Genomic DNA, 54323 nt, shown 5'->3' on the forward strand with positions numbered 1-54323 from the left:
CTCTCGCTGCCTCTTGCCGCGTTGATGACGTTTTTGATGATGGATTACTTCAATCTTTCTGCGAACTTAATGAGCCTAGGCGGACTAGTTATCGCCATCGGCATGTTAGTGGATTCATCTGTGGTCGTAGTCGAAAACATGGTGAATCTTATCGCTACTAAGCAGAGATTACCGCGGCTGCATTTGATTTTTCGCGCGACCAAGGACGTTGCCATTCCCGTAGTGTCGGGCACGGTGATCGTCATAATAGTGTTCTCGCCCTTACTGACCTTGAGCGGGCTTGAAGGCAAACTCTTCACCCCAGTTGCGGTCACTATCATGTTTGCCATGCTGTCGGCGCTGGTGTTGTCGTTAACTGTCATTCCGGTTATCGCCTCTTACCTCGTCAACGAAAAAGCCGCCAAGGAACCTAAGGCGATTGAAAAGCTTAAACAGCTTTATCTGGCCAGCCTCAAGAGCACGTTTAGTCATCAAAAACGCTTTATGGTGATCGCCTTTAGCTTGCTTATCGTCAGCCTAGGGCTGTTCGGGTTAGTGGGAAAAACCTTTATGCCGACCTTAGATGAAGGCGACATTATCCTGCAGCTGGAGAAATCCCCGTCGATTTCACTCGAAGCTTCGATTGCCATCGACAAACAGATTCAGCAAACCTTGCTGGCTAAAGTTCCTGAAATCAAGCAAATGGTGGCGCGTACTGGCGCGGATGAAATCGGCTTAGATCCCATGGGACTCAATGAAACCGATGTGTTCTTAGAACTTTTGCCCCGCAGCGAATGGCGCTTTGCAAATAAAGAAGCGCTTATCGATGCGATCCGCACTGTGTTATTAGACTATCCCGGCGTTAATTTTAACTTCACTCAACCGATACAAATGCGCGTGTCCGAAATGCTCACCGGCAGTATTGGCGACGTGGCGATTAAGGTCTTTGGTAATGATATCGACACCTTAGGCCAGCTCACTAGCCAGATCCAACAGCTCGTTAATGCCACCAGCGGCAGCGTCGATGTGAAAATGGCGATGATCGAAGGCAGTCCTTTTATCAACCTCACCTTAGATAACGAGCTTGCCCGTGGCTTTGGTATGAGCACCATGGAGTTTGCTCGCTACCTGAAAAGCCAGCTCGAAGGCGTGATCGTGACCGAAGTGTTGCAAGGTAAGAAGCGCACACCCGTACTAATAGCTAATAATCAGAGCCACTTAAGCAGCATCAATGAGCTTAAAAATCAATTACTGGTGATGCCAGATCACTCCTTAAAACGCCTGAGTGATGTCGCCACCTTAAGCTATAAGCAAGGCCCCATCCTTATCGAGCGTGAGCAAGGGAATCGCTTTTCAGTGATCACCACCAACGTGCAGGGTCGCGATATTGTGAGTTTTGTAGAAGAGCTCAACGCTAAAATCGCAAAGGAAATCAAACTCCCGAGCGGTTATAGCGTGAGTTTTGGTGGTGAGTTTGAAAACCAGCAGCGGGCCACCAGCAATTTACTGTTAGTGATCCCCATTGCTATCGCACTGATCACTTTGATTTTATTCACCACATTTGGCTCACTGGCCAAAGCGGGCTTAATCCTCGCCAACGTTCCCTTCGCTATGATGGGCGGCATAGTTAGCCTGTATTTATCGGGGGAGTATTTGTCCGTGCCCGCCTCAGTTGGCTTTATCGCCCTGCTCGGCGTCGCTGTGCTCAATGGCGTGGTAATGGTCAGCTATTACGAACAAACCAAGCACATGTTCAGCAACCTGCGCGAACGGGTGGAACAAGGTGCGGCGCGGCGTTTACGCCCCATTTTGATGACGGCGACAACGGCCATGTTTGGTCTTATGCCACTAGTGTTTGCCTCAGGTCCTGGGGCTGAAATTCAAAAACCTTTAGCGATTGTGGTGATTGGCGGTCTGCTCACTTCAACCATAACCACACTGTATTTACTGCCAATTCTGTATTTTTGGCTGGAGAAACGTAAATGAGCACAGAACAACTGTTAGTACTGATCGCCCAAAATGATATTAAGGACGACATAGTCGATACCTTGATAGAGCTGGAGTTTCTATCGGGCTTTAGCCTAGGGAATATTTGTGGTTTTAGCCGTGAACACAGCCATTTTAATATCAAGGAACAAGTGGAAGGTTATCGGGAGTTTTGCAAATTCGAAATCATGCACCCCGCTGCACAACAAGCGGCGCTACTCGCGGCGCTGGCGTTGGTCTGCAAACATAATCCCTGTCGCTATTGGATTATGCCCATCTATCAAAATGGTACTCTGTCTTAATCTAGATTGATGTCGATCTCACTGAGCAAGGCATACTGACTTTGTTACTAAAGTCAGTATGCCTTTAAAATAGCTAAAGAATTGGCGTTGGACGCCGCACTAAAAACCCACTCAGGATCGATAAAATGCAGTAAGCGGTAAAGAAGTAAAAACCGTTTTCAAATTGTGCCTGTGTTTTTAACATTTCCCCCATGCCACCTGAGGCGTTCCCCGCCATAAAGGTGATGATCAGTGCTACCACAAACACATCGGCCATCGACCACTTGGCGAGTGCATTGACGACGGCATTAATCCTCAGTTTCAGGCCAATCGAGCTAACACATTGCTGTGCCAGCATTAAGCTCAACTTCAAGGCAGGCACTATCACACTGAATAACATGACTAATCCCGCGACGAGCCCATTACCAGAGTGATAAAGTTCGGTTACCGTCCCCCAAATACTACGAGTCTTCTGCAACACTTGGACTTCACCTTTAAGGCTATTAAACCCAAGCAAACCACTGACCATGCTTAACATACCGCGGGCACTGTCACGCCCAGAGTCCTCATCAAAGCTTTGAGCAACTTGCTCTATGCCTTGTTCCGCCAGCTTGGCCTTATCGATACTGCCGCTGATACTCAAAATTGGTTGAGTCACCCCAGGGATTAACAAAGCCAAGGATAAGATAATGATAAAAATAGGAAATAGTGATTTCATAGCACTGTTCATAGCATTGCTCGACCAGAGAAATACTTTCAGTTTACGGTTTTTAGCGCAGGCTCTGCAATCATTCACACCAGCCATCGACTCAGATGACCGGCATTTAAGGTAGGATTTGAAGATTAATAGAAAGGAGTCGGATCGATATCTAATGTACTCGGTGACACACCGCGTTCAATATAAAGTTCAGATTTTAATAAATCCACCATAGCGACATCAGTGTAACGTTTTACTTTTAAAGAATAAAAACACTTTACGATTGGATGTAGCGCATCCCTATCTTTCGAGGCCCAAACAATACCAACACGACCATCCGACAATTCAACTAAGGAACCCACAGGGTAAACACCAATACAACGAATAAACTCATAGACCAATTCTTGATCCAAATGGAATGGCGTTAGACTGAGTAAAATTTTAAAGGCCGCGGCAGGGCTCATAGCCTCTTTATAACATCGCGTCGCTGTCAAAGCATCGAAGATATCAACGATACAACTCATACGGCCATGGCGGGGGATTTCATCACCCTTCAACCCCCTTGGATAACCTCTGCCATCTAATTTTTCGTGGTGCATCAAGCAGATATCTTTACTGATCTGCGAAAGACCAGTAGTTTCGTTCATAATTTCAAGCGCATACACTTGATGCAGCTTCATATGTTCAAACTCTTCCGGCGTCAGTTTGCCCGGCTTGTGCAGCACTTTATTGTCGACTTTAATCTTGCCAATATCGTGCAAAATCCCGCCGACCGCCATTTCCCGTAGCATGACACGATCTAGCTTTAAGTATTTACCAAAGGTAACCAGTAGAAAGGCGACATTCACTGAATGTTCAAGTAGATAGGCATCTTTTGAACGGAGTGCAGACATACATTTAAGCGCATCAGCATCCAACATCACTGACTCTATCATGGTATCGGCTAACGCTTCGAAGGGGGCAACTTCGATGGCTTTACCTTCGAAGGTCTCAGATAAGACTTTACGAATGAGGTCTTTCGCCTCGGTAAGCATGACTTTAGCTTGAGCTTGTTGCTTATCGCGGCTAATGAGTGCTTTTTTATTGTCGGTTTGATTATCGTTAGTGATTTTTTTCTTTAACCCACAATGTTCAGCCGAACGCTCGGCGTCTACCCAAACAAATTTAATACCGCTTTTGGCCAGTTTTAAAATCGCATCCTTGTGCTTAATTTGTCCAGCATTTGCAATAGCAAGTTGACCTTTATCATTTTTGTCTATGGCACTGACAAACATACCCAATGTCAGCTGTGACACTGGTAATTTGATAAGTTCAACTGATTCTGCCGACTCACTCATATCTACAACCCCAAGGATGATGTGCCTGAATAAAATATCAACTTAACCATACGACATTAAAGCGACTTACGCTCAAATGTTCTGTTGTTATTTTTGATTATTATAGAACAGACGTGAGGGGCATTCTAAGACGAGGATTAGAAAATCACCATAGACTTTCTTGGTAAATAAAGGGGCTTAAACAAGATACGATGAAATCAGAGCTTAAGGTGTCGATTAGACCCATTTCAATCTCTCATTATTTCAAAAAATGCCTAAGGGCTAGGCATTCAAAACCAGCGACCCTCACGCGCGAAAAGCTCACAACTACCCCACATAACGCTCAGCCATTTCAGTTGACTCTTCCACCAATAAACCATTACGTAAACTCAGTTGCCGTGACACTGCACTGTGTTCAATGCTTCTGTGAGTGCTGAGCAAAATAGCGCAACCTTGGGAGCTTAACCGCTTTAGCAAGTACCACACTTTGCCGTAGTAATGCTTATCCATCCCCGCCAATGGATCGTCCAAAAGCAGCACCTTAGGGCGTAGACAGGCGAGTGACGCTAAGGCAATCAAATGCTGTTGGCCGTAGGATAATTTGTGGGGCGACAGATGGGCTAAGCTAAATAAATCCAACTCGTCCAACATTTGCACCGCTCGCTCTTTGGGGAGTTCAAAGCGCCTAAGGCTAAACTGCATTTCGGCTAGCACGTTAGACTCGAATAATTGTCGACTCGGCCTTTGCATCAACAGTCCCAATTCAGCACCATAAATCCCCAATTTAGGCCTTCGCCCTAGCACTTTAAGAGGAAGACGCTGCCTTAAACTGTGCACGCCCGCTATAGTTTTCAATAGACTCGTTTTACCAGAGCCGTTATCGCCCACTAAGGTCACTATCTCCCCCGCTTGCAATTGGAATCCTTGTGGACACGCAAATAACGTGGGACAAGCATCGAACCCAAAATCAAAGGCTTCGGCACTGACCAAGACTTTGCCTAAATGCTCAAACTTAGCCTGATTTCGCCACGCAGGCGCTTCAATTTGCGGCGCATCGCTCACGGTATAGATGCCTTCGGACAACTTACCAGCCTCTAACTGCCAATAATGCTGAATAATCTCGGCGAATGCCGAGGCGTTATGCTCAACTAATACTAGCGCCATACCATCTTGGATAAGATTGCGAAGCACGACCAGCAGCTCACTCACACCGTGATCATCGAGTTGTGCCCAAGGTTCATCGAGCAGCAGTAAATGCGGCTCTGACACTAACTGAGCGGCGATCATTAAGCGATATTTTTGACCGAGGGAAAGCGTGCTGACTTGGGTATCGAGGCGCAGATACAAGCCCACGCGCCGTAGTGCTAATTGCACTTTAGGTAGCATTTGCTCGGCGGGAATACCGAGGTTTTCTAAGGCGAAAGCCACCTCGGCACCAACGGTTTGCCTTAGTAGCTGAGTTTGTGGGTCTTGCATTACCAGACCCGTAACCAATTGAGGATAACGCCAGATGTCACCTTCATGCGGGCGATTTAACACGCCCGCCAGTAGATTTAGCAGACTCGATTTTCCTGAGCCCGTAGGACCGCTCACGCAATGGCATTGGCCGGTACCAATCGCCAAGTTAACTTCCTGCAATACCGTCGGTAACTGGCTGCCATAGTTGAAGCTAACGCCTTCGAGATCTAAGAGTTTCATACTATATCTGCCTATAAAGATCTAACGAACAGCCTATGACAAGGCTGCACCCTAGTCGTCTTTTCATTCCCACGGCGAGTCATACGTTAATAGACATCTAACTTGTCACGTAGAAAATTTAAGATGTGCAAGCTATTGTGGACCGCGATTATTCTGTCTCAACCGAAAAACGTTTAAAAACCAACCTAGATCGACTAATTACGACAAAGGGAAAGTACATTTAACGACTGAAGAGACAAAATGTCCACCGAGGGTGGCTTGCCCGACAAAAAGACCCACTCAAGTCACATTTTTTATCAGCGTAAAATGAGACTATGGCGAAAGTCACACGATAGGGCCTTACATCTTGACACACTCGACCGTGGCCTTTAATTTGAGCGAAAGATTCTTATTTACAGACTAAAATCACTACAGGTAAATGGCTTGTAAAAGAGGACATTAACCTGACTCGAATTTATTGACGCTGACAGAGTGACCTTCAGCTTTCGCCTTCATCCGTTATCTTTGGAGTTCTATTTGCCCGTTCATGCCCTGTCTGAAGACCTTAAGTCTCTCATCGACAAACTCATTCAATTAAAGCAAGTTCCACCGACGGAACCGATAGTGCAGTTGTCACTAAACACTGTCGCTATGCCTTTAATTTCATGGCTGGCATCCCAGACTCAATACCCAAGGATCTACTGGCATGGGCGCGACAGAATCGAAGAAGTCGCGGCGATAGGGGCGTGCAAAGACTTTAGATTTGAAACCGGAATCAATGATCAGCAACTGGCCATGGCCTACCAAGAGCAGCGAGCCTTATCGACGAATCAGAATATTCGCTACTATGGCGGTGTTGCCTTTGATCGCACTATAGAGTCTTGGCCTGAGTTCGGTAATAGCCGCTTTATCCTGCCGCGCATTGAATTTAGACGCAGTGGGAACAAATTTAGCCTATTAGTGAATCTTAATTTTGCTGATAATGATCACCATAGCGAGATAGATAAGGCCATCGGCGCTATCGAAGCCGTCATGCCTGCGAAGCCACTCTCGCCACCTAAAAAGATCGTTCCACTTGGGCGCAGTGACAAACCTGATTTTGAACGTTGGAAGACATTAGTCGAGCAAGTGGTGGATCCTAAGTTCAATCAAGATACCCCAAAAGTCGTGTTATCCCGCTTAACACAACTTGAAGTCAATGAACCTATCGATCCTTGGATGGTGCTGGCTTGCTGGCAGGGCCGTAATCCCAATAGTTTCCAGTTTGGCTTTCAATTTAGTCCAGATCGCACTTTTATCTCTTGCTCACCAGAGCGTTTATTCCGCCGCCGTCAGCAGGAGCTATTTACCGAGGCACTTGCTGGTACAACGGTACGCGGTCTCAATCAAGAAGAAGATGTTGCGCTGGCGAACGCTTTATTAGAAGACAACAAAAATAGCGTTGAAAACCAACTTGTTCGCAGTCACATAGTGAATATGCTCACGCCGCTGAGCAATTATGTTGGCGCCGATGAATTAGCGACTATTTTTAAGCTGAACCATATTCAACATTTACACCGTGCAATTCGAGCCGAATTGAAGCCGGGCGTGAATGATTTCCAACTGTTACAAGCCCTGCATCCTACTCCTGCAGTTGGCGGCTTGCCGCGGTATTCAGCGCTAAACTTTATTCGTCAACGTGAAGGTTATATTCGCGGTTGGTACGCCGGTGCCTGCGGCTATTTCAATAAATATGAGAGTGAGTTTTCGGTAGCGATCCGCAGTGCGCTGATCGAACCAGGTCGGATTAACCTATTTGCGGGGGCGGGAATTATTGCAGGTTCTGAGCCCGAAGCTGAGTGGCAAGAGCTTGAAAATAAACTCGCAACCATAATGTCGATTTTATTCGAAATGTAATAAGCCTAGTAAACATTAAGACTATTCAGCGCCGTCAGCCCTTCGTTTTTCAATCGTTTCAAGGTAAAGCCTGTCCTGTTCACCCGAATCGATTAAGCGCTTATGTGCAAGGTCAAAATGTTGTTTCAACATCTGGCCTTTCTCGGTGTTAGCGAAAACAAAATAGGTTTCGGCCTTGAGTACACCTTGAATAATCACAAAATTTTGTGGCGCCTTTAATTTAGGAACAAACGTAAGTAAATTAGGTTTGTAATCTAGCACGGCATCTATACGTCCAGCATTTAAGCTATTGAGCATAGTCAACATATCGCTACTTTCTTCGTAATACATAGGCACAGGTGTCAGCATATTGTATCTGTAGGCCAGCATGGCCTGAACCTTCTTGTGGGATAGGCTTTCAATACCGGTCCAGCCTGCCGCCACCTCGGCAGTAACAGCCACATCGATAGAGTCCACTTCAACCATATTCTCTGTTAATAGCCCCTTTTTAATATCACCCTTGTAAACGCTGAGCGTGATATCGGTACGATTGTGCTCAACAAGATATAAACTGCGGGCAAAAGGCATAAACTGTACATTGAGCTGCCATTCTGGCTCAGGGAAAATCCGCTGAAGTAACTCGAAGTAGTAACCCGTTTTATCACGATTGGCAAATCCCTCCCAAGTTGACGTTGCTACATCGACCACTATCGGCTGAGCGGCGGAAACAGATACAGGTAACACAGCTAAAAATAAGCAAAAAGTAGCAAAAAATCGTCTCATGGCTATCCTCCTTCGACGTATTCAAAGTGTAGAAGAGTTTTCATTCTATGTGCACATTTAAACAGCAGACTTGCATCTTAAAACTCGACCACTATAATGGCGACCCGATTTCAGCACGCTGTCACCGGCAATAAAGTCGTAAACATAATAAATTGAATATTAGCGGGTTCCCTCACCCCGCCCTACACAACTAAAAAGGCCACATATGTTAATGTTAACCACAGCGCAGCTTCGCCGCGCTTTATTCCTATTAGTAGGATTTCACATACTGATTATTTGCGTCAGCAACTACTTAGTACAATTGCCATTTCAACTGTTTGGCTACCACACAACTTGGGGGGCATTCAGCTTTCCGTTCGTGTACTTAGCCACAGATCTCACTGTCCGTATTTTTGGCCAACAAGCCGCACGCAGCATCATACTCAAAGCTATGATTCCCGCTTTGATGATTTCCTACGTGATGGGAGTGATGTTCCATCAAGGCAGCTTTCAAGGTACTGATTCACTTGCACAGTGGAATACCTTTGTGTTCCGAATTGCCTTTGCCAGCTTCGCGGCTTATTTGATTGGTCAGTTGATGGATATTAAGGTTTTTGCCCGTATTCGAGCCAGTCGCTCTTGGTGGGTCGCCCCAGCCGCCTCAACCTTAGTCGGAAATCTGGTCGATACTTTAGTCTTTTTCAGTATCGCCTTTTACGCCTCTTCCGATAGCTTTATGGCAGCCAATTGGCCCGAAATCGCTACCGTTGATTACGGCTTTAAGCTAATCGTGAGCTTAGGCCTTTTCCTACCGGCATACGGTGTTTTGCTAAAAGTCTTACAGGACAAGATTTTGCGAGCCAATCCGCAAGAATCAATTTCCTGATTAACCCAACTGGCCAGACCTGTTATAATTTAACCAGTTAATAGCTCAGCCCTGCTCCTGTTAACGCGCGAGTGGGGCTGATTTTTTATGAGAGTAAACTATGTATTCTATTGAAATTAAAGCAGAGTCAAGTTTGACTCCCGAGTTAACCACTCAGCTTATCCAACTTAGTCAACAAATCCCTGAACTCGATCGCCCCCTCACCAGCGAAGTGCTAAATCAGCGCTTACAGGGCAAAAAGTGTTTGATTTTAGTTGCGTATGTGGAAGGTGAACTGGCGGGATTTAAACTGGGTTACGAGCAAGAAGAAGCTATTTTTTATAGCTGGTTAGGTGGCGTTGCATCCGACTTTAGACGTTTAGGCTTAGCGCAGAGTCTACTCGAATATCAAGAAACTTGGGCGCGCCGCCAAGGATATAATCATATTCAAGTGAAGACGCTGAACCGCTTCCCTGCGATGCTTAATTTATTGATCAGTAATCAATATTTAATTACTGAGCTGACAGCCGATCCTAAAAGCTTAGTCGATCATAAACTGCATCTGTGCAAGTCGATCTAAACTGTTAATGGATGAGAGCAAAACGATATTTGTAAAGATGTGCACTTTTTGCAATAAATAGCTTGCAAACACGATTGAGAATGATTATCGTTAACGTGCGTTCCAAAACTCATCTTTAACAACGATGACTGGTAATCGACGTTGTTATGGAGCTCCTGAGTTTGCAAGCACGACATTGCTCACACACACTCTTTGTGGCCGGACTCATCATCCGGCTTTTTTTTGCCTAAAAATCAGTAATGCAAAGCCACATAATACAAAGCTAGTAATCGCTCGACATATTTTAATTCAAACCTAATCAGCCAAATACAACACACTGCCTATCTAACGGGATAAGACTAATCTGCAGACATATCGCTGTAGTTGCCCGCAAAGTGTAAGCCATCGTAGGGATTATTTTGCTGATCTTCCTTCGCTTCATGATACAAACCTATGGTAAATAAAGACCCTTTACCCAAAGTTGAACTCACTTCTATCGTGCCACCAATCCGCTTGATAATGCCGTAACTGAGCGAAAGACCTAAACCAGTGCCATCCTTACGTGTGGTATAAAAAGGGTCGAAAATCCGTCCAAGCTGCTCTGGCGCTATCCCTGAGCCTTCATCTTCCACTTCGATTTTGACGCCAATCGGCATATCCTGCTGCACCCAGTCATAGGTTCGCACCCAAATACGTCCTTTACCGTCCATCGCATGCGCCGCATTCACTACAAGATTAATCAAGACTTGCAACAACTGCGGACGATTAACCTGTACTGGACAACTGGCGTTTAACTCAGTGATCAGCACGACTTCTTGTTTTTGAATCGAATGTCGCACCAACACCAACATTTCTTCGATAATGGGAGTCATCGGATGCATTTCTAGTGGTGCGTTGAATTCGCCAGGTCGGCTGTATTGCAACAGGCTACGGATGATAGTGCTGATCCGCCCAACCTGTTGAATGACTAGATCAATTTCTTCTTTTACTACTTCAGCATTATCACCAAGTTCGTAGCGCAGTAATTCCATATTGCCAAGAATTACGGCCGTCGGATTATTGATTTCATGGGCAATACCTGCGGTCAATTCGCCAAGAGCTGTGAGCTTCTCGTTAGTGACGAGCTGTTGACGTGTTTCGTTTAGTAATGCCACGTTACGTTGCAGCTCTAAGGTTTTATCCTGCAGGCTGCGAGTACGCTCTTCAACCTTCATTTCAAGCTGTTCTGCAGCCGCTTGAATTTGGGCATTTCGACGCTGTAGCAAGTCAAGCATACTGTCAAATTGCTCGGCTAAGTTCGATAACTCATTATCCCGATCTAATCCTAAGGCGCCGATACGAATATTGCGCCCCGACTGCACTGCTTGTACAACATGGTGAATACGTTCAATGGGCTGCAATAAACTATAAGCACCGCGATAAACCAGCAGGCCAGAGACCAACAGCACTAACATTAGAATCGTGCCTAGCTCTATGATATTGAGTAAATAATTATGGATAAATGGCGATTCAGAAAAGCCAGTATAGATCATACCGACACGTTGGCCGCGAACATCTTCTAAGGGGGCATAAGCGGAAATAAACCAATCGTTAAATACGAAAGCGCGATCGACCCACTGCTCACCTTGAGTTAACACTTTGTCTTTCACTTCCTCCGATACTAAACTGCCAAGCGCGCGGCCCAGCGTCTCATTGCCTGTGGGATAAAAATGCAGCGGCACGTTGGTGGAAATACGGATGTTATCTAAGAAGATGGTCACAGTACCGATGGAACGCTCGGGCAAGGTGCCTTTGTCGTATACCAGATCACGAATGTGGTCGACAATTCGAGTATCGCGATTAAACAAGATCCCACCATCGAGATACCAAGCCACTTTGCCTTCCATATCAGGGACGGGCAATAGGCTACGGCTCAATAAACCACGTTCTTCAACGGTTTTAACGGGGCTCTGCGCCCGCAAGGTTGCAACTATCGGAATGCTCGCAGTGATAGCCAATTCGGGGTCGATACGTGCTAAACGCTCGGGCGGCAGCACCATCAAGCCGGAGTAAGGTAATAAACCATCTAACTTAGGAAGGATTTGGCGTAAATCTGGGTCTGCGGCCGCTTCGGCAACACTGACTAAACGCAGATAATCGAGATTTAGCTGTTTTTTCTGTTCAAGGAGAAAAGCATCAATACTGGCTCGGTAGCTGACTTCGCCACTTAATTCTTTACCACTGAAAAGTGGCCTAAAGTCATTTTGAAAAGTCCAAGAAGTCACCACACGTTCAAGTTGTTTTTCTTGGCGTACTTGCACTTGCTGCAAAGTGTTTTCGGCAACAGATAAGTCAGCTTTAACCTTCATAAACAGCTGCTTACCTGTGTAACTGATGTTCCAGTAAATAGTGATAAACACTAAACTCACCAGTGTCAGTAAAATGGGCAGTAACGTCAGGATTAATATGCGATAGCGCACCTTGGCCTGCATTTGCTGCCAACTGACACCAAAAAAGTGAGTGAAGAATGACACCCTATGACTCCTGTTCGCCACTAAAATCAAACCACTCTTTATACTTGCGATCTAAGGTCTTGCGCGATACGCCTAAATCCCTCGCCGCGGCAGACTTATTGCCAGAATGTAAGTCCACAACACTGGTCACATGGTGTTTTTCCACGTCTTTCAATGGCCAATCCAATGGATAACCCGATGTGGATAAAGACTCACTCTTCAGCTGTTGCTTCCAATATTCCGCTGGCGGTTTACCCAGCAAAATACAACGCTCAATCATGTTGCGCAGTTCACGAATGTTACCAGGCCACTCGTGTTGCTGTAGTTTCACCATATCTTCATGGCTCCACACGACTTCTCTTACCCCTAATTCAGCAGCAAGTTGGCGAGTGAAATGATGGGTTAACTCCACGACATCTTCGGGTCTATCACGTAATGGCGGGATTAAAATATCGAGCACATTCAGCCGATAATATAAGTCTCGACGGAAATTCCCTGCATCCACTTCATCAATCAGAGTACGGTTAGTGGCCGCGATCACTCGCACATCGATGTTCACTTCTTTCTCGCTGCCCACTGGGCGAATCGCTTTTTGCTCTAATACTCTGAGCAATGCCGTTTGCATTTTCAGTGGCATTTCGCCAATTTCATCGAGAAAAATCGTCCCGCCCGAGGCAAAACTGAATAAACCTTCACGATTGCCTTTCGCACCCGTAAATGCACCGGCGGTATGGCCAAACAATTCACTTTCGAGCAGTTCAGGGGCGATAGAGCCACAGTTAACTGGGACAAAAGGTCCCTGACGTCCACTGAGCAAATGCAATTGCCGTGCGACTAATTCCTTACCCGTGCCCGACTCACCTTGGATCAAGACAACGGCATTGGTCGGCGCCACACGTTCGATGATATGTTTCACCGACTTCATGGCTTCACTGCTGCCAATAATGGTCGATGAATAACCGATTGAAACCTCACGACGCAGCATCAAGTTTTCACGTTTAAGCAAGCGACGTTCGATACAGCGATCGACCGCAGTCATCATCTGTTCAAGGTGGAAAGGTTTCATGATGAAGTCAGACGCACCAGCACGTAGCGCGGTAATCGCGACTTCCATGTCAGCATAGCCAGTCATAAATATGATGTCCGAACGACGCCCCTGCTCATCCAACGCTTCATGCCATTCGATACCCGAACGACCAGGCAGACGAATGTCGACGATAAGCAAATCGAAATGGCAACGGCTACGCAGCTGCTCCGCATCTTCGATACTGCCCGCCGTTTCGACTAAGGCAAATTTCTTCGAGAGTGCCTTATTTAAAAAACTCCGCATTCCGGGTTCATCATCAACAATCAGTACCGATACTGCCGATGGAAGAGGCTTGAGGTTATTATCTATCTGGCTCATATTGTCTGCTTCTGGACATTTTGACTCATTTGCGACCAATTCTAGCACTGAAAATAGATGAATAGGTCACTATGAACCATCAGAAGTTTGTCCTGAGACAATTTGTCTGTAGAGTATTTGTTAAGCTTGGGATCAAGCTCACAAATTAGGTTAAGCTGTGAAGAAAATGACCGCATTCTCAGCTTGGCATCTAACTTGCTTTCAACCGAACGTATTACAATTTACGAGACCTTCCACTCAGTAGGCATTTGAGTTGGAATCCTATTTTCCGCCAAGGAGTACCCATGCTAAACATGAAATCTCATATGAAGTCATTACTGGGACTGGTTGTTGCAGCCAGTATGTTCACTGTTTTACCCGCTCACTCGACTGAAATTATCAAGTTAGCCACCACCACCAGCACAGAAAACTCAGGCCTATTGAAAGAACTGTTACCTAAGTTCGAAAGTGAATCAGGCTACAAGGTTCAAGTCATCGCCACAGGTACAGGTAAAGCCCTGAAACTAGGTGAGCAAGGTGACGTGGATTTAGTCATGACTCACGCGCCTAGCGCCGAAGCTAAATTCGTAGCCGATGGTTTTGGTGTTGAGCCCCGTGGCATTATGGAAAATGATTTCGTAGTACTTGGCCCTAAAAACGACCCAGCAAAAATCCGTGACAGCAAAACGGCCGAAGAAGCCTTCGTTAAAATGGCAAAATCAGGCGTACCTTTTATCTCTCGTGGTGACAATTCAGGCACTCACATCAAAGAGTTAGAAGTATGGAAAGCGGCAAATGTTACTCCTAACTTCAAAGGTTATACTTCAGTCGGTCAAGGCATGGGTAAAACCCTGCTGATGGCAAACGAAATGCAAGGTTACACTCTGTCTGACCGTGGTACTTTCGTGGCTTATAAAACTAAACTCGATCTTGCCGTTGATTTCGATGGTGGCAAAACCTTAGCCAACCCATACCAAGTCATTCTCATCAACCCTGCTAAATACCCAGATCTGAACCACAAAGGCGCTAAAGCATTCAGCGACTGGTTGATCAGCAAAGAAGGTCAAAGCATGATCAACAGCTTCAAAGTTGAAGGCGAGCAATTGTTCAAGGCAACTTATAGCGAATGAACGACGGCTGGCTAGCACTATTACAGCAGGCGTTAAGCCTGCTGTTTTCTTTAGACCCTGACGTTTGGTCCATCATTTCGATCTCGTTTTCGGTTTCTTTCGCGGCACTGCTGATCACGCTGGTTCCTTCCATGGTGCTCGGCTTTGTGTTGGCGTTTGCGCCATTTCGCGGCAAATGGATAGTCACTAACTTAGTTCAAACTCTGCAATCAATCCCGACAGTGGTTATCGGTCTACTCGTGTATTTACTGCTAACACGCAACGGTCCTCTGGGCGATCTAAAATGGTTATTTACCCAAGAAGGCATGATTCTCGGGCAAATGTTCATCTGCGCCCCCGTGCTAATTGCAATGAGCCAAGCCGCATTCACTAGCGTTGATCGCAGAGCTTGGGAAACCTCACGCACCTTAGGTGCCTCTTGGTGCCGTGCAGTGTGGACAGTATGCCGAGAACTGCGCATGCCCTTACTGCTGGCGATTGTCGCGGCCTTTAGTCGCATTCTGACCGAAGTCGGCTGCTCTATGATGGTCGGCGGCAATATTTTAAACGTGACCCGTAATATTCCTACCGCAATCGCACTTGAAACCAGCAAAGGTGACTTCGCCCAAGCTATCGCCCTCGGGCTAGTGCTGCTAATCTTGGCCTTGATCCTCAACTTTGCCTTAGGTAGTTTACGCGGCAAAGCCATGCCAAGGAGCCATTAAGCAATGACTAAGGTCAAACTGATCGCCCGTGACGTAGAAATGTCCTTTGGTGCGCGCCTGTTATTCAAAGCCGACGTATTATCGCTCTGCCAAGGAGATGTGATTTATCTGCAAGGCGACAATGGCACAGGCAAATCAACCTTGATGAAAATTCTGGCGGGCTTAATGCCACCAACCAAAGGTCATATTGAGGCTGTCGGTTTTGCCCAAAATGCTTGGTGGCGACGCAATCCATTGTTAGGTAAGGCCGTTTATCTGCACCAACATCCTTATTTGTTCGACGGCACAGTAGAATATAATCTCACCTATGGGCTGAATTTCAGCTCAGAAACAAAAGCCAAGGCTAAACAGCGGATTACTCAAGCAATTGAGATGGCGCAGCTAGGGTCGCTGCTGCACGAAAGGGCCAGTAATCTCTCTGGTGGCGAAAGACAGCGCCTCGCGATTGCGCGCGCTTGGATCCTACAACCTAAACTATTAATGCTCGATGAACCCACCTCCAATATGGACAAGGATTCCCAAGAGCTAGTATTAAAAATGATCCAACAACTCAAACACGAAGGCACAGGAATGTTACTGAGTAGCCATCAGAATTGCGCGCTAACCGCCATCTGCGAACAACAGTGGCACATAGAAGGTGAGCGCGTGATGACCTCTTATCAACAGCCTGAATCTTTGCCAGCACAGGAGCCTTTGTATGTCATCGCAAATTGATGCCGTTATTCTCGCCGGTGGTATGGCCCGTCGCATGGGTGGCGACGATAAAGGTCTCGTCGAATTAAACGGTGAAGCCATGATTAAGCACACAATAGATAGAATAAAACCTCAGGTTAAGGAGATCCTGATCAACGCAAATCGTAACCAAACACGTTATGCTGAGTTCGGTTTTAAGGTAATAAGTGACGAGCATAGTGGTTTCCTCGGACCTTTAGCGGGTATGATCACCGCTATGGGCCAAACAGATGCAGACTACTTATTAGTAGTGCCCTGCGACTGCCCACTCCTGCCACTCGACCTTGTTCCGCGTATGTTGGCAGCAATTGAAGCAGAAAAAGCCGAGATTGCTGTCGCCAGTGACGGTGAGTATGAACAACCCGTTGTTTTACTCTTAAAACCTAGCTTACGTGACTCGATGAAAGCGTTTCTTGAGGCGGGTGAGCGTAAAGTGGACTTTTGGTATATCAAACATCACTTCGTCGTAGCGTCATTCGCCGACCAGCCCAATGCTTTTGTGAATGTGAATACGCCAGAACAAAAACAACGACTAGCGATAGAACTCACCCAATAGCTAAAAAGGCTCCAATAACCCAAATTAGAGGTGCAAATGAGTAACCCCTTCGTCAATCCGCTCGCTATTCCCGTTCTCGGATTTTGTGCCTACAGTGGCACGGGGAAAACCACCTTACTCAAGCAATTGATCCCCGAATTAAATCAACGTGGCCTGCGCTTAGCCGTAATCAAACATGCCCACCATAATTTCGACGTAGATATTCCCGGCAAAGACAGTTACGAAATGCGCAAGGCTGGCGCGCGACAAATGCTGGTCGCCTCCCATATACGCTGGGCGCTGATGACAGAAGATGCGCGCGATGGCGATCCTGAGTTAGTCCATTTACTCAAGCAAATCGAAGCCGACAAAGTCGATATTGTCCTCGTCGAAGGCTTTAAAAAGCTCGCATTACCTAAAATTGAATTGCACCGCGCCGCCCACGGCAAACCTTTTATCTACACTCAAGATGAGAATATCCTCGCCATCGCCTGTTGCGACGATACTCAATTGCCCAGCGACGCACTTCCTAGTGAGCTGCGCCGACTCGATCTCAACAATGTCTGCCAGATTGCCGATTTTGTGATGGAGTACACCCAAAACTGGGAAGCGCCACTCCAATACCCCATTTCGGCCGTGGATACCTGCGCCATAGGCGACAACAAAAACCTTACCGTCAGCCAAGGTTTAGCGCAGATTTTATCCCATGTATCACCTGTGGCAGAGATTGAAGACATTGAGTTAGATGCCTTAGATAACCGCGTACTAGCCAGCGACAGCATTTCTCCCGTCAACGTGCCACAACAAACCAATTCGGCGATGGATGGCTACGCCTTTGTCTATCAAGACCCCATGCCTACCACCTTAAAATTGGTGGGAGAGGTTCTTGCCGGTCATCAATATTCGGCCACGCTTAAAGTCGGCGAAACCGTGCGTATCATGACGGGCGCAACAGTGCCTGCAGGTGCTGATACAGTGCAGCCCCGAGAGCTTGCCAAGGAAGTCGATGGCATTGTTAGCTTTGAAGGCCGCATTCTTTCTGGCCAACACGTTCGCCTCGCTGGAGAAGATATTGCTCAAGGCCAAGTCGCACTTACAAAAACCACTCGCCTAAGCGCCGCCGAACAAGGTTTACTGGCCTCACTCGGGCTCAATCACGTGAGTGTATATCGCCGCCCAACTGTTGCAGTATTCTCTACCGGCGATGAAGTGAGCCAGCCCGGCGAAGTGCTCAAAGCTAACTGCATTTATGACTCAAACCGCTTTACCATCAAAGCGATGGCAAAACGTCTCGGTTGTGACGTTATCGATTTAGGCATTATCGAAGATTCTGAAGCCGCCCTTGAAGCAACTCTCGCTAAAGCCGCCAACCTTGCCGATGTCGTCATTAGCTCTGGTGGTGTGTCTGTCGGCGATGCGGACTACATTAAAACCGTGCTTGCACGCCTCGGCAAAATTGATTTCTGGCGCATTAACATGCGTCCGGGTCGGCCACTCGCCTTTGGTAAAATCGGTGATAGCTTATTCTTCGGACTACCTGGCAACCCTGTGGCAGTCATGGTGTCTTTCCTGCAATTTGTGCAGCCCGCTTTACGAAAATTAGCAGGTGAAGTGAACTGGCAAGCGCAGCTATTCCCTGCAATAAGTGATGAAACTCTACGAAGCCGTCAAGGCCGCACCGAATTTATTCGCGGGATTTATCAGCTTGGTAAAGATGGACGCCTACACGTGAGTAGTACGGGCAACCAAGGTTCCGGAATGTTAAGTTCAATGGTTAAAGGGAATTGCCTCATCATCATAGGGGATGATGCAGAAGCCGTGAATGCAGGTGAAACAGTATTTATTCAACCCTTTGCGGATCTGCTTTAGGATCCAGTGAGTTTTTATGAGTCTAATTGTGGATTCCTTTGGCCGTAAGGTCGAATATTTACGGCTCTCGGTCACCGACCGCTGCGACTTTCGCTGTGTTTATTGCATGACGGAAGATCCCTGTTTTCTGCCAAAGGACCACGTACTCCACCTCGAAGAATTAGCTTGGATTGCCCAAGCCTTTACCGAGCTTGGTGTGACTAAAATTCGCCTGACCGGCGGTGAGCCCTTAGTTCGCAACGATTGCGACCAGCTAGTGGGTCTGCTTGGTAAGCTGCCTGGGCTGACGGATTTATCCATGACCACTAATGGTTCAAGGCTGACAAAATTCGCTAAACCCATGTTTGATGCAGGATTAAAGCGCCTCAATATCAGCCTAGATACCTTAAACCCCACACTGTTTACTCAGCTAACGCGTAACGGCAAATTAGACAGAGTCATCGATGGTATTGATGCGGCTATTGCGGCGGGATTTGAACGTATCAAGATTAATGCGGTGATTTTAAAACAGCAGAACGATAATGAAGTTATTGATTTAGTTGATTTCTGCCGTGGCCGTAACTTAGACATCGCCTTTATCGAAGAAATGCCACTTGGCGAAATGGATGAGCGGAAACGCGCCCGTCATTGCAGCAGCGATGAAGTAAAAGCCATCATCAATAGTCACTATCCGCTACAGCTTTCCAACAAACGTACTGGCGGCCCAGCACGTTATTACACTATGGCTGACAGCCCAATCCATATCGGCTTTATCTCGCCCCACAGCCACAACTTCTGCCACGAATGTAATCGCGTGCGCGTCACAGTCGAAGGCCAATTATTGCTGTGTTTAGGCAATGAACATGCCGTTGATCTCAAAAGCATAGTCCGGGAATTTCCGGCTGATATTGAAAGATTAAAAGTCGCTATTCTCGCGGGAATTAATCTCAAGCCTAAGCAGCACGACTTTGGCAATAATCAGGTACAAATCCTACGCTTTATGAACGCCACAGGCGGTTAAGCATCACCACTCCATCGCTTAAGGGCTAGCATCTCAATTTGGCCGTGATAAACTCGAAGCATCACCCCATACTTAGCGTCACACATTTCTATGGCATTAACTCGTAAGCAATGGAATAACGTCATCATAGTCGCCTGCGCTTTTATGGTCGCCGTGCTGACTTTTATGGATAACAAAACCAATAATGTTCCGAGTGATGCTCAGCGACTGTTTGACGATAATGCACCGCTTTCACAGCTACAACTCGACGGGTTATGGCTGCACAAGCAAGCATCACAATGGGAGTGCGACACTACAGTCCTCAACTGTGATGAGTGGGCAAAGGCGTGGCAAACCATACGGGTATCCCCATTAACCGCCGCGCCAGAAACCACAGATAATCCGCAAGAGTTAGTCATCCAGATTGCAGATATCCGCGATGCCCAACTGTGGATCTATTTTCCCAATGAAGGCGCCTTAAAGTCTCCCGCAGGTAATTGGTATTTAGTACCACCGAGTTTAAGATCTAAACTGCAACCGATCCTCGATGCGAAACCCGCAACTTAAATGCCACCCCATTTTACTTAAGATAAGAAAGAATCCATGCCGGAATTACCAGAAGTTGAAGTCACCCGTCAGGGTATTGCCCCCTACCTTGTCGAGCAAACCGTAGTTGATCTTGTGATCCGCAATGGTTCGCTGCGCTGGCCAGTGCCTGACTTAGCCAAACAGATTATCGGCCAAGTTATACGCCAAGTGCGACGCCGTGCTAAGTATCTATTAATCGACACTGACGCGGGTACTAGCATAGTGCATTTAGGCATGTCGGGAAGTTTACGGATTTTGCCCCACGATACCCCAGTGGAAAAGCATGACCATATCGACTTAGTGCTCGCCAACGGCCGTATTTTACGCTTTAACGATCCGAGACGTTTCGGCGCTTGGCTGTGGTGTGAACTCCCAGAAGAAGCCCATCCATTACTCGCCAAATTAGGGCCTGAGCCACTGACCCATGCCTTTAATGTCGCACAATTAGCGGCAGCTTTAGCGGGCAAGAAAAAAGCGATCAAACTCTGCCTGATGGATAATCATATCGTAGTGGGAGTGGGCAACATTTACGCCAATGAAGCCCTGTTTGCGGCGGGCATTCACCCAGAGGCCGAAGCAGGTAAAATCGATATCGAGCGTTTGACCGTTTTAGTTGCAGAAGTGAAGCAAATCTTAGCCCACGCCATTAAACAGGGTGGCACCACGCTGAAAGACTTCACCAATGCCGATGGCAAGCCGGGCTACTTCGCCCAAAAACTGCATGTCTATGGTCGCGGCGGTGAAACCTGCACAAGCTGCGGTAACTTGCTGAGTGAAATCCGTTTAGGCCAGCGCACCACAGTATTTTGTGGCATTTGCCAAACACGCTAATATTGCGTTATTTATAAGCCAAAATGCCAAGCAAGTGCTTGGCATTTTTCGTTATTTAATCAATTACAGCTGTCAAAAACGATACTCAAAACTGCTAAATAGCGTGGCATTGGTATCATTTTCTTGAACTTCAAACTCCGATCTCGATACAGTTCCACCTAAGCTCCACATGCCTTTCCACACTGGCATACGGTAAGAAAGCTCCAGCATCAATAAATCTTCTTTTGGCGGTTGTGGCGCCCAAGTGTTTGCCACATTGGAGCCATCTTTATTCAGCTTCGCATAACGCAGCAACGAGGTAAAACCACGGCTGTTATTAAACTGGCCAACTAATCCAACCACAAACACTTGTGCATCACTATCATAGGTAGAACCCAAAGCACGACCATAGTAGCGAGCACCACTCAGATAGACAGGATCCTCATAGAAACAATTGGCACTATCACCATCGCATTTTACATAGGTGTCCGAATATTCCATGAACAACTTAAACTGCTTACCCGATGTGCCAAAATGGGTATCAATACCCCAAAGTGAGCCGCAGTCACTACCATTTTCACAACTATGTTCGAGATATAATCCAACGGGGATATCCTGCAAAGTATCGGCATAACGCATATCAATACTTTGAGTTCTATGGCCTGCATCGCGGCGCTCATTAGGCGCACAATCATTTGTACCATCGATACAAACAGCATTACTCGCAACCGAATCCCACCAAGAGTCAAAGTTACAATTTTGGCCCTCACCACAAAATAAGGTCGACCAAGACAATCCCACTTCTAACTGTTTAATCGGTCTTGCACTTAAGCGCATATCCCACTCCGCCGTCTTAGGCACAGCACGATCCACTTCAGTTAAGCTAAATCCGGTTTTAAAGGTCCAAGGGCCAATCCAAGATAACCAAGGTGTTTCAAAAGCCGCGGCATTGTTACGGCTCAAGGTTAACGATGACATAGGGCGGGCGTTATTAGAACGATGTAGAGCCGAGTCAAACCCCGGTCCCCACCACTGCTCAACCGCGCCTAAGGTTGCGATCCAATTGCCAAAAATGATGGCAAAATAAGACTCATCAAGGCGGAAATTTTTATTATCTTGCGGATCATAGGTTTCTGCCACAGTCGCCTTATAAGCAACACGCGATCCTAAATACTCGTAGGAGCCCAGCACTTCACCTTTCTCGCGATAGTCAGAACCATAATGTTGAAAGCGAGCAGGATCAGATGCTGCCGATACTTTTATCCGTGCATTACCACGATTATCGACAGCATTTTGATAATAAAAATTAACCCGTGCAAAGGCTTGTACTAAAGAAGGAGAAAGCAGCTCAGGCTCAATTTTCGCTAAATCACCACCAATGCCTGACCACATCAATGGATAAGTATTCACTGGCACAGTGATCACACCCGCATCAGCAAGTGCTTGAATGTCAGCTCTAAGATAAATATCAGAGGCATCGACCCAAGGTGCAGCAGCAAGCATTGAAGAAAAAAACAGGCCAGAGGCAATGCTAGTAGCAAGGATCGTGGGGGAAAAAAAAGCCTTCATAACATCCTTTTAAGTATCATCACAAGGCAACAATGCCTCAAAGTTAACACAAAACTCCTACGTAAAAACTATCTAGTTCGCAGGTAAAATCTAAGGTTTAACCAACTTAAGCTTTGCCGCCAATGCAGCCGTTACTTCAGGGTGAACAAACTGGCTCACATCGCCACCATGCAAAGCGACTTCCTTTACTAAGGTTGAAGAGATAAATGAGTTTTCCTCGGCAGGCGTTAAAAACACGCTTTCCAGATCAGGGCTCAATCTGCGATTCATATTTGCTAATTGGAATTCATATTCAAAGTCGGATACCGCGCGTAACCCACGCACAAGTACACTGGCCTTTTGCTCCTTGGCAAAATCCACTAGCAACCCAGAAAACCCCACCACCTCGACATTATCCAAATGAGCAGTCACCCGATTGACCAATTCAACTCGCTCTTCAAGGGTGAATCTAGGCTGCTTGGAAGGATTAGCCGCAATGCCAATCACCACATGTTTAAACAGTTTAGCCGCACGCTCAATCAAGTCGGCATGACCATTGGTGATAGGATCGAAAGTTCCTGGATAAATAGCTCTTGTATGCATAGGCTCGAGATAAAAGGTATTGAACATAATAAACACAGATAGTTTACCATTAGCTATATTGATATGCCAATCCACATAAAAAACAATAAAAACAAACAACTAACGAAATAAAGTACCAGGGTTTGAATATATCATGCAGTATTAATCCCTCTTTTGATTTTTATTTTTTGAGGAAAATATATAATGGAACTATTCATTTTGTAGAGGTTAGAATGTATGACATTATCTATAGGTATTGCAGGGGCAGGATTTTCTGGAGCAGTAATTGCAAATGAGTTAGCAAAAAGAGGCCATAAAGTAAACGTTTTTGATCCTAGAGATCATTTAGGCGGAAACTGTTATTCCTGCCGAGATGAGGCTACAGGTATAATGGTTCATCGATATGGCCCTCACATATTTCATACAAATAAGAAGGAAATATGGGATTACGTCACTAGCCTTAGCGAGTTTAAACCTTACGTAAACAGAGTAAAAGCCCGTACAAATGGTGAGATATATTCGCTTCCAATAAACTTACATACAATTAATCAATTTTTTAGAAAGCAGCTAAGCCCCGATGAAGCTAAAAAATTTATTGAGGAGCAATCAGATAAAACTATTGAAACGGCCAAATCTTTCGAAGAACAGGCATTGAAGTTTATAGGGAAGGCTCTTTATGAGGCTTTTTTTGAAAGTTATACAATTAAGCAATGGGGACGTTTCCCCTCCGAACTTCCTGCAAGTATTTTGCAGCGTCTGCCTGTTAGATTTAATTATGATGACAATTATTTCAACCATCAATATCAAGGTATGCCTATAGAAGGTTACACTCCCCTAATAGAAAAACTATTAAACCATGAGAACATTACAATTCATTTAGGGAAGAAACTTACCAAAGAAAATATATCATCATTTAACCATGTTTTTTACTCTGGACCATTGGATGAATTTTTCGAATACAAATTAGGAAGATTGAGCTATCGGACTTTGGATTTTATTGAAATACGCACTTCAGGTGATTATCAAGGCGGAGCAGTCGTTAATTATTGTGATAATTCAGAAAAATTCACTCGAATATCTGAGCATAAACATTTTACACCTTGGGAGGCTCACAATGATAGTATTTGTTTTAAAGAGTATAGTAGAGAGGCTGAAGAAAACGATCCTCCCTATTACCCTGTAAGACTTGTAAATGACAATAGTATTTTAGAAGGATATGTGTCTCTTGCTGAAAAAGAGACAGCTGTAACATTTGTTGGTCGGTTAGGTACTTATAGATATCTAGATATGGACGTTACCATTGATGAAGCATTAGCAACATCAAGAGCATACCTTCAAAGCATAGATAGCGGTATTCCAATGCCTACCTTTATTCACCCACCAATAACAAAGAAGTAACTAACATGAATAAATTTTTAGTCATTGCCAGAGTAGGTGACAACTCTCTTCATTCAAACTGGCTTGGTAATAGTAAGAATTTCGACTTATTTTTAAGTTATTTCGGGGATGAGTCCAACAAATACATGGAGCAATGTGAATATTACGAACAAGTCAAGGGAGGAAAATGGCCGATACTAGCTAAAATTATTGAAAATAATTGGGATATCATTTCAAAATATGATGCAGTTTGGTTACCTGATGACGACCTGTTAGCTGATGCAAAGACAATTTCTCGTATGTTTAACTTTTTTGCTGCTTTTGATCTTTCTTTGGCTCAACCTGCATTAAGCATGAATTCATACTTTTCACATTCAAGTTTGTTACAACAGACGGATACTATTATCCGCCGTACAAATTTTATCGAAGTTATGGCACCCATTTTTTCCCAAGAATGCTTAAGAAAATTAAAACATACTTTTAGCCAAAGCCAATCAGGATGGGGATTAGATAATTTATGGCCATATTTAATAAAAGAGAATATTGCAATTATTGATGCAACTCCCATTACTCACACCAGACCAGTGGGAGGTGAACTTTATAAATTAAATCCGGAGCTTTCACCTAAAAATGATGCAATAAAACTACAAAAACTGTATCAAGACATAAATATAAGTAGGGATTTTTACCCTAACAAATTTAAAGTATTTTCAGAAATTACAGAAAGTAAAAGATTGGGAGGGCTATCGTCGTTTATTAAAGGGAAATATCAAAGAATTGTAAGCAAGCTAAAAGCAAGAAATATTGAGAAGTATAAAAAATAATTATTATTTTTCTAAATAGAAGATGTTAATTAATAATCTTCTATTTAGAAATTTACTAAAACTATTTTATTTTTCCATAAATTTTAGACTTAAATCGTCGAAATGCAACATTAAAATCTTTACGCCACTTAGCAATATTAGTTTTATATCGAATTCCTCGATGATAACCTATATGCTTTACACTTCCTTCAGGGAAGATTGCAGCTTTAAATCCTAATTCATAGTATTTGTTACCAGTACCGCCCTCGCTTGAATATTGTGCAATTGGTGCGATTAACTGATAATCAGCTAAACGCCTTAAACCCGGATTTAAAGTAAAACCATGCCAATAGACACCGTGAAGTAAATCATTTGGATGCATTATTTGATACCTCAATGACTCATCGTCAGGGCACGAATATAACTCAGGCAATACTGAATGCCCATTGGTATCATTTGTCTCACGCAACCAAACAGTTACAATCTTTTCGTCAGAAAGTAACACCTTAAGTGATTTTTCAATAAAGCCTCTACGATAAAACTCCCAATCATCCTCACAATGGAAAATATATTCAGAGGTGACTAATGAATAGGCCTTGTCGATACTTTTCATTTGTCCTAATTGAGGATCATTATGAACCATAACAAAATTAATACCCTTGAATTTTGCTAAGGTATTTTCAAGTTTATCGCGATTATGGCTATCTTCTATAACAATATATTGTGATATAGGATAAGTATTATATTTTAAAAAACTTTCAATTGTTTTTTCAAGTAAGTCAAAACGATTACAACTCGTAATAACCAATGAAACTGTGTTGTTACTCATAACTCTCTCTCAAAATAATATTTTAGTAAATTAAAACTTTCTTAAACGCTTCGTAACACATTCGTCTAAATCAATACCATTTAAATCCTGAAAAAGCTGATGTAAACGTGCAATTCTAAGTGGAGGTTTTTTCTTAAAAATAGCAAAAATAATTTCATTAACATAAGTATTACTTCGCAACCAGAACTCGATAGGATTATGATACTTAATCAATTTATCAATACTCTCATCGCTTATAAATTCTTCAAGAGATATTACACAAGAATTTTCTTTATGTATTATCAACTCCTCCTCCTGTCTTTTCTTATCTGAATTTAGAAAGCCATACCCATCCTTCAGGTATTTCAAATGGAAATATAAAACTCCAACATACTCTTTAATATAATTTTTATTTTTAAACTCAAATACTTCCATATCTACTCCTTGTGAGAAATAGATACTTGATGATAATGGGAAATACATATGATCGCCAGTGCCTACCAAAGCATTACTAACATAAACCCCTAATTTATTACTACAATCAAGAGCTAGATTAACACCTGAGAATGTATATACTTTCTTAACGTTAGAAGCAATATCGTTACGAATTCTGCTAATTACTGGTTTAAGATTACGATCAATTGCAATATGATCATCATCTAACTTTGTTGCTATATTATAGCTGGTTTTTGAAAGGGTATAATTGTAAAAATTTGCCAAACTATGAACATCATAGGTTGTACAGTTATTATGTGCATCTGAGAATATAGGATGAACTTTAGGTAAATATTCAAAAACTTTTATTTTTTCAGGATATTTCCCTTTCAAATCATTTAATATTTCAGCAGTATTATCAGTGCAATCATTATAACAGGCAATAATTTCATCATAGTAAGGAATATGGGTCTCAATACTAGATCTCAGAAATTCGGCACCATTCTTTATTCGCAGAATAGCACTTATTCCAGGTTTTCTCGGCTCATCAAGTTTAGCGAGATCTACTTTAAACTCATCATAATTCAATACTTTTTCATCAAACCCCATAATATGAGCGTCCCTAATTTTATAAATGCAAAAAGCTAAAACGTGACTCTTCTAACAGCTATTTTACCCATAACCTTAGTTGTTTTATCGCAATATCCAATCCATTCAAATGTTTGCTTCGTGCCAATTTAGTGCAAAAATGCATCATCTGTTCTTGAGATAACAGTTTTGCAAGGTTATTTTTCATTGGCTCCAATGCTGTATCGCAACTCAAAACCAACTCTTGAGCCACACAAGCTGTAATCCTTGGCGGCTGATCCTTCGATACAGGAACCGCTAATGTCGGTTTGTGCAGCGCTATCGCTTGTAATAAAGTATCCCCACCGCTCAATACGGCAGCTTTAGCCGCGGCCAACAGATTGATAAACTGTTGATTATTCAATTGGGGAATAACAACTACCCCCTCAAGCTCAGGCAAAGCATTAGGGTAATTAGGGCCGAAAACCATGACACTTAAAATACCAGATGCTTTATAACTTTCACTGGCAGCCTTAGCAAAAATATCGGCGGCTAGTTCACTATTCACCCTGTGACCACCAGAACCCGCATTGAATAATACAAACTCATTTTGCATCAGCTGATATTGCGCTAATAATGCCGATTGGGTAATTGTATCTGGCAGGGTAAAGACAGGACCAATATTCAAAGGCTCAGGTTTATTAATTAGCTGCAACTTAAGGCGATCTAACCAACTAATAGGGCCAATGACAAACTCAGGTTGCACCACCCAGTGACAATCCGTCACCAGAGCACGGCCAATTTTCATTCCACGACTGCGCTTACGCTTATGCTGGCTGAGAAATATCACCTTAGCGCCGAGTTTATGGGCATGGACTAACTGTGATTTACGACCCGATGCGTCGAACAATACTATGTCTGGCAGGAAATCAGACATGATTTGGTTAACCGCCTTGACTTGCTTTGTCGGCGTATCTTCGAGTAGCTCAGCAGGATAAGGGCATTGAGTCGCATAGGGAGCTTGTTGACTCAAAATAAACTTAATCTCGGCATTCGGCCAAGTTCTCTTCACCTCATCGGCAATGATCATTGAGCGCATATACTCACCTATGCCCTCAGCCGATGAGACTGGGATAAACAAGAACTTAGGGGCTTTTTGAGGAGCCATAATTAACCTTTAATCCAAATAAATTTATTCTGAAGCTTTAGTGTCATGCGCCACCAGCTCAAACTTCTCAATCACAGCTTCAACACTGATCAAAGACATCAAATGCTCGCCTTTGGCGCGAGTTCCCCACTTAATTTGTCCACTATGTTGCGATCTCATGGCCTTATCATAGGCACTCACCACATATTGCTGCGATAGGTAAGGACCTGTGCGCCCAGGATTGGAATGGGCATATAAACCGATCACCGGAGTACCTTGGGTCACCGCCATATGCGCAGGGCCAGTATCCGGAGCTAACACTAAGCTTGCGCGTTTTAGCAGGGCCAATAATTGCGTCAGACTGGTTTTGCCCACTAAATTATCGATTTTAGAGGGACAAGCCTGCAAAATTTGCTCTGCTAAATCCTTCTCAAGTTGAGTTGGGCCACCGCAAAGCATGACTCTAAATCCTTTCGCAATCGCATGGCTCGCAACGGCGGCATAGCGCTCTGGTAACCAGTTACGTTCAGCCTTACTGGCTGCAGCGCAAATGATAAAGACTTTTTCATTGTCTTTAATCTGCGTCTGGGCAAATTCAGTATCCGCAATTGGCACAGGAATATGCCATTGAGGAGTGAGATCGTTAACGCCAATCACCTTAGCGAATCCCATAAATCCTTCGAGCACATGGGGATTTGCCAAGGGCTCCACCCTGTGATTTGTCACTAGCCACTGACCTTCTTTAGCGCGGGCACGATCAAAGCCTATGCGCACCTTTGCCGAAATGGCTAATGAAGCCAAGGTTGCACGTAGCGCAACCTGCATATGCAGCAGCACGTCAAAACGTCGGCCTTTTAAGGCCTTACGCAAATTAAAATAACTGCGCCATCCTTGAGATTTATCGAAAATAACAAACTCAATGCCGGGTAAATGCTTCAACAATTGATATTCGAGTTTACCGATCACCCATGTGATTTTGAGCTCGGGATATTGTCGCTGAATCACCTGCACCATAGCCACGGCATGACAGACGTCACCGATAGCGGATAAGCGAAGCAAACAAAGAGAATTCATGGTATTGGGATTTAAACTCATTGGGATTGAAGCTAAAAGCTCTTAAGGTTATTTGGCGCAAGCTAAGGATCTTAATGTAGAATGGCCCTAGGTGCCACGCTTAAGTCAACAAATCTCCGATGAATGCTCAGATACAGCTCATAAAAACCGCCCAAGGTCACATGGCAGTTTGCCAAGATACGCCAACAGATATCGATCCCGCGTGGTTCTCGGTGGATTTTTGGCGGGCTAAAAATGCTGTCGTAGGTTCATCCAAAGGCCGCTACACCACTTGGTTTGTGGCATTTGAGCACAGTCATTGGGTATTGCGTCATTATTGGCGTGGCGGCTTAATGGAGAAATTCAGCAAAGATGCTTACGTTTATACTGGCCTCGAAAATACCCGCGCCATGGGTGAGTTACGCTTATTAGACATTTTGTATCGCGAAGATTTTGCTGTACCTAAACCGATTGCTGCCAACATAGTGCGCGATGGATTATTTTACCGCGCCGATATCATTATCGAACGGGTCGAAGGTGCCGAAGATTTAGTCGCTAAACTCGGCAAAGGGGTCATGAGCACAGAGCAATGGCAGGCATTAGGGGCTTGCATCGCCCAATTCCACCAGCGTGGTGTGTACCACGCCGACCTCAATGCCAAGAATATTCTGTTCCAGCCCGCACAAACTGAACCCTTAACGCCAGAGCGGTTTTATCTTATCGATTTCGACCGTGGTGAGTTAAAAACACCGAGCCCGCAATGGCAGCAATCGAATCTAGACAGACTGTTACGTTCCTTTAATAAAGAACAAGCCAAGCTACCAAACCTTGCCTTCACCGCTGATAACTGGTCATCACTGATGCAGGGCTATCAAGCGGCGATGCAAAGCGCCTGAACCACTAAAAAATTATCCAGTTGAATTAAGCGGTTATTAAAGATTGCGCGAGAAGAAATTGTCGTTGCAAGGCACCACGATTAGCCTCAACCACAGCCAATCCCGCGTTCACCGCCTGCAGGCGTAACTCAGGTTTAGCAAAATACTCAATCAAGTTAGCGGCAAGTTCATCCGCCGAAGCGACAACCCTTAACCCACCAGCATCCGCCAACATCTGCGTAATTTGGGCAAAGTCCCAATGGTTCGGCCCCACCATAACAGGCACGCCCATAGCAACAGGCTCCAAGGGATTATGGCCACCATTATTGATCAGCGTGCCACCGACAAAAGCTTGATCCGCGGCGCCATAAAAGGTCAGAAGTTCACCCATGGTATCGCCTACCAGCACTTGTGTCGTAGCCGTCACGGGAAAATTACCGCTGCGGCGAACAGATTCAAAACCTTGGCTGGCAACAAACTCAGCAACAGCAGAAAACTGCTCAGGATGACGCGGTGCAATAATCAGCAAGGCATCGGGCCACTGAGCCAATAATTGCCTATGGGCGGTGAGCATGGCGTCAAACTCTCCAGGATGCACACTGCCAGCGACCCAAATCGGCGAGGTTTCACGTCCCCAAGCTTGACGTAGCTGCTTGGCATTGGCTAAACGCTCAGGCGTAATACTGAGATCAAACTTCAAGCTACCACATACTGTCACTCTGTCCTGCGATACACCTAACTCGATAAAACGCTGCGCTTCTACTTGAGTCTGCACCGCAATAACATCGAGTCGTTGCAACATAGGTCGACTGAGTTTAGGGCGCTTAGCATATTGCGCCGCCGACTTGGCCGACAGACGTGCATTGGCCAACATCAAGCGCACACCGCGTTTGGCAGCTAAGGCAACCAAATTAGGCCACAGTTCGGTTTCCATAATGATGCAAGATTTAGGTGAGACTTGGCGCAAGAAACGCCGCACACACCAAGGTAAGTCAAAGGGTAAATAACAATGCTGCACTGAGTCACCAAAGGCTTTACGCACTTCGGCAGATCCTGTCGGGCTGGTTGTGGTAACCGTAATGCTTAGCTCAGGGTGTGATTGCATAATCAAACGGATCAATGGGATTGCCGCAAGCGTTTCACCCATAGACACAGAATGGACCAGTAAATCCGTCGATTTAAGCCGGGTTAATCCAAAACGCTCCCCCCAACGACCGCGGTAATCAGGGCTTTTAATAGCACGAAATGCTAAATAGACGATTAGCAGAGGGGATAATAAATATAAGATCGTGGAATAGAGAAAACGATTCATTAAAAACGTGCTTATGAGTTTTGCCTGATGAATAGTGGCAATGTTAGCATATGCACCAAATTAGGGATAATTTACCAGCAGTTCGGCGGTCGTTGGTTAGCTTTCTTTGATCTATGATGTGGCGTTCACTAGCAATTTGGATAACTTATGAAAACCCGCGACAAAATAATCTATGCCAGTCTTGAACTGTTCAACGAGCATGGCGAAAGAAACATCACCACCAATCACATTGCCGCTCACTTAAATATGAGTCCCGGGAATCTTTATTACCATTTTCGCAATAAAGAAGACATTATCCGCTGTATTTTCAGTCTATATGAGAATCATCTCGAATCGGGTTTCCAACCCTATGAAGATAAGCAAGTGGATGTAGAACTGTTAATCGGCTACTTCGATGCTATGTTCTATACCTTGTGGCAATTCCGCTTTATGTACGCCAATCTTGCGGATATTCTCGCCCGCGATGAAGAACTAAAAAAACGCTATTTGCACGCACAGCAGCAAGTATTAACGCGTTCAAGCCATGTGCTGCATAAACTTAAGCAAGATGGCTTTTTAAACTTAGAGAGCGACAAAATCACGCCACTGGCAGATACCATCAAGATGATCGTCAGCTTTTGGATTGGTTACCAACTCACACAATCCAGCACATCGACCATCACTAAAGCGACACTTTATGAAGGCGTTTTAAGGGTGCTGATGATTTTCAAAGCCTATGCAACCCCGACATCCGTCGCGACGTTTACTCGCCTAGAGCAACATTACCACGCGCTAGCGAGTCAAGAATCCCTCTAACATCATCCCAAACACCTTTGTTGGGAACTCGCATTCGGTACTGGACTCAAAGCAATTATAGTACTGAGTGCGAACCCGTTTTTCGCTCTACATCCCTTAAAAGAAGACTCAGTTAAACAGTGGCAAACTTATGTTGCACATTAGTTTTTATAATGTAAAAACCGCTTTAGCCCTAAACTAGTTTATCTTGCGAACCTGCATGAAAAAAAGGCTGTAGGCCGATTGGGTTTAGAGTTAGAATGCCGCCACTCCCAAAATCAGAATAAAGTTAACTAAGGAGATATCAGGTGGCCTCTACCTCATTCTACGCACAGATTAATCAACAGCTTGCAGACATCAAAGCCGAAGGCTTATATAAAAGCGAGCGTGTTATTGCCTCACCGCAACAAACTGCCATTCAAGTTAATCACCAAGAAGTTGTTAACTTTTGCGCGAATAATTACCTAGGCCTAGCGAATCACCCAGAGCTAATCAAAGCCGCCCAACAGGGCTTAGACAGCCACGGCTTTGGTATGGCATCAGTACGTTTTATTTGCGGTACCCAAGACATACATAAAAAGCTAGAAGCTAGCCTGAGCGAATTCCTCGGCACTGAAGACACCATTCTTTACTCTTCATGTTTTGATGCGAACGCAGGTCTATTCGAAACCTTGTTAGATGCAGAAGACGCCATCATTTCTGATGCGCTAAACCATGCTTCTATCATCGACGGTGTACGTTTATGTAAAGCCAAACGTTTCCGCTATGCCAACAACGATATGGCCGATTTAGAAACTCAGCTGATCGCCGCGAAAGAAGCAGGCGCCCGTAACATCTTGATCGCCACCGATGGCGTATTCTCGATGGACGGCGTGATTGCTAACCTGCAAGGCGTATGTGATTTAGCCGATAAATACGGCGCACTAGTGATGGTCGATGACTCTCACGCTGTGGGCTTTATCGGCGCAAACGGCCGTGGCACGCACGAATATTGCAATGTGATGGACAGAGTCGACATCATCACTGGCACCTTAGGCAAAGCCTTAGGCGGCGCATCGGGCGGTTTCACTTCGGGTAAAAAAGAAGTCATAGACTGGTTACGTCAGCGTTCACGTCCTTACCTGTTCTCTAACTCATTAGCGCCATCAATCGTGACTGCATCTATCCATGTGTTAGAAATGCTCAAATCAGGCCAAGCCCTGCGCGAAGCCGTATGGGAAAACAGCCGTTATTTCCGTGAGCAAATGTCAGCAGCAGGCTTTACTTTGGGCGGCGCCGACCACGCGATTATCCCTGTGATGATTGGTGATGCGAAACTGGCGGGCGACTTTGCTAACCGCTTATTAGCAGAACATATTTATGTTATTGGCTTCTCGTTCCCAGTCGTTCCTAAGGGACAAGCCCGTATCCGTACGCAAATGTCAGCGGCACATACCCGTGAGCAACTCGACAAAGCGATCACCGCCTTTACTCGTATTGCCAAAGAAATGGGCATTATTTAGGACTTAAGACAATGAAAGCACTAAGCAAGTTAAAAGCCGAAAAAGGTATTTGGTTAGTCGATGCGCCTAAGCCAGTGATGGGCCACAACGATCTGCTGATCAAAATTAAAAAAACTGCGATTTGTGGCACCGACATGCACATCTACAACTGGGACGAATGGTCACAAAAAACCATTCCAGTCCCCATGGTTGTTGGTCATGAATATGTAGGCGAAGTGGTTGATATCGGTCAAGAAGTTCGTGGTTTTAAGATAGGCGACCGCGTGTCTGGCGAAGGCCATATCACCTGCGGCCACTGCCGTAACTGCCGCGCAGGCCGCACCCATTTATGCCGTAACACCTCTGGCGTGGGTGTCAATCGTGAAGGTTCATTTGCGGAATACTTAGTTATCCCCGCCTTTAACGCCTTTAAAATCCCTGATGATATCAGCGATGATTTAGCCTCAATCTTTGACCCCTTTGGTAACGCTGTGCACACAGCATTATCCTTCGATTTAGTCGGTGAAGACGTGTTGATCACTGGCGCAGGTCCCATCGGCATCATGGCGGCTGCAGTATGTCGTCACGTAGGTGCTCGCCATGTGGTGATCACTGACGTCAACGAATACCGCTTAGAGCTGGCCCGTAAAATGGGCGCCACGCGCGCTGTGAACGTGTCAAAAGAAAACCTAAAAGACGTGATGAAAGAACTGGGCATGACCGAAGGTTTCGACGTTGGATTAGAAATGTCTGGCGTACCCTCAGCCTTCCACGCCATGTTAGATACCATGAACCACGGCGGCAAAGTCGCTATGCTCGGTATTCCAAGTGGTGAAATGGCCATCGACTGGAGCAAAGTGATCTTCAAAGGTTTGGTCATTAAAGGCATCTACGGCCGTGAAATGTTCGAAACTTGGTACAAGATGGCCAGTCTTATCCAATCAGGCTTAGATATTTCACCTATCATCACTCACCACTTCAAGATTGATGATTTCCAACAAGGTTTCGACGCTATGGGCTCGGGCCAATCGGGTAAAGTGATCCTCAGCTGGGATTAATCCTGCAGAGCATTACCTAGATAGGGGCTGTACACTCGCAGCCCCTTGTTGCACACTTATCCCATCTTGATTTCCATCTCTTAGCTTTGTCAGGTTTTATTATGTCTTCCTTTAAACACTTAAGCGTTAATCAATTGCTGCAAATGACCGAAGCACAGCCAGTGCAAATCGTCGATATCCGCGATGGCAATAGCTTCACCAACGGCCATATTGCAGGTGCAACTAACCTGAATAACGAAAACCTAGCGCAATTTATTAGCCAAGCCGATATGGATAGCCCACTCGTGGTGGTTTGTTACCACGGCATGAGCAGCCAAAATGCGGCGCAATATTTATGCGAACAAGGTTTTGATGACGTTTACAGCCTAGACGGCGGCTATAGCGCCTGGCATGAGGCGAATGCATGATAGAAATTGGCAGACTCCCCAACAGCAGAGCCGCGCAGGCATTTGTCGATTACCTCAAAGGGGAAGACATTGACTGCCAAATTGAGCCGCTGGTTCAGGGTGTCGCCATTCTGGTTATCCATGACAAAGATGTGGAGCAAGCACGCAAAGAGTTTGCCCACTTTATTGCTCACCCTTACGACAATAAATATCTGCAAGCCTCGTGGGAACACGGCGATACCCAAACCAAACTCGATTATGGTGCCCCTTCGCTGCAGTTGTTCACCCAATTCATTACCGGCGCAGGCCCAGTCACGTTGATCGTTTTTGCGGTTTGCGTACTCATTTTTGCGGCGATGAACTTAGGGTTCGCCAACCAAACCTACGCGGCACTGTCCTATTTTGGAGCAGTACCTCATTCAGAGTTCAGCCAGTTCTGGCGTGTTTTTACACCGAGCCTGCTGCATTTTTCAGCCATGCACGTCATCTTTAATTTGCTCTGGTGGTGGTATTTAGGCGGTAAAATCGAAACCCGTATTGGTACTGCACCATTACTCATCCTGCTGTTTGTCGCAGGAACACTGCCAAACGTTATCCAATATTATGTCGGTGGACCTAACTTTGGCGGGCTGTCCGGCGTTGTGTATGCAGTGGTAGGTTACACTTGGATTATGGGTATACGTAAACCCGCAGCTGGAATAGATTTCCCACCATCATATATGGGCTTTATGATGATATGGTTGGCATTGGGATTCACAGATATTCTAGGGGTTTCGGTTGCTAACGGCGCCCACATTGGCGGCTTACTCATAGGGTTAGCCCAAGGTTTATTTGATAGCCGCAAATCCTCGATCTCAATTTAATATAGTGAACCAAGATAAATCCTGAAATTTATCTTGGTTCAATGACTCGCTTCACTCTTCTACAAACAGCTCAAACTAACTCTGATCAGTCATTTCTAGTAGCTTAACGACTAGCTTCTCGATGCCTGAATGCGCCTCAGCAATATTACCAGCCAACATATAAGCGGGAGTGCTGACAATGCGATTCGCTTCATCCACGACTATCTCATGTACTGTCGCAACTTGATGCTCACCGCCCATCAAATTAAACGCTGCGACAGTATCGCTATCATTACCGATAGTGCCTTTTACACCCTGGGGATATAAACGCGGGATCATCATAGGAGCAATACAGATAAAACCAACGGGCTTTTTCGCCAGAATGAACTCATTGATAAAATCAGTCACCAGCGGTTCCACTTCACACTCACTGCCATTCGTCGCAAAGTTACACAGATTTTTCGCCGCACCAAAGCCACCGGGAATGATCAAGGCATCAAATTCGGCGATATCTAATTCTGTGGTCGCTTTGACTTCGCCACGGGCGATACGTGCCGACTCCACCAGCACGTTACGACTTGCAGCAGCATCGACCTCGCCAGTGAAATGATCTACCACATGCATCTGTTTGATATCAGGTGCAAAACACTGGTAGTGAACCCCTGATCGGGATAAGCATAAAAGCGTTAAAACCGATTCATGTATCTCAGTTCCATCGAAAACACCACATCCACTCAGTAACACTGCGACTTTTTTCATTAAAAATATCCTTCTTATGTCATTAAGTTTTAACAAACCATAAACAAACTAGTTGATCTGATTAAAAATCGTGCTAACTTAATTCGTCGAATCTGACGAGTGCCGAAAATTAAGCCAATCCTTAGATGTATTTTACGGAGTCAATAAAAAATCCACAAATTGGGAAGATTTTTTAAGAAACAGTATTGAACTCACACAAATCTTTTATAAACATAAAAAACAACAACTTAAAAAAATCGCACTAAGCCGTAATCATCGCCATTATTCTCAGTTGACTTTTTCACTCACAGACTTATCCACAGGCTGAGAGTCATTTTGCCATGGCTGAAATAGTGCTTCTGTGGCATGCTTAGCGCCATCTAAGTCATCGATAAACGAAAAATACCTATGCCAACCGTCGCTAAAAACCCACTTGTGCTTGTGGATGGATCTTCTTATTTGTATCGCGCCTATTATGCGCCTCCTCACCTGACAAACTCAAAGGGCGAAGCAACGGGTGCCGTTTATGGCGTAGTGAATATGTTACGCAGCTTGTTGACCCGTTATCAACCAAGCCATATCGCAGTCGTGTTCGATGCCAAGGGAAAAACCTTCCGCAATGACATGTACAGCGAATACAAAGCACAGCGCCCACCTATGCCTGATGATCTACGTTCGCAAATCGAACCCTTGCATCGCATTATTCGCGCACTAGGTTTACCACTGATTTCAATTTCCGGCGTCGAAGCCGATGACGTGATCGGTACTATTGCCCGCCAAGCCAGCTTAGAAAACCGTGCCGTGCTTATCAGCACAGGCGATAAAGACATGGCGCAATTAGTGGATGAAAACGTTACGCTCATCAACACCATGACAGACACCATAATGGGCCCAGAAGAAGTCGTCACCAAATTTGGTGTCGGTCCAGACCGTATCATAGATTTACTCGCGCTGATGGGCGACAAGGCCGACAACATTCCCGGCTTACCCGGCGTAGGTGAGAAAACGGCGCTCGCTATGCTCACGGGAGCCGGCAGTGTGAGTAACTTATTAGCGGAACCCGAAAAAGTCGCCGAGCTCGGCTTTAGAGGTTCTAAAACCATGGCGGCAAAGATCATTGAGAATGCCGACATGCTCAAGCTTTCTTACGAACTCGCCACCATCAAAACCGATGTCGAACTTGAGCAAGATTGGCACGAACTCACTCTCATGCCAGCAGACAAAGATGAACTGATCAAATGCTACGGCGAGATGGAGTTTAAACGTTGGTTAGCTGAAGTCTTAGATAATAAAATGACGGCAAATACCTCAATTGATGCGGCATCCACAGAAACGCAAGAAGACTCATCTCCAGTCGAAGCGATTGAAACACAGTACGACTGCATTCTCACCGAAGCCGAATTAGACACTTGGATTGCTAAGCTTAAACAAGCCGACTTAATGGCAATCGATACTGAGACCACCAGCTTAGATTACATGGTGGCCGAATTAGTCGGGATTTCCTTCGCCGTTGAGACAGGAAAAGCCGCTTATCTGCCTTTGACCCATGATTATGTTGGCGCACCGACTCAAATCGATAAAACCGTCGCGCTAGAAAAACTGCGTCCACTGCTTGAAGATCCAAAACTTAAGAAAGTCGGTCAAAACCTTAAGTACGACATCAGTATTTTAGCCAATGCGGGTATCAAACTGCAGGGCGTCGCTTTCGACACTATGCTCGAATCCTATGTCTTCAACTCAGTGGCTTCGCGCCATGATATGGATGGCTTAGCACTCAAGTACTTAGGCCATAAAAATATCAGCTTCGAAGAAATCGCCGGCAAAGGTGCAAAACAGCTGACCTTCAACCAAATTCCACTAGAGACGGCTGCGCCTTATGCGGCCGAAGATGCCGACATCACACTGCGTTTACACCAACATTTATGGCCAAGACTCGAAAAAGAAGCCGAACTTGCCGCCATGTTTACTGAAGTCGAATTGCCGCTAATCCAAGTGTTGTCGGACATTGAACGTCAAGGGGTATTAATCGACAGTATGTTACTCGGCCAACAGAGCGATGAACTGGCGCGTAAAATCGATACCTTAGAAGAAAAAGCCTACGACATTGCCGGTGAAAAATTCAATCTTGGTTCACCTAAGCAGCTGCAAGTATTGTTTTATGAAAAGCTAGGTTATCCGATCACCAAAAAGACCCCAAAGGGTGCGCCATCGACCGCGGAAGAAGTGTTGGTCGAATTAGCATTAGATTTCCCACTGCCAAAGGTGATCCTCGAACATCGAAGTCTATCTAAGTTAAAGAGTACTTACACCGATAAGCTGCCACTGATGGTCAACGCTAAAACGGGTCGCGTACACACTAGCTATCATCAAGCTAATGCGGCAACAGGTCGCTTATCGTCAAGCGAACCTAACCTGCAGAATATTCCGATTCGCACCGAAGAAGGTCGCCGTATTCGCCAAGCCTTTATCGCCCCAGCAGGCCGTAAAATTTTGGCCGCCGACTACTCGCAAATCGAACTACGGATCATGGCCCATTTATCCCAAGATGCTGGCTTACTCAAAGCCTTCGCCGAGGGCAAAGACATTCATAGAGCCACTGCAGCAGAAGTATTTGGTACCGACTTTGATGAAGTAACCACAGAACAACGCCGCCGTGCCAAAGCGGTTAACTTCGGCTTAATTTATGGCATGTCAGCCTTTGGTTTGGCGCGTCAGCTTGATATCCCACGCCATGAAGCACAAACCTATATCGATACCTACTTTGCCCGTTATCCTGGCGTATTACGTTATATGGAAGAAACGCGCGCGGGTGCTGCTGACTTAGGTTATGTGTCAACTCTGTTTGGTCGTCGCCTCTACTTGCCCGAAATCCGTGATCGTAATGCGATGCGCCGCCAAGGTGCTGAACGTGCTGCGATTAACGCGCCAATGCAAGGTACGGCTGCTGACATCATCAAAAAGGCCATGATCAATATTGCCCAGTGGATCAAGACAGACACCCAAGGCGAAATCACTATGATCATGCAGGTTCACGATGAATTAGTGTTTGAAGTCGATGCGGATAAAGCAGAGGCACTTAAAAAGACAATCTGCACCTTGATGGCGCAAGCAGCTAATCTCGATGTTGAACTGCTTGCCGAAGCAGGCATTGGTGATAACTGGGATGAAGCCCACTAATCTCAGTAATATCCAGAACAGCACTATCAATATGATTTAACTGAAAATAAAGCTAATCTGACTTCAATATTTTGAGCTCAGATTAGCTCTCTCCCGTCTTAATCGCCTCTAAGAACATCAATACAGAGTCCTTTTCATCACTCAGCATAAATAACCCTTTCACAATACAAATAAGCTCGTTAAGTTAGACAAACTTCATCGGCAGAAAATGATTCACTCACAGCCAAACAATCTTTACCTGATACATTTGGCAGTAGAGTTCATCGATACACTGCCACAGCAGATGGATATTAAAAGGTGTGATTTACTCGAATTGAAACTGCATTCAAGTCAGCCATATATGCTCAAGAATGCCATAACGGTTGTTCTCTCACGCGTACACCAAAATCTTAGGTCAGGATTAGAGTAAAAAATCAAATCTCAAATATTGATCACTTTTGTATATAAATTTCGAGTTTTCTCTTTAAATCAGCCAATTAACCATTTTCACTGAAATTTTAGGATCAATTTGAGATGCTTTTTCACTCACAACCTGAGATCAAGCGCACATAATTACCTCTTTTTTGAAAAAACTGTTTTCCATTTAAAGATAAATAGAGTAATATTCTCTGCGTAGGGTACAGAGGTTAAGATGTTCTATCTTTCAGACCTTTATTTCACTTATAGTGATGAGCCAAATTCTGGCGCCTCAGCAACTTGTTTGCTGAGGCTTTTTTTTGCTCTTTTTTCAGACTTTAAGTAAATTTTAGAGTATTTACTTTAATAAGGAGTGAATTGGCTGTATGCTAGTTTCATTGAGAACCATTGAAGCTAATTTGATGGTGCTTGAGTCTTGTTGAATTTAGCTTCTCCCCAAAAGAGCTAATATTTTTGGCCGATGATAATATCATCGGCTATTTTTTTGCCTGAGATTAACGAATAACCGATGGGAATGAGACTGAACAAAAGAGAAAAAATTGCAGTAAAAACAAAGAGGAGGTATACACAGTCAAATTCTACCATGTACACCAAAACAGGCGATATTATTCAGCGTTATTCGCTGCATCTAACTCATCAGTCAACCACTGTGGATGACACCATTCATTAAGAATTGCCAACACTTTAGGCTTACCGGTTCCTTTAAGTGATGAGAAGGGTTCAACTTGCACCCAGTCGCCAAACTCACTTAGTGCGAGACGCACTTCATTTACGGTTTTCATCTTAGCACTTTGGGCTAATTTGTCTGATTTCGTTAGCAAAGCTAATACTGGAATTTCACTAGCAACTGCCCATTCAATCATCTGCATATCGAGATCTTTTAATGGATGACGAATATCCATCAAGACAACCACGCCACTTAAACAAGCGCGTTTTTGCAAATATTCACCCAATGCTTGCTGCCATTTATTTTTCAACGCAAGTGGGACTTGCGCAAAGCCATAACCAGGCAAGTCAACTAAACGACGCTGAGCATCTAACTCAAATACGTTAATTAGTTGAGTACGGCCCGGTGTTTTACTGGTTCTTGCTAAACTTTTTTGCTCAGTTAATGCATTGAGTGCACTAGACTTTCCAGCATTAGAGCGGCCAGCAAATGCAATCTCAACTCCAACATCGCCGGGCAGATATTGATCCAAATGTGCAATGTCAGGTGCACTGATTAAAAACTTTGCCCTACGAAAATCTATACGAGATTCAGTCACTATTTACTCCGAAATTTTTCTACGCAATACCATAATTTATGAAGAATTACTTACTTTCCCACGTTTTCGTGTAAAATATTACTCCGATCACATTAATCATATTTTACCACGCTTGCGGGTCACCCTAGTAAGCTCAGGATAATAATTTAACCAGAAGTTGGAACGCCATGAAAAAGCTAGCTCTTGCGCTGTCTGTTGTAATTGCCGCCATATCTTCACCTGCGATTGCTGAAGGTAATGCTGAAGCGGGAAAAACGAAAATCATTGTCTGTTCGGCCTGTCACGGTATGGACGGTAACAGTATGATCGATATGTACCCCAAAATTGCGGGCCAACACGCCACTTACCTCCAAAAGCAACTACATGATTTCCGTAGCGCAGCACAAACTGGCGGTAAAGATGGTCGTATGGATCCTATCATGAGTGGCATGGCAATGCCTCTAAGCGATCAGGATATTCTCGACATTAGCGCATATTTTTCTAGCCAAGCAATCCAAGTGGCTGAAGCAAAAGATGTTCCTGAGTTAGGCGCTAAACTTTACAAGGGTGGTGATGTTTCTCGTGGCATTACCGCTTGTATGGCATGTCATGGCCCAGATGGTAAAGGCGCTGAGCTTGCAGGTTTTCCAACGCTGGCAGGCCAACACGCAAACTACATCAAGATCCAGCTGACAAAATTCCGTGAAGCGGGCCGCCATAATGACTTAAATGGCATGATGCAAGATGTGGCTAAGAAACTAAATGATAGCGATATCGACGCGCTATCAAAGTATCTTTCTAGCCTGAAGTAATCTTCGCGAGTGAAAAGAAGGGTGTATTGTCACCCTTTTTTACACCCCAAAGTTGACGTGGACGTAAACTGCAAAGATTCGTGCTTGACATAGATCACAGATTTCGGTTTAATAAGCCCCGTACCGAGATAAACCCATCTGTTTGTACAAAAAGATTAATAATAACTTACAGGTTTCGGTATAATTAACGTTCAAGATATAAGAATAAAGATACTCAATAACAATAATATACTTAAGACCACTCTCTAATAATAACAAGAGTCGTGATTTCCATTTGAAATCCAGGTCAGCACAATTTTGTAAGGGATGGCCGATAACGCCAATTTGCTTCTAGCAAAACACCTTACACTAAGGGTAACTTGCCCCATCAGGACATAGTTTACATGATGTAAACTGTAGCAAAGGAAGCGATAAGCTTAGGATGCACTGGCTGGATGCTTGTTATCACAGGAAGGTACTTAAGTAACATGGATGGTTAACTCGACGTCAATGATGACGATGCTTTAAAAGATGTGTTGCGAGACCATCTACGGAAACTGTAGTCAGGATGGCGACAGAAAAAATAAAGTGTCTGGAAGACCATTAACAAAAATAATGCAGGGAAAGCAGTAAAAAAAAGAAGGATACCGACCGGGAAAGTCGCATAGCAAGTATGGATACTTGGAATCAGGATAAGGTGCTAAAGCACCCTTTGTAAGGCGGCAGTTTAACTGCCGCCTTTTTTCTTTTGTAACACCCCATTAGTGTCTAAAATGTGCACTCAACCAATATAATTGGTACAATCAAAGCCTTAATAACCACTTCAGCAGACTCAATGCCCAGATGCCCTCTTTGTCATAACAGTCAGACACGACTCCTTCATCAAGATAAAAAGCGGAGTTTTTATGTTTGCAAGACATGTGAGTTAACCTTTGCGGATGCGAATAGCCATTTACCCCCCGCGGCAGAGAAGCAAAGATACGGTCGTTCACGCATAGCGTCGAAGCAAAAACAGTTATCGCAATTTATTTTGCCGCTGTTAGCGCAATTAGAGCAGCAACAAGCGGGCAGTTTATTAGGATTGAATTTTGGTCGCATACTCGATGATGAGAGCCTGACGACCATAGAAAATGCGGGCCACAAGTTAAATCAATATGATCCCTTTTTTGCCCCGAATCATGATGTGTTAAAGCTAGAGTATGATTTTATCTGCTGTTATCGGGTGTTTGAGCATTTTCAAAACCCTATAAAAGAGTGGACTTTGCTCTCTCGGCTACTGCATTCTGGTGGTTGGTTAGCGATAAGCACACCATTACTGACTGAATTAGATGGTTTTGCTAAGTGGCATTATAAGAACAACCTCACCCATGTGAGCTTTTATCAGCGACAAACCTTCGAGTACCTCGCAAACAATAGCGATTTTGAACTATTATTTGCCGCAAAGGACCTCGTTTTGATGCAAAAAACATCATAATCTGGTATAACACTCGGCCTAATTTCGCACCTTGTAGACAAGCTCACCCTTAGTCTGCAAGGCCATACGTTGTAAATAATTGAGAAGACCATGTCTCGTAGCAAGAAAACACGCAAGGGCGGCGAGAACAGCCCTAAGTTACAGCCAAGAGTGAAGAAGCAAGATCGCGCTGTAGCGACTGGCAAACGTAAAGATTCTGGCAATAAATCAGGTAGTCGTCATAACGAAAGCTTAATTTTAGCGCAAGCGCCGCAACAGCAGGCCGCTAAGAAAAAAGACCCGCGTCATGGCAGTAAAAAGCCTGTGGCTTTAGCAATTCCTGCGGCAGTGGTAACAGATAAAGCCGCTCAGCCAAAAGTGAAACAAGCTAAGCTGACTGACGAGCAAAAACTGCTGAAATTGGAAGAAGATCCAAGACTAAATCAGCTGTTAGATATGCTTGAAGAAGGCCGCGACCTCAACGAGGTTGACCAAAAGTGGTTAGATCAACAGCTAAATAAGATTGAAGCTCTGATGATTAAACTGGGCATTAGCGACGATATGGATGATGACACACCTTCATCACCTGCTAAGTCTTTGTCTGACGATGAGTTGTTCGACAAGTTCGAATCAGGCGCTGACTTACTAAAAGATTATCAAGACAAGTTCTAACCTCTCAGTGCTAAGGCATAGGGAACTCAGTTTTTAGCTGTGGCTCCTTATGCCATTCATATAAGGAGTCTCTGTGTCTACGACTATCATTATTCTCGGTTTTATCATCATAGTAGCGCTAAGTAGCTACGCCACCTTCTTAATCCTAAAACTCAAGCAGCAAAAAAAGCGTCAGCAGGCTGAACAAGCCGAGCGTGAAGTGACTGCGAACGCAAAACGTGCCCAAGTTTTAGATGATATCCGCTATATCGCCACCGCCATGATTGAAGACCGCTGTGAGATCTCTGAAGGCGTGGTCAGGATTGGGCGATTATTTGAAATCCTGTCATTAAGTGAGCGTGTGGCTCCCGATTACCCTTCATTATTCAAACACTTTGAGTTAATTAAAAATCATCCCATCATGGATGCTCGTCAAGCCTTGCCTAAGCAAGAAAGAATGAAGTTAGACTTGATCAGAATGAAGTCCGAAGCCGCATTAGAGCAAGGCATCAGTGATGATGCGAAAAAACTGGCGGATTACCAAGCCAAAGCGATGCATTAAACCAGCCCATTGCTATACCTCAAGACCACTTATATTGTGGTTTTGAGGTTATCTCGATAAAACCTGCACCAATCTTACCCTCCTTACTCCCGTGAGCCTGCGCACAAAATCGCCAAATATCGACAGACAAGCGTACTTTTTTGATAGATATTGCGTAACTTCTAAAAAGACAGACGTCATTTTTACAACCTAGATCAAGGTTATTTACTTAAGAACCTTGCATACTTCGCTTGTTGCTAATTTACCCACGGAGGACACGCCTTGAAGCAGCCCACTCAGATTAGCTGGGATCAGTCGATGATCGAAAAATATAACTACAGCGGTCCCCGTTATACCTCTTACCCAACGGCATTAGAGTTCGATGACACATTCACCGAACAAAACCTGCTGACGGCCATTGAAAATAGCAAAAGCGATAAACTGTCGCTGTATATTCATATCCCGTTCTGCGCCAAGCTTTGTTATTACTGCGGCTGTAATAAAGTCATCACCCGCCACCAACACAAAGCCGATCAGTACATTGAATATTTAAGCCAAGAAATTATTAAACGTGCCCCCCTGTTCAAACATTACAGTGTGACCCAAATGCATTGGGGCGGCGGTACACCCACTTTCTTAAATCCAGAGCAAATTTTAAAGCTGACATCATTGATTAAAGCCAACTTTAACTTTGCGGATGAAGGTGAGTTTTCAATTGAAGTCGATCCTCGCGAGATAGAACTGTCAATGCTCGACACGTTGAAAGAAGCGGGCTTTAACCGGATCTCCATCGGCGTACAAGATTTCAATAAAGAAGTGCAAATTGCCGTTAATCGCGAACAAGACGAGCAATTTATCTTCGACTTAATGGCCAAAGCGAAAGCCATGGGTTTTGTGTCGACCAACATAGATTTAATCTATGGTTTGCCACACCAAACGCCAGAAACCTTTGCCGTCACTATGCAGCGCGTTTTAGATTTATCGCCTGACCGTCTGTCGGTATTTAACTATGCTCACTTACCTGCGCGCTTTGCCGCTCAACGTAAGATCAAAGACGAGCATTTACCTTCGCCAAAACAAAAACTCGAAATGCTGCACCAAACTATCGAGACCTTAACTGGCGCAGGCTACCAATATATCGGTATGGACCACTTTGCTAAACCCGATGACGAGTTAGCCAAGTTACAGCGCGAAGGCAGACTGCACCGCAACTTCCAAGGTTATACCACCCAAGAAGAATGTGATTTGTTAGGTCTTGGCGTATCGTCCATCAGTCAGATTGGCGATTGCTATGCGCAAAACCAGAAAGATATCCGCCCTTACTATGAGGCCATAGATAAGGAAGGCCATGCTTTGTGGAAAGGTTGCAGCCTAAACCGTGACGATGAAATCCGCCGTGTAGTGATTAAACAGCTGATTTGCCACTTCGAACTGGATATGGCGAAAATTGATGAGAAACTGGGGATTAACTTCGAAACCTATTTCGCGGAAGATCTTAAGTTAATGCAGACATTTATCGATGATAAGTTAGTTGAAATCGTCGACAGACAGATCACTATCAGCCCTACTGGCCGTTTATTGATCCGCAATATCTGTATGTGCTTCGATCTTTACTATCGTCAAAAAGCGCGTCAGCAACAGTTCTCACGCGTGATCTAAACGCTTATTGCTGCACTCGCAAACGCTCACAAAAAATCCGACTCTAGAGTCGGATTTTTTATTCATTGCAATTTTTAGTAACGACTCAGAATCGACTTATGCCTTAGCGGCATAAAGTGCTTTGCGCTCACTGTCCGATAAAAATGCCATTTCAACGCCGTTACGTTGCACCTGCGCTAACTCAGCATCGGTTAACTTGAGTTCAGATTTGGCGATACGATACTCATGCTTAATATCGATAGCGCTCACACCGGGATCATCGGTATTTAGGCTTATCAACACGCCTGCATCCATAAAGGTTCTGAATGGATGCTCAGCGTAAGAAGCCACAGTAGAAGTATGCAAGTTACTGGTTGGGCAAGATTCGATGCCAATACGGTGCTTAGCAAGATATTCCATCAACTTAGGATCGTGAATCGCGTTCACCCCATGACCAATTCGAGTTGCGCCAAGTTCTTGAATCGCTTGCCACATACTTTGTGAACCCGCAGCTTCACCGGCGTGAGCCGTAATCGCAAGGCCAGCATCACGAACACGTTTAAAGTGATCGTTAAATAACTCGCCAGGGAAGCCCAATTCATCACCGGCTAAGTCCATAGCCACGAGATGTTGTTTATGGGCGAGTAAGCCCTCAAGTTCTTGAGTACAAGCCGCTTGACCGAATGAACGTGACATAATGCCAATCAAATTGATCTTCACGTTATAGTCTTTTAAGCCCGCTTTAACGCCATCAACGACCGCCTCAACTACGCCTTCAATCGGTAACTTATGGTTCATCGCCATATAGTAAGGACTAAAACGTAACTCAGCGTAATCTAAGCCAGACAACGCCGCATCGGCAACGTTTTCATAGGCCACGCGTTTAACCGCATCCAAATCTGCGAGTACAGCAACCATCCAATCGAGCTTCTTTAAGAAGGCGACTAAGCTAGTTTCTTTCCCCTGAATTTGCACAAAAGGTGCGAGAGTCTCTAAAGAATCGGCAGGTAGCGCAATGCCGTGTTGGTGTCCTAGTTCCCAAATGGTATTTACCCGCACATTACCGTCTAGGTGACGATGCAGATCCACCAATGGAATGGATGTATCAATCATATTTAACCCCTATTTGAACTACCCAGCCAATGCTTTTGTTATTTGGTCGCGGGCGGACACTAAGTTTAACACGCATTTTCAAGGGCATTTATGCGCCAACCGCATTTAAATTCACATTCAGTCACAATTCTGCTTAATATCCATACAAGGAACTGCCGTATTCATCAGGCATAATGACTTCAATAACAACGAAAATATCAGAGATCGACTATGCATAAACTCTTAACCCCCAGTTTATTGATATGCGCATTAAGCGCCTGCAGTACTACTCAAACCACAAAAAATAGTCAAATCGCAGCGCCACAGACAATATCGGCAGCACAGTCGCAAGTTGAGCCCATAGCTCCCGCACTGCAAGCGATCATCGACCAAAGCTGGCAATTACAACTCAGTGCGAGTCCTGAAATGGCTTACAGCATGGGCGATGCCAGTGCAGCAGGAAAATTAGCGGATCTCTCGCCAGCCGCGCTCGCTAAGCTTAATCAAGGTCAAATCGCAGTACTAGCGCAGCTCAAAGTACTCGACCGCAGCAGTTTGAGTAAAGAAGATAAGATTAACGCTCAAATACTGGAAGATCAGATCCAAAACGATGTCGACCTGTATCGCTTTAAAGATTATTACTTGCCCATTACCGCAGAAAGCGGCTTCCACGCTTATATCACCTCAATCGCACAGGGAAGATTCAACACCCTTGAGGATTACCGCAACTATATTGCCAAACTCAATGCACTCCCGACCTATTTCGCCCAGCAAACTCACTGGCTAAAAAAAGGACTCGCCGAGGGAATAACGCCGCCTAAAGTGACACTCAATGGCTTTGAAGACAGTATCAGTGCTTATATCGTCCCTGTTGAAAAGAGCAGTTATTTCAAACCTTTTACTCAATATCCCAACTATTTCACTGAGGCACAAAAAACTCAGCTGACCCAAGAAGGCCGCACTTTAGTTGAGCAAAAAGTTCTACCTCTGTACCAAAACTTTTATGATTTCATGACTAAAGAGTACATTCCCAATGCCCGGGAAAATATCGCGGCCAGTAGCTTACCTAACGGCGCAGAATTTTATGAGAATAGGGTACGTTACTACACGACGTTGAATATGACGTCGACGCAAGTGCATGAACTGGGCGTAAAAGAAGTACAACGTATCCGCCAAGAAATGGAACAAATCATCGCGTCAGTAGGTTTTAAAGGCAGCTTTGCCGACTTCTTACATTTCCTGCGGACCGATCCTCAGTTCTACACCACCAGTGCCGATCAGTTACTCAAAGAAGCGGCATTTATTGCCAAAAAAGCCGATGCCATGCTACCTAAGTACTTCGGCAAACTCCCACGCCAACCCTATGGTATAGCGCCAGTGCCTGCCGAAATTGCGCCGAAATACACCACAGGACGATATTCAGGATCGAACAGCGATGATGAACCCGGTTACTACTGGGTCAACACTTATGCATTGGATAAGCGCCCACTCTACGAGCTAGAAGCCTTAACCTTGCACGAAGCCGTACCCGGTCATCATCTGCAAATTTCACTCAACTCTGAGCTAACCTCACTCCCAGATTTCCGTCGTTATGGCTATATCTCTGCCTTTGGTGAAGGATGGGGGCTATATTGCGAATATTTAGGTTTAGAAGCGGGTTTCTACCAAGATCCATACAGTAACTTTGGTCGCTTAACCTATGAAATGTGGCGCGCGGCCCGTTTAGTCGTAGATACTGGCATGCACGCCCAAGGATGGAGTCGTCAACAAGCCATCGACTTTATGGCCAGCAATACCGCACTATCACTGCACAATGTCACTACCGAAATTGACCGCTATATTTCGTGGCCAGGACAAGCCTTGTCCTACAAGATTGGTGAGTTAACAATCAAACGATTACGTACCAAGGCAGAACAGGAACTCGGCGACAAATTTGATATTCGTGCCTTCCACGATGCTGTGCTCGAAAATGGCTCGGTGCCTATGTCGATCCTCGAACAGCAAATCAATGATTTTATTGAAGCGAAAAAGGTGGCACGCTAAGTTAATGAAATTCATGGGAGTCGGTATTTTCAGACTCCCATGGTTGTCTGTTACACTCTAACAAACCATTCAAGCCAAATGATTTGCGACTGAGTATGAGCCAAGCCAAAGCGACATTTTCGACTGAACACGATTTAAATACCTCAGAGCAGCAAGCCTTCTGGCAAAGCGTTGTTCAAGACACGCTAGCCTCTGCCGACGGCGTCACGCTGGCCTATATGATGGTCAAACATCCCCAAGCGCATACCGCAATCGTTCTCAGCAGTGGCCGAGTCGAGTCCTATTTAAAGTATCAAGAATTGGTCTTCGACTTATACCAACAAGGTTACTCTGTTTATGCCATAGATCACCGTGGCCAAGGGCTGTCGGATCGTATGACAATCAATCCACACATGGGCCATGTGCGAAGATTCAATGATTATATTGATGATTTTGCACTATTTATGCAGAAGATAGTGTTACCACAAAACGACAAACAACTCATGCTACTTGGCCATTCAATGGGTGGCGCGATTGGCACTTTGTATCTCAAACAGCATCCCGATATTTTTACCGCCGCGGCATTTTCAGCGCCTATGTATGGCATTAAATTACCTATGCCAAAAGCGTTCGTACGCTGGTTAGCCAGTAAACTCGATACCACACTCAATGGCGGCGAGCCTAATTATGTACTTGCAGGACAAAACTATAAACCTGTTCCATTCAAAGGGAATGAGCTCACTCACAGCCAAAGCCGATACCAAGCCTACCGAGAATTGTATGATGCTGCCCCTAAGTTACAACTCGGTTCACCCACTAACCGTTGGTTGACTGAATCTTTAGATGCGGCAGATACTTGCGTACTGGCAACGGCACAAATTCGCACTCCGATACTGATACTGCAAGCGAGTGAAGATAAGATTGTTGATAATGCGGCCCAGAATCTCGCCGTGAGTACCCATTGCCAATTGAAAGTAATCGCAGGGGCTGCCCATGAGATTTTTATGGAAAAAGACGCCTGCCGAAACCAAGCCTTAAACTATGCTCTCGACTTCTTTAAACGCTACGCAATAAAGGACGAGGACAAACAAGCTGGATAAAGTCCGCTTGGTTTAAGGCTCGACTGAATAAATAGCCTTGATAGCCATCACAGCCAAGTTCAACAAAAGCTTGATATTGTTGGGATGATTCGACACCTTTGGCGACAACGCTCAAATTGAATTGCCGCGCAGAGGTAATAAGTACATTCACTTTTGTTGGCATTGTGGTTAATGAATCAATACAACTCATATCCAATTTAACCGCAACTAATGGCTGATTCGCTAAGCAACTCAAGGCACTCAAGCCCGAACCGAAATGATCGAGGATGATGCCTACACCTGCTTCAACTAACTTAGAGACACGCTCATCCACAAACTGTGGTTGCATTAACAATGCGGCCTCATTGAGCTCAATACCCAGTTGATTAGCACCAATACCATGCTCCTTAACCAACCCAACGAATGTATCAACAAAATCTGCCTGACCAAATGAGAATGCACTGATATTGAGAGTCAAAGGAGGCAAACTCCTTCCTTGAGCCCGCGATTTCTGAATAAACAGACACACCCGCTTAGCCACCCAAAGATCAAGCTCAGCAATAATTCCCCCTTGTTCTGCTAACGCCACAAATTCAGCTGGCGGAATAAACTCTCCATCAGCACGATACCAACGCGTGAGCACTTCAACCGAGACAAGTTCACTGGTCGCATTGATCACAGGCTGGAACATTAACGTTAAGCTATCTTGTTGTAATGCGGTTTGTAATTCCTGTTGCAACAGCTCATCACGGCTCTGGCGAAAGTCCATTTCAGCATGGTAAAAAGCACACCCAGCTTGACTTGCTTGCTTAGCGCTTAACGTTGCCAACTCGGCACGACGCATCACTAAAGCAGGATCTAAGGTTTCTATACTATCGAGTAAACAGATCCCCACACACGCGCTCAGCTCAAAGTGATGATGACCGTAATGGAATGGTCGAGCAATCACTTGCCTTAACTCACTCGCAAGGGCTAAAGCACGACGAGCAGCGGCTGATGCATCTGCCGCTAAATCTTTAGCAAGCAAAACGAAATTACCAGACTCTAATCGACCGACCGTTATATTTTCAGTGAAATAACTCGATAAACGGGCCGCGATTTGCGTTAACAAGCGCTCTAATTCATGGGAATGTAAAGTGGCGACCAATCCTAAGCGATCCACCTCAACGAGCAGCAATGCTCCCCATTGCCCCGAACTATTACCTTGGGTTAAAAATTGCGATAAGCGCCCCATAAAGACATCGGGCAACATCTTGCGACCGACAACCGATTGATCTACAAGCTCAGTAATTGCAGCATGGTTCTTCGCGCTTTCTGACACATCCATATGAATGCCTATCATGCGAGTCGGGCGCCCTTGGGGATCCCAATCAACTAACATACCGCGGTCTAACACCCACACATAATGGCCATCTCTATGCCGTAAGCGGTGAACACTTTCAAATTCTTTACTCTTTCCGCTAACGTATTCCTGCAAAGCATCTAACACAATCTGCTTATCATCGGGATGTAGCCGCGTCTCCCATGTCTGGAATACTCCAGCCAATTCATCAGGCGCATAACCAATCATCTCTTTCCAGCGATCAGAAAGAAAAACCTCTCCCGTACTGATGTCCCAATCCCAAATACCGTTACGCGAACCTTCCACAGCAAATAACCAACGCAATTCACTGTCATTCAGCTGTTTAACTGCCTGACTTAAACGCTCATGTGCCTGCTGCAAACTGGCTTGCAAAGATAAAACTTCAGATGAACTCCAAGGTATCGATGTCGAAAAGGAAGAAGTGCCTACCTGCTTAGCTGCCTCGCTCAACATTTGGAATGGGCGGATCAACAGGAAATATAAAATAAAGGTAAAGCCAATCAGCAATAATCCGCCAAGGCCCCAAACCCGCATAAAACGTTGCTGCAACTTAGCAGAAGCTTCGGCCACTAAAGGGGCTAAATCGGCTTCAAGATAAATCAAATCAACAGCCCCACCATACTGGGGAAGAACGGGATAATATGCTTGAATAGTTAAACGGTCGAGATTAACGAGGATCTGCGGAAGAAAAGCTTGAACCACAGAGCGGTGAAAGTCTACATCATAACCATCGATGACTTGAGTCGCATTGCTATCACGCCACACAGTATGATTAGCAAAACGAATACGGCTTTCAGCATCAACCAAGATATACACCATAGTGCCCATATCCAGTGCAGCTAAGGATACTTCCTGCTCAATCCGCTCCACATCCTGTAAAGCTTGCGCCGATTGAACCACATTCTGCATGCGGAACAACTGTTGCTTTATCAAAGCGGACTGTCGCTGCGCAAGTTCAGCCCTAACTTGGTCACTTTCGAACAGGTACTCGCCTATGACCAACACTAAATATAGGGTCAGCATACAAAGAGGAAGCAGTACCGCGAGCGAAAGCTTACGAAGCATAGGCAACAGATGGCCGTTAACAAAAAAATTAATATTTTTGTATGCTAACGGGAAATTAACCACTAAGCAAAAGGACTTATCAAACTAAGCGAGATCTTCATGTAAATAATCAACTTAGAGTATAAAAGTCTGAAATAAAGGAAGGAAAAAACGTAAAGAACTAGCAGAAGAACCAAAACTAAAATGAATAGACCAATGCTATATAGCATTGGTCTTTAAATGACAATTTAACAAATTTCAGACGCAAAAAAGCCAGCTTATTCAGCTGGCTTCGTTGCATCTCAATGAGATAATTAGGTGCTTGGCGATGACCTACTCTCACATGGGGAGACCCCACACTACCATCGGCGCGTTTGCGTTTCACTTCTGAGTTCGGGATGGGATCAGGTGGTTCCACAAGGCTATTGTCACCAAGCAAATTCTGTTTATTACCGTGTCCATCTCTGGACCACGTTAATAATAATTCGGAAAGCTGATTTGCTTTGTTTGAGTCTTTAACTTTATCAAGTGTCGATATTCTGTCTAAGGCTGCTTATAAAACCCATCTGGGTTGTATGGTTAAGCCTCTCGAGTCATTAGTACATGTTAGCTCAACGCCTCACAACGCTTACACACCATGCCTATCAACGTCCTAGTCTCGAACGGCTCTTTAGAGGAATTAAATTCCTAGGGATGACTCATCTTAGGGCTCGCTTCCCGCTTAGATGCTTTCAGCGGTTATCGATTCCGAACGTAGCTACCGGGCAATGCCATTGGCATGACAACCCGAACACCAGCGGTTCGT

General features: G+C 44.9%; 46 protein-coding genes and 2 rRNA genes (1 of these 48 cut by a window edge). 29 read left to right on the forward strand and 19 right to left on the reverse strand.

The genetic code is table 11. The features are described 5' to 3' along the window. Both L5L97_RS12570 and L5L97_RS12575 read left to right on the forward strand, forming a co-directional pair. A protein-coding gene (locus tag L5L97_RS12570) for an efflux RND transporter permease subunit (RefSeq protein WP_263182215.1) crosses the window boundary here: on the forward strand, window positions 1–1965 show its 3' portion. The gene continues 1089 nt to the left of window position 1, outside the view; 1965 of the gene's 3054 nt are visible here — the last part of the coding sequence; the start codon falls outside the window, past its left edge; its stop codon occupies window positions 1963–1965. Then, complete coding sequence (locus L5L97_RS12575; RefSeq protein ID WP_006079422.1) at window positions 1962–2267, forward strand: DUF3240 family protein; 306 nt, start codon at window positions 1962–1964, stop codon at window positions 2265–2267. Before L5L97_RS12570 ends, L5L97_RS12575 begins: the two co-directional genes overlap by 4 nt. A gap of 73 nt (window positions 2268–2340) precedes the next feature. On the opposite strand, the gene L5L97_RS12580 is transcribed toward L5L97_RS12575, so the two are convergent. The 3 genes from L5L97_RS12580 to L5L97_RS12590 form a co-directional block, all read right to left on the reverse strand. After that, window positions 2341–2976, reverse strand: a complete 636-nt coding sequence (locus L5L97_RS12580; RefSeq protein WP_173248414.1) for a paraquat-inducible protein A — start codon at window positions 2974–2976, stop codon at window positions 2341–2343. A gap of 113 nt (window positions 2977–3089) precedes the next feature. Further along, a complete protein-coding gene (locus L5L97_RS12585; protein WP_263162609.1) occupies window positions 3090–4280 on the reverse strand; it encodes an HD-GYP domain-containing protein in 1191 nt (396 codons plus the stop codon). 306 nt (window positions 4281–4586) lie between these two features. Next, complete coding sequence (locus L5L97_RS12590) at window positions 4587–5957, reverse strand: ATP-binding cassette domain-containing protein (protein ID WP_263182216.1); 1371 nt, start codon at window positions 5955–5957, stop codon at window positions 4587–4589. A gap of 516 nt (window positions 5958–6473) precedes the next feature. Here L5L97_RS12590 and L5L97_RS12595 point away from each other — a divergent pair. Continuing rightward, on the forward strand, window positions 6474–7832 hold the full coding sequence (locus L5L97_RS12595) for an isochorismate synthase MenF (protein WP_131524435.1): 1359 nt from the start codon (window positions 6474–6476) through the stop codon (window positions 7830–7832). A gap of 21 nt (window positions 7833–7853) precedes the next feature. Here L5L97_RS12595 and L5L97_RS12600 read toward each other — a convergent pair whose 3' ends face one another. After that, window positions 7854–8594, reverse strand: coding sequence for a transporter substrate-binding domain-containing protein (locus L5L97_RS12600; protein ID WP_105250734.1), 741 nt, complete (start codon window positions 8592–8594; stop codon window positions 7854–7856). Between the two features lie 205 nt (window positions 8595–8799). Between L5L97_RS12600 and L5L97_RS12605 the strand changes: the two genes are divergently transcribed. Further along, a complete protein-coding gene (locus L5L97_RS12605; protein ID WP_219251451.1) occupies window positions 8800–9459 on the forward strand; it encodes a 7-cyano-7-deazaguanine/7-aminomethyl-7-deazaguanine transporter in 660 nt (219 codons plus the stop codon). 100 nt (window positions 9460–9559) lie between these two features. After that, complete coding sequence (locus L5L97_RS12610) at window positions 9560–10018, forward strand: GNAT family N-acetyltransferase (protein ID WP_263182218.1); 459 nt, start codon at window positions 9560–9562, stop codon at window positions 10016–10018. 338 nt (window positions 10019–10356) lie between these two features. On the opposite strand, the gene L5L97_RS12615 is transcribed toward L5L97_RS12610, so the two are convergent. Continuing rightward, window positions 10357–12510 (reverse strand): cache domain-containing protein, encoded by a 2154-nt coding sequence (locus tag L5L97_RS12615; RefSeq protein ID WP_105250737.1) that lies wholly within the window; start codon window positions 12508–12510, stop codon window positions 10357–10359. A gap of 1 nt (window position 12511) precedes the next feature. Beyond that, window positions 12512–13894: a sigma-54-dependent transcriptional regulator gene (locus L5L97_RS12620; RefSeq protein ID WP_105250738.1), complete on the reverse strand. Its 1383-nt coding sequence runs from the start codon at window positions 13892–13894 to the stop codon at window positions 12512–12514. 284 nt (window positions 13895–14178) lie between these two features. Here L5L97_RS12620 and L5L97_RS12625 point away from each other — a divergent pair, with 284 nt between their 5' ends. From L5L97_RS12625 to mutM, 8 genes are all read left to right on the forward strand, one after another. Continuing rightward, on the forward strand, window positions 14179–15003 hold the full coding sequence (locus tag L5L97_RS12625; protein WP_131524430.1) for a substrate-binding domain-containing protein: 825 nt from the start codon (window positions 14179–14181) through the stop codon (window positions 15001–15003). Further along, a complete protein-coding gene (locus L5L97_RS12630; RefSeq protein WP_105250740.1) occupies window positions 15000–15707 on the forward strand; it encodes an ABC transporter permease in 708 nt (235 codons plus the stop codon). The genes L5L97_RS12625 and L5L97_RS12630 overlap by 4 nt, the downstream gene beginning before the upstream one ends. 3 nt (window positions 15708–15710) lie before the next feature. Continuing rightward, complete coding sequence (locus L5L97_RS12635; protein WP_173497808.1) at window positions 15711–16421, forward strand: ATP-binding cassette domain-containing protein; 711 nt, start codon at window positions 15711–15713, stop codon at window positions 16419–16421. Beyond that, window positions 16405–16995 carry a molybdenum cofactor guanylyltransferase MobA gene (gene mobA, locus L5L97_RS12640; RefSeq protein WP_263182220.1) on the forward strand — a complete coding sequence of 197 codons (591 nt, stop codon included), beginning with the start codon at window positions 16405–16407 and terminating at the stop codon, window positions 16993–16995. The genes L5L97_RS12635 and mobA overlap by 17 nt, the downstream gene beginning before the upstream one ends. A gap of 36 nt (window positions 16996–17031) precedes the next feature. Next, a complete protein-coding gene (locus L5L97_RS12645) occupies window positions 17032–18843 on the forward strand; it encodes a bifunctional molybdopterin-guanine dinucleotide biosynthesis adaptor protein MobB/molybdopterin molybdotransferase MoeA (protein ID WP_263182221.1) in 1812 nt (603 codons plus the stop codon). A 16-nt stretch (window positions 18844–18859) separates the two neighbouring features. Further along, on the forward strand, window positions 18860–19843 hold the full coding sequence (moaA, locus tag L5L97_RS12650) for a GTP 3',8-cyclase MoaA (protein ID WP_263141314.1): 984 nt from the start codon (window positions 18860–18862) through the stop codon (window positions 19841–19843). A 90-nt stretch (window positions 19844–19933) separates the two neighbouring features. Beyond that, entirely contained in the window at window positions 19934–20389 is a 456-nt protein-coding gene (locus L5L97_RS12655) for a hypothetical protein (protein ID WP_263182222.1), read from the forward strand. Window positions 20390–20425: 36 nt separating this feature from the next. Continuing rightward, complete coding sequence (gene mutM / locus L5L97_RS12660) at window positions 20426–21241, forward strand: bifunctional DNA-formamidopyrimidine glycosylase/DNA-(apurinic or apyrimidinic site) lyase (protein WP_263182223.1); 816 nt, start codon at window positions 20426–20428, stop codon at window positions 21239–21241. Between the two features lie 72 nt (window positions 21242–21313). On the opposite strand, the gene L5L97_RS12665 is transcribed toward mutM, so the two are convergent. Beyond that, window positions 21314–22789, reverse strand: coding sequence for a capsule assembly Wzi family protein (locus tag L5L97_RS12665; RefSeq protein WP_263141306.1), 1476 nt, complete (start codon window positions 22787–22789; stop codon window positions 21314–21316). A gap of 90 nt (window positions 22790–22879) precedes the next feature. Beyond that, entirely contained in the window at window positions 22880–23371 is a 492-nt protein-coding gene (gene coaD / locus L5L97_RS12670; protein WP_105250747.1) for a pantetheine-phosphate adenylyltransferase, read from the reverse strand. A 216-nt stretch (window positions 23372–23587) separates the two neighbouring features. Between coaD and glf the strand changes: the two genes are divergently transcribed. Together glf and L5L97_RS12680 are read left to right on the forward strand one after the other, a co-directional pair. Beyond that, on the forward strand, window positions 23588–24748 hold the full coding sequence (glf, locus tag L5L97_RS12675) for a UDP-galactopyranose mutase (RefSeq protein WP_263182225.1): 1161 nt from the start codon (window positions 23588–23590) through the stop codon (window positions 24746–24748). 5 nt (window positions 24749–24753) lie between these two features. Then, window positions 24754–25551 carry a hypothetical protein gene (locus tag L5L97_RS12680; RefSeq protein WP_220733489.1) on the forward strand — a complete coding sequence of 266 codons (798 nt, stop codon included), beginning with the start codon at window positions 24754–24756 and terminating at the stop codon, window positions 25549–25551. Window positions 25552–25612: 61 nt separating this feature from the next. On the opposite strand, the gene L5L97_RS12685 is transcribed toward L5L97_RS12680, so the two are convergent. Genes L5L97_RS12685 through L5L97_RS12700 form a run of 4 tightly spaced genes read right to left on the reverse strand, consistent with a single transcriptional unit; the run spans window position 25613 to window position 29582 of the window. Continuing rightward, on the reverse strand, window positions 25613–26359 hold the full coding sequence (locus L5L97_RS12685) for a glycosyltransferase family A protein (RefSeq protein ID WP_263182226.1): 747 nt from the start codon (window positions 26357–26359) through the stop codon (window positions 25613–25615). Between the two features lie 30 nt (window positions 26360–26389). Next, window positions 26390–27409 (reverse strand): hypothetical protein, encoded by a 1020-nt coding sequence (locus tag L5L97_RS12690; protein ID WP_263182242.1) that lies wholly within the window; start codon window positions 27407–27409, stop codon window positions 26390–26392. A 31-nt stretch (window positions 27410–27440) separates the two neighbouring features. Next, entirely contained in the window at window positions 27441–28508 is a 1068-nt protein-coding gene (locus tag L5L97_RS12695) for a hypothetical protein (RefSeq protein ID WP_263182228.1), read from the reverse strand. Between the two features lie 24 nt (window positions 28509–28532). Beyond that, window positions 28533–29582 (reverse strand): glycosyltransferase family 9 protein, encoded by a 1050-nt coding sequence (locus tag L5L97_RS12700; RefSeq protein ID WP_263182229.1) that lies wholly within the window; start codon window positions 29580–29582, stop codon window positions 28533–28535. Between the two features lie 98 nt (window positions 29583–29680). On the opposite strand from L5L97_RS12700, the gene L5L97_RS12705 reads away from it, so the two are divergent. After that, complete coding sequence (locus L5L97_RS12705; protein WP_212599435.1) at window positions 29681–30436, forward strand: 3-deoxy-D-manno-octulosonic acid kinase; 756 nt, start codon at window positions 29681–29683, stop codon at window positions 30434–30436. Between the two features lie 25 nt (window positions 30437–30461). Here the strand turns inward: L5L97_RS12705 and waaA are convergent, their stop codons facing one another. Then, window positions 30462–31727, reverse strand: a complete 1266-nt coding sequence (gene waaA / locus L5L97_RS12710; protein WP_263182230.1) for a lipid IV(A) 3-deoxy-D-manno-octulosonic acid transferase — start codon at window positions 31725–31727, stop codon at window positions 30462–30464. Between the two features lie 147 nt (window positions 31728–31874). Here waaA and L5L97_RS12715 point away from each other — a divergent pair, with 147 nt between their 5' ends. The 5 genes from L5L97_RS12715 (at window position 31875) to glpG (ending at window position 36289) form a co-directional block, all read left to right on the forward strand. Next, a complete protein-coding gene (locus L5L97_RS12715) occupies window positions 31875–32522 on the forward strand; it encodes a TetR/AcrR family transcriptional regulator (protein WP_006084743.1) in 648 nt (215 codons plus the stop codon). A gap of 287 nt (window positions 32523–32809) precedes the next feature. Next, the gene (locus L5L97_RS12720) at window positions 32810–34003 is read left to right on the forward strand and encodes a glycine C-acetyltransferase (protein ID WP_105250756.1); all 1194 of its coding nucleotides are present in this window, start codon (window positions 32810–32812) and stop codon (window positions 34001–34003) included. A gap of 11 nt (window positions 34004–34014) precedes the next feature. After that, window positions 34015–35040, forward strand: a complete 1026-nt coding sequence (tdh, locus tag L5L97_RS12725; protein WP_012090660.1) for an L-threonine 3-dehydrogenase — start codon at window positions 34015–34017, stop codon at window positions 35038–35040. A gap of 101 nt (window positions 35041–35141) precedes the next feature. Further along, entirely contained in the window at window positions 35142–35447 is a 306-nt protein-coding gene (gene glpE, locus L5L97_RS12730; RefSeq protein ID WP_006084745.1) for a thiosulfate sulfurtransferase GlpE, read from the forward strand. Beyond that, window positions 35444–36289 carry a rhomboid family intramembrane serine protease GlpG gene (glpG, locus tag L5L97_RS12735; RefSeq protein ID WP_263173940.1) on the forward strand — a complete coding sequence of 282 codons (846 nt, stop codon included), beginning with the start codon at window positions 35444–35446 and terminating at the stop codon, window positions 36287–36289. The genes glpE and glpG overlap by 4 nt, the downstream gene beginning before the upstream one ends. 75 nt (window positions 36290–36364) lie before the next feature. On the opposite strand, the gene elbB is transcribed toward glpG, so the two are convergent. After that, window positions 36365–37027 carry an isoprenoid biosynthesis glyoxalase ElbB gene (elbB, locus tag L5L97_RS12740; protein ID WP_263182231.1) on the reverse strand — a complete coding sequence of 221 codons (663 nt, stop codon included), beginning with the start codon at window positions 37025–37027 and terminating at the stop codon, window positions 36365–36367. A 387-nt stretch (window positions 37028–37414) separates the two neighbouring features. Here elbB and polA point away from each other — a divergent pair, with 387 nt between their 5' ends. Continuing rightward, window positions 37415–40183 carry a DNA polymerase I gene (polA, locus tag L5L97_RS12745; RefSeq protein ID WP_263182233.1) on the forward strand — a complete coding sequence of 923 codons (2769 nt, stop codon included), beginning with the start codon at window positions 37415–37417 and terminating at the stop codon, window positions 40181–40183. Window positions 40184–41205: 1022 nt separating this feature from the next. On the opposite strand, the gene yihA is transcribed toward polA, so the two are convergent. Further along, window positions 41206–41865: a ribosome biogenesis GTP-binding protein YihA/YsxC gene (yihA, locus tag L5L97_RS12750; RefSeq protein ID WP_006079362.1), complete on the reverse strand. Its 660-nt coding sequence runs from the start codon at window positions 41863–41865 to the stop codon at window positions 41206–41208. 167 nt (window positions 41866–42032) lie between these two features. Between yihA and L5L97_RS12755 the strand changes: the two genes are divergently transcribed. The 5 genes from L5L97_RS12755 (at window position 42033) to hemN (ending at window position 46939) form a co-directional block, all read left to right on the forward strand. Beyond that, window positions 42033–42656, forward strand: a complete 624-nt coding sequence (locus L5L97_RS12755) for a c-type cytochrome (protein ID WP_105250761.1) — start codon at window positions 42033–42035, stop codon at window positions 42654–42656. Window positions 42657–43470: 814 nt separating this feature from the next. Next, window positions 43471–44109 carry a class I SAM-dependent methyltransferase gene (locus tag L5L97_RS12760; RefSeq protein ID WP_105250762.1) on the forward strand — a complete coding sequence of 213 codons (639 nt, stop codon included), beginning with the start codon at window positions 43471–43473 and terminating at the stop codon, window positions 44107–44109. Between the two features lie 90 nt (window positions 44110–44199). Continuing rightward, window positions 44200–44760: a Der GTPase-activating protein YihI gene (yihI, locus tag L5L97_RS12765; protein ID WP_105250763.1), complete on the forward strand. Its 561-nt coding sequence runs from the start codon at window positions 44200–44202 to the stop codon at window positions 44758–44760. 73 nt (window positions 44761–44833) lie between these two features. Next, complete coding sequence (locus tag L5L97_RS12770) at window positions 44834–45301, forward strand: DUF2489 domain-containing protein (RefSeq protein ID WP_212599427.1); 468 nt, start codon at window positions 44834–44836, stop codon at window positions 45299–45301. Window positions 45302–45562: 261 nt separating this feature from the next. Continuing rightward, the gene (gene hemN, locus L5L97_RS12775) at window positions 45563–46939 is read left to right on the forward strand and encodes an oxygen-independent coproporphyrinogen III oxidase (protein ID WP_263182235.1); all 1377 of its coding nucleotides are present in this window, start codon (window positions 45563–45565) and stop codon (window positions 46937–46939) included. Window positions 46940–47035: 96 nt separating this feature from the next. Here hemN and add read toward each other — a convergent pair whose 3' ends face one another. Next, on the reverse strand, window positions 47036–48031 hold the full coding sequence (gene add / locus L5L97_RS12780; RefSeq protein ID WP_219235140.1) for an adenosine deaminase: 996 nt from the start codon (window positions 48029–48031) through the stop codon (window positions 47036–47038). Window positions 48032–48241: 210 nt separating this feature from the next. On the opposite strand from add, the gene L5L97_RS12785 reads away from it, so the two are divergent. Both L5L97_RS12785 and L5L97_RS12790 read left to right on the forward strand, forming a co-directional pair. Continuing rightward, entirely contained in the window at window positions 48242–50053 is a 1812-nt protein-coding gene (locus tag L5L97_RS12785; protein WP_263182236.1) for a DUF885 domain-containing protein, read from the forward strand. A gap of 95 nt (window positions 50054–50148) precedes the next feature. After that, window positions 50149–51132 carry an alpha/beta fold hydrolase gene (locus L5L97_RS12790; RefSeq protein ID WP_198573810.1) on the forward strand — a complete coding sequence of 328 codons (984 nt, stop codon included), beginning with the start codon at window positions 50149–50151 and terminating at the stop codon, window positions 51130–51132. Here L5L97_RS12790 and L5L97_RS12795 read toward each other — a convergent pair. The 3 genes from L5L97_RS12795 to L5L97_RS12805 form a co-directional block, all read right to left on the reverse strand. After that, window positions 51089–53539, reverse strand: coding sequence for a GGDEF domain-containing phosphodiesterase (locus L5L97_RS12795; protein WP_263182237.1), 2451 nt, complete (start codon window positions 53537–53539; stop codon window positions 51089–51091). The two genes, L5L97_RS12790 and L5L97_RS12795, sit on opposite strands and share 44 nt — an antisense overlap. A 299-nt stretch (window positions 53540–53838) precedes the next feature. Continuing rightward, window positions 53839–53954 (reverse strand): 5S ribosomal RNA (rrf, locus tag L5L97_RS12800). Between the two features lie 139 nt (window positions 53955–54093). Next, a 23S ribosomal RNA gene (locus L5L97_RS12805) occupies window positions 54094–54323 on the reverse strand; the annotation flags it as partial.

The organism is Shewanella sp. SM71, from assembly GCF_025653905.1.
Lineage (GTDB): Bacteria > Pseudomonadota > Gammaproteobacteria > Enterobacterales > Shewanellaceae > Shewanella > Shewanella oncorhynchi.

Coding starts and splice junctions, on each gene's coding strand:
- L5L97_RS12575 (WP_006079422.1), top strand. CDS start 1,962: ATGAGCACAGAACAACTGTTAGTACTGATCGCCCAAAATGATATTAAG.
- L5L97_RS12580 (WP_173248414.1), bottom strand. CDS start 2,976: ATGAACAGTGCTATGAAATCACTATTTCCTATTTTTATCATTATCTTA.
- L5L97_RS12585 (WP_263162609.1), bottom strand. CDS start 4,280: ATGAGTGAGTCGGCAGAATCAGTTGAACTTATCAAATTACCAGTGTCA.
- L5L97_RS12590 (WP_263182216.1), bottom strand. CDS start 5,957: ATGAAACTCTTAGATCTCGAAGGCGTTAGCTTCAACTATGGCAGCCAG.
- L5L97_RS12600 (WP_105250734.1), bottom strand. CDS start 8,594: ATGAGACGATTTTTTGCTACTTTTTGCTTATTTTTAGCTGTGTTACCT.
- L5L97_RS12605 (WP_219251451.1), top strand. CDS start 8,800: ATGTTAATGTTAACCACAGCGCAGCTTCGCCGCGCTTTATTCCTATTA.
- L5L97_RS12610 (WP_263182218.1), top strand. CDS start 9,560: ATGTATTCTATTGAAATTAAAGCAGAGTCAAGTTTGACTCCCGAGTTA.
- L5L97_RS12620 (WP_105250738.1), bottom strand. CDS start 13,894: ATGAGCCAGATAGATAATAACCTCAAGCCTCTTCCATCGGCAGTATCG.
- L5L97_RS12625 (WP_131524430.1), top strand. CDS start 14,179: ATGCTAAACATGAAATCTCATATGAAGTCATTACTGGGACTGGTTGTT.
- L5L97_RS12630 (WP_105250740.1), top strand. CDS start 15,000: ATGAACGACGGCTGGCTAGCACTATTACAGCAGGCGTTAAGCCTGCTG.
- L5L97_RS12635 (WP_173497808.1), top strand. CDS start 15,711: ATGACTAAGGTCAAACTGATCGCCCGTGACGTAGAAATGTCCTTTGGT.
- mobA (WP_263182220.1), top strand. CDS start 16,405: ATGTCATCGCAAATTGATGCCGTTATTCTCGCCGGTGGTATGGCCCGT.
- L5L97_RS12645 (WP_263182221.1), top strand. CDS start 17,032: ATGAGTAACCCCTTCGTCAATCCGCTCGCTATTCCCGTTCTCGGATTT.
- moaA (WP_263141314.1), top strand. CDS start 18,860: ATGAGTCTAATTGTGGATTCCTTTGGCCGTAAGGTCGAATATTTACGG.
- L5L97_RS12655 (WP_263182222.1), top strand. CDS start 19,934: ATGGCATTAACTCGTAAGCAATGGAATAACGTCATCATAGTCGCCTGC.
- mutM (WP_263182223.1), top strand. CDS start 20,426: ATGCCGGAATTACCAGAAGTTGAAGTCACCCGTCAGGGTATTGCCCCC.
- L5L97_RS12665 (WP_263141306.1), bottom strand. CDS start 22,789: ATGAAGGCTTTTTTTTCCCCCACGATCCTTGCTACTAGCATTGCCTCT.
- coaD (WP_105250747.1), bottom strand. CDS start 23,371: ATGCATACAAGAGCTATTTATCCAGGAACTTTCGATCCTATCACCAAT.
- glf (WP_263182225.1), top strand. CDS start 23,588: ATGACATTATCTATAGGTATTGCAGGGGCAGGATTTTCTGGAGCAGTA.
- L5L97_RS12680 (WP_220733489.1), top strand. CDS start 24,754: ATGAATAAATTTTTAGTCATTGCCAGAGTAGGTGACAACTCTCTTCAT.
- L5L97_RS12685 (WP_263182226.1), bottom strand. CDS start 26,359: ATGAGTAACAACACAGTTTCATTGGTTATTACGAGTTGTAATCGTTTT.
- L5L97_RS12695 (WP_263182228.1), bottom strand. CDS start 28,508: ATGGCTCCTCAAAAAGCCCCTAAGTTCTTGTTTATCCCAGTCTCATCG.
- L5L97_RS12700 (WP_263182229.1), bottom strand. CDS start 29,582: ATGAGTTTAAATCCCAATACCATGAATTCTCTTTGTTTGCTTCGCTTA.
- L5L97_RS12705 (WP_212599435.1), top strand. CDS start 29,681: ATGAATGCTCAGATACAGCTCATAAAAACCGCCCAAGGTCACATGGCA.
- waaA (WP_263182230.1), bottom strand. CDS start 31,727: ATGAATCGTTTTCTCTATTCCACGATCTTATATTTATTATCCCCTCTG.
- L5L97_RS12715 (WP_006084743.1), top strand. CDS start 31,875: ATGAAAACCCGCGACAAAATAATCTATGCCAGTCTTGAACTGTTCAAC.
- tdh (WP_012090660.1), top strand. CDS start 34,015: ATGAAAGCACTAAGCAAGTTAAAAGCCGAAAAAGGTATTTGGTTAGTC.
- glpE (WP_006084745.1), top strand. CDS start 35,142: ATGTCTTCCTTTAAACACTTAAGCGTTAATCAATTGCTGCAAATGACC.
- glpG (WP_263173940.1), top strand. CDS start 35,444: ATGATAGAAATTGGCAGACTCCCCAACAGCAGAGCCGCGCAGGCATTT.
- elbB (WP_263182231.1), bottom strand. CDS start 37,027: ATGAAAAAAGTCGCAGTGTTACTGAGTGGATGTGGTGTTTTCGATGGA.
- polA (WP_263182233.1), top strand. CDS start 37,415: ATGCCAACCGTCGCTAAAAACCCACTTGTGCTTGTGGATGGATCTTCT.
- L5L97_RS12755 (WP_105250761.1), top strand. CDS start 42,033: ATGAAAAAGCTAGCTCTTGCGCTGTCTGTTGTAATTGCCGCCATATCT.
- L5L97_RS12760 (WP_105250762.1), top strand. CDS start 43,471: ATGCCCAGATGCCCTCTTTGTCATAACAGTCAGACACGACTCCTTCAT.
- yihI (WP_105250763.1), top strand. CDS start 44,200: ATGTCTCGTAGCAAGAAAACACGCAAGGGCGGCGAGAACAGCCCTAAG.
- add (WP_219235140.1), bottom strand. CDS start 48,031: ATGATTGATACATCCATTCCATTGGTGGATCTGCATCGTCACCTAGAC.
- L5L97_RS12785 (WP_263182236.1), top strand. CDS start 48,242: ATGCATAAACTCTTAACCCCCAGTTTATTGATATGCGCATTAAGCGCC.
- L5L97_RS12790 (WP_198573810.1), top strand. CDS start 50,149: ATGAGCCAAGCCAAAGCGACATTTTCGACTGAACACGATTTAAATACC.
- L5L97_RS12795 (WP_263182237.1), bottom strand. CDS start 53,539: ATGCTTCGTAAGCTTTCGCTCGCGGTACTGCTTCCTCTTTGTATGCTG.